Annotated in this window: 53 protein-coding genes and 5 tRNA genes (1 of these 58 cut by a window edge); 35 read left to right on the forward strand and 23 right to left on the reverse strand. The window is 62.4% G+C overall.

Annotation, left to right across the window (positions count from 1 at the left end):
* From SM765_RS09975 to SM765_RS10005, 7 genes are all read left to right on the forward strand, one after another.
* A tRNA-Gly gene (locus SM765_RS09975) sits at positions 1-75 on the forward strand.
* A 187-nt stretch (positions 76-262) separates the two neighbouring features.
* Entirely contained in the window at positions 263-1,222 is a 960-nt protein-coding gene (locus SM765_RS09980; protein WP_065273031.1) for a DNA cytosine methyltransferase, read from the forward strand.
* 57 nt (positions 1,223-1,279) lie between these two features.
* A complete protein-coding gene (locus SM765_RS09985; protein ID WP_065273030.1) occupies positions 1,280-2,176 on the forward strand; it encodes a NaeI family type II restriction endonuclease in 897 nt (298 codons plus the stop codon).
* 111 nt (positions 2,177-2,287) lie between these two features.
* Positions 2,288-2,362, forward strand: a tRNA-Gly gene (locus SM765_RS09990).
* Positions 2,363-2,508: 146 nt separating this feature from the next.
* Positions 2,509-2,583 (forward strand) — tRNA-Gly (locus SM765_RS09995).
* A 214-nt stretch (positions 2,584-2,797) separates the two neighbouring features.
* Positions 2,798-4,150, forward strand: coding sequence for an aminotransferase (locus SM765_RS10000; protein ID WP_274837707.1), 1,353 nt, complete (start codon positions 2,798-2,800; stop codon positions 4,148-4,150).
* A gap of 157 nt (positions 4,151-4,307) precedes the next feature.
* Complete coding sequence (locus SM765_RS10005; protein WP_274837708.1) at positions 4,308-5,126, forward strand: calcium-binding protein; 819 nt, start codon at positions 4,308-4,310, stop codon at positions 5,124-5,126.
* Between the two features lie 92 nt (positions 5,127-5,218).
* On the opposite strand, the gene SM765_RS10010 is transcribed toward SM765_RS10005, so the two are convergent.
* Positions 5,219-5,458: an Lrp/AsnC family transcriptional regulator gene (locus SM765_RS10010; protein WP_065273027.1), complete on the reverse strand. Its 240-nt coding sequence runs from the start codon at positions 5,456-5,458 to the stop codon at positions 5,219-5,221.
* Positions 5,459-5,672: 214 nt separating this feature from the next.
* Here SM765_RS10010 and hisB point away from each other — a divergent pair, with 214 nt between their 5' ends.
* Positions 5,673-6,260 (forward strand): imidazoleglycerol-phosphate dehydratase HisB, encoded by a 588-nt coding sequence (gene hisB, locus SM765_RS10015; protein ID WP_274830035.1) that lies wholly within the window; start codon positions 5,673-5,675, stop codon positions 6,258-6,260.
* 18 nt (positions 6,261-6,278) lie between these two features.
* On the opposite strand, the gene SM765_RS10020 is transcribed toward hisB, so the two are convergent.
* Entirely contained in the window at positions 6,279-6,914 is a 636-nt protein-coding gene (locus SM765_RS10020; RefSeq protein WP_368981497.1) for a DUF2306 domain-containing protein, read from the reverse strand.
* A 103-nt stretch (positions 6,915-7,017) separates the two neighbouring features.
* Between SM765_RS10020 and SM765_RS10025 the strand changes: the two genes are divergently transcribed.
* Positions 7,018-7,626, forward strand: coding sequence for a TetR/AcrR family transcriptional regulator (locus SM765_RS10025; protein WP_274837710.1), 609 nt, complete (start codon positions 7,018-7,020; stop codon positions 7,624-7,626).
* A 55-nt stretch (positions 7,627-7,681) separates the two neighbouring features.
* Positions 7,682-8,320, forward strand: a complete 639-nt coding sequence (gene hisH / locus SM765_RS10030; RefSeq protein WP_065273025.1) for an imidazole glycerol phosphate synthase subunit HisH — start codon at positions 7,682-7,684, stop codon at positions 8,318-8,320.
* 24 nt (positions 8,321-8,344) lie between these two features.
* On the opposite strand, the gene SM765_RS10035 is transcribed toward hisH, so the two are convergent.
* Positions 8,345-9,073 carry a helix-turn-helix transcriptional regulator gene (locus SM765_RS10035; RefSeq protein ID WP_065273784.1) on the reverse strand — a complete coding sequence of 243 codons (729 nt, stop codon included), beginning with the start codon at positions 9,071-9,073 and terminating at the stop codon, positions 8,345-8,347.
* Positions 9,074-9,209: 136 nt separating this feature from the next.
* On the opposite strand from SM765_RS10035, the gene SM765_RS10040 reads away from it, so the two are divergent.
* The 3 genes from SM765_RS10040 (at position 9,210) to SM765_RS10050 (ending at position 11,546) form a co-directional block, all read left to right on the forward strand.
* On the forward strand, positions 9,210-9,746 hold the full coding sequence (locus tag SM765_RS10040) for a peroxiredoxin-like family protein (protein ID WP_065273024.1): 537 nt from the start codon (positions 9,210-9,212) through the stop codon (positions 9,744-9,746).
* Positions 9,747-10,139: 393 nt separating this feature from the next.
* Positions 10,140-11,135 (forward strand): calcium-binding protein, encoded by a 996-nt coding sequence (locus SM765_RS10045; RefSeq protein ID WP_274837711.1) that lies wholly within the window; start codon positions 10,140-10,142, stop codon positions 11,133-11,135.
* Between the two features lie 159 nt (positions 11,136-11,294).
* Positions 11,295-11,546 (forward strand): WGR domain-containing protein, encoded by a 252-nt coding sequence (locus SM765_RS10050; RefSeq protein WP_274830041.1) that lies wholly within the window; start codon positions 11,295-11,297, stop codon positions 11,544-11,546.
* 48 nt (positions 11,547-11,594) lie between these two features.
* Here SM765_RS10050 and SM765_RS10055 read toward each other — a convergent pair whose 3' ends face one another.
* The gene (locus SM765_RS10055; RefSeq protein WP_274830042.1) at positions 11,595-11,993 is read right to left on the reverse strand and encodes a DUF2147 domain-containing protein; all 399 of its coding nucleotides are present in this window, start codon (positions 11,991-11,993) and stop codon (positions 11,595-11,597) included.
* Positions 11,994-12,151: 158 nt separating this feature from the next.
* Here SM765_RS10055 and hisA point away from each other — a divergent pair, with 158 nt between their 5' ends.
* The 4 genes from hisA to SM765_RS10075 are packed head-to-tail and all read left to right on the forward strand — an operon-like array spanning position 12,152 to position 14,296.
* Positions 12,152-12,874, forward strand: coding sequence for a 1-(5-phosphoribosyl)-5-[(5-phosphoribosylamino)methylideneamino]imidazole-4-carboxamide isomerase (hisA, locus tag SM765_RS10060; RefSeq protein ID WP_274833024.1), 723 nt, complete (start codon positions 12,152-12,154; stop codon positions 12,872-12,874).
* 4 nt (positions 12,875-12,878) lie between these two features.
* Complete coding sequence (locus SM765_RS10065) at positions 12,879-13,199, forward strand: hypothetical protein (RefSeq protein WP_274837712.1); 321 nt, start codon at positions 12,879-12,881, stop codon at positions 13,197-13,199.
* A gap of 2 nt (positions 13,200-13,201) precedes the next feature.
* Entirely contained in the window at positions 13,202-13,963 is a 762-nt protein-coding gene (gene hisF, locus SM765_RS10070) for an imidazole glycerol phosphate synthase subunit HisF (RefSeq protein ID WP_274830045.1), read from the forward strand.
* A 15-nt stretch (positions 13,964-13,978) separates the two neighbouring features.
* Positions 13,979-14,296 carry a phosphoribosyl-ATP diphosphatase gene (locus SM765_RS10075; RefSeq protein ID WP_065273020.1) on the forward strand — a complete coding sequence of 106 codons (318 nt, stop codon included), beginning with the start codon at positions 13,979-13,981 and terminating at the stop codon, positions 14,294-14,296.
* A gap of 245 nt (positions 14,297-14,541) precedes the next feature.
* On the opposite strand, the gene SM765_RS10080 is transcribed toward SM765_RS10075, so the two are convergent.
* From SM765_RS10080 to rlmB, 4 genes are all read right to left on the reverse strand, one after another.
* Positions 14,542-15,012 (reverse strand): CoA-binding protein, encoded by a 471-nt coding sequence (locus SM765_RS10080; RefSeq protein ID WP_065273019.1) that lies wholly within the window; start codon positions 15,010-15,012, stop codon positions 14,542-14,544.
* Between the two features lie 289 nt (positions 15,013-15,301).
* Positions 15,302-15,754, reverse strand: coding sequence for a YHS domain-containing (seleno)protein (locus SM765_RS10085; RefSeq protein ID WP_368981498.1), 453 nt, complete (start codon positions 15,752-15,754; stop codon positions 15,302-15,304).
* A 159-nt stretch (positions 15,755-15,913) separates the two neighbouring features.
* On the reverse strand, positions 15,914-16,165 hold the full coding sequence (locus tag SM765_RS10090) for a hypothetical protein (RefSeq protein WP_274833000.1): 252 nt from the start codon (positions 16,163-16,165) through the stop codon (positions 15,914-15,916).
* Positions 16,166-16,269: 104 nt separating this feature from the next.
* Entirely contained in the window at positions 16,270-17,061 is a 792-nt protein-coding gene (gene rlmB, locus SM765_RS10095; RefSeq protein WP_065273016.1) for a 23S rRNA (guanosine(2251)-2'-O)-methyltransferase RlmB, read from the reverse strand.
* Positions 17,062-17,181: 120 nt separating this feature from the next.
* Here rlmB and SM765_RS10100 point away from each other — a divergent pair.
* Positions 17,182-17,265 (forward strand) — tRNA-Tyr (locus SM765_RS10100).
* A gap of 291 nt (positions 17,266-17,556) precedes the next feature.
* On the opposite strand, the gene SM765_RS10105 is transcribed toward SM765_RS10100, so the two are convergent.
* From SM765_RS10105 to bioB, 8 genes are all read right to left on the reverse strand, one after another.
* Positions 17,557-18,078, reverse strand: coding sequence for a DUF2478 domain-containing protein (locus tag SM765_RS10105; protein WP_065273015.1), 522 nt, complete (start codon positions 18,076-18,078; stop codon positions 17,557-17,559).
* Between the two features lie 120 nt (positions 18,079-18,198).
* The gene (locus SM765_RS10110; RefSeq protein WP_274837713.1) at positions 18,199-20,235 is read right to left on the reverse strand and encodes an ABC transporter permease; all 2,037 of its coding nucleotides are present in this window, start codon (positions 20,233-20,235) and stop codon (positions 18,199-18,201) included.
* Positions 20,232-21,287, reverse strand: coding sequence for a quaternary amine ABC transporter ATP-binding protein (locus SM765_RS10115; RefSeq protein ID WP_274830052.1), 1,056 nt, complete (start codon positions 21,285-21,287; stop codon positions 20,232-20,234). The genes SM765_RS10110 and SM765_RS10115 overlap by 4 nt, the downstream gene beginning before the upstream one ends.
* A gap of 11 nt (positions 21,288-21,298) precedes the next feature.
* The gene (locus SM765_RS10120) at positions 21,299-22,258 is read right to left on the reverse strand and encodes an ABC transporter substrate-binding protein (protein WP_274837714.1); all 960 of its coding nucleotides are present in this window, start codon (positions 22,256-22,258) and stop codon (positions 21,299-21,301) included.
* Positions 22,259-22,636: 378 nt separating this feature from the next.
* Entirely contained in the window at positions 22,637-23,932 is a 1,296-nt protein-coding gene (bioA, locus tag SM765_RS10125) for an adenosylmethionine--8-amino-7-oxononanoate transaminase (protein ID WP_368981499.1), read from the reverse strand.
* Positions 23,933-23,947: 15 nt separating this feature from the next.
* Positions 23,948-24,577: a dethiobiotin synthase gene (gene bioD / locus SM765_RS10130; RefSeq protein WP_274837716.1), complete on the reverse strand. Its 630-nt coding sequence runs from the start codon at positions 24,575-24,577 to the stop codon at positions 23,948-23,950.
* Positions 24,574-25,749 carry an 8-amino-7-oxononanoate synthase gene (locus tag SM765_RS10135; protein ID WP_274837717.1) on the reverse strand — a complete coding sequence of 392 codons (1,176 nt, stop codon included), beginning with the start codon at positions 25,747-25,749 and terminating at the stop codon, positions 24,574-24,576. The genes bioD and SM765_RS10135 overlap by 4 nt, the downstream gene beginning before the upstream one ends.
* Positions 25,746-26,738, reverse strand: a complete 993-nt coding sequence (gene bioB / locus SM765_RS10140; RefSeq protein WP_274834986.1) for a biotin synthase BioB — start codon at positions 26,736-26,738, stop codon at positions 25,746-25,748. Before bioB ends, SM765_RS10135 begins: the two co-directional genes overlap by 4 nt.
* A 469-nt stretch (positions 26,739-27,207) precedes the next feature.
* On the opposite strand from bioB, the gene thiC reads away from it, so the two are divergent.
* Genes thiC through thiD form a run of 7 tightly spaced genes read left to right on the forward strand, consistent with a single transcriptional unit; the run spans position 27,208 to position 33,282 of the window.
* A complete protein-coding gene (thiC, locus tag SM765_RS10145) occupies positions 27,208-29,028 on the forward strand; it encodes a phosphomethylpyrimidine synthase ThiC (protein WP_274837718.1) in 1,821 nt (606 codons plus the stop codon).
* On the forward strand, positions 29,025-29,993 hold the full coding sequence (locus SM765_RS10150) for an FAD-dependent oxidoreductase (protein WP_274834988.1): 969 nt from the start codon (positions 29,025-29,027) through the stop codon (positions 29,991-29,993). Before thiC ends, SM765_RS10150 begins: the two co-directional genes overlap by 4 nt.
* Complete coding sequence (gene thiS / locus SM765_RS10155) at positions 29,962-30,159, forward strand: sulfur carrier protein ThiS (RefSeq protein ID WP_274834989.1); 198 nt, start codon at positions 29,962-29,964, stop codon at positions 30,157-30,159. The genes SM765_RS10150 and thiS overlap by 32 nt, the downstream gene beginning before the upstream one ends.
* A gap of 3 nt (positions 30,160-30,162) precedes the next feature.
* The gene (locus SM765_RS10160) at positions 30,163-30,930 is read left to right on the forward strand and encodes a thiazole synthase (protein WP_274837719.1); all 768 of its coding nucleotides are present in this window, start codon (positions 30,163-30,165) and stop codon (positions 30,928-30,930) included.
* Positions 30,930-31,523, forward strand: coding sequence for a thiamine phosphate synthase (locus tag SM765_RS10165; RefSeq protein ID WP_274834991.1), 594 nt, complete (start codon positions 30,930-30,932; stop codon positions 31,521-31,523). The genes SM765_RS10160 and SM765_RS10165 overlap by 1 nt, the downstream gene beginning before the upstream one ends.
* The gene (locus SM765_RS10170) at positions 31,520-32,494 is read left to right on the forward strand and encodes a HesA/MoeB/ThiF family protein (protein ID WP_274834992.1); all 975 of its coding nucleotides are present in this window, start codon (positions 31,520-31,522) and stop codon (positions 32,492-32,494) included. The genes SM765_RS10165 and SM765_RS10170 overlap by 4 nt, the downstream gene beginning before the upstream one ends.
* On the forward strand, positions 32,491-33,282 hold the full coding sequence (gene thiD, locus SM765_RS10175; RefSeq protein ID WP_274837720.1) for a bifunctional hydroxymethylpyrimidine kinase/phosphomethylpyrimidine kinase: 792 nt from the start codon (positions 32,491-32,493) through the stop codon (positions 33,280-33,282). The genes SM765_RS10170 and thiD overlap by 4 nt, the downstream gene beginning before the upstream one ends.
* 30 nt (positions 33,283-33,312) lie before the next feature.
* On the opposite strand, the gene SM765_RS10180 is transcribed toward thiD, so the two are convergent.
* Positions 33,313-35,808 (reverse strand): ATP-binding protein, encoded by a 2,496-nt coding sequence (locus SM765_RS10180; RefSeq protein ID WP_368981500.1) that lies wholly within the window; start codon positions 35,806-35,808, stop codon positions 33,313-33,315.
* Between the two features lie 526 nt (positions 35,809-36,334).
* Here SM765_RS10180 and dctP point away from each other — a divergent pair.
* From dctP to SM765_RS10200, 4 genes are all read left to right on the forward strand, one after another.
* A complete protein-coding gene (gene dctP / locus SM765_RS10185; protein ID WP_065273001.1) occupies positions 36,335-37,432 on the forward strand; it encodes a TRAP transporter substrate-binding protein DctP in 1,098 nt (365 codons plus the stop codon).
* A gap of 94 nt (positions 37,433-37,526) precedes the next feature.
* Entirely contained in the window at positions 37,527-38,849 is a 1,323-nt protein-coding gene (locus SM765_RS10190) for a TRAP transporter small permease subunit (protein WP_274830066.1), read from the forward strand.
* A gap of 3 nt (positions 38,850-38,852) precedes the next feature.
* Positions 38,853-40,208, forward strand: coding sequence for a TRAP transporter large permease (locus SM765_RS10195; protein ID WP_065272999.1), 1,356 nt, complete (start codon positions 38,853-38,855; stop codon positions 40,206-40,208).
* A gap of 312 nt (positions 40,209-40,520) precedes the next feature.
* A complete protein-coding gene (locus SM765_RS10200; RefSeq protein ID WP_274837722.1) occupies positions 40,521-41,561 on the forward strand; it encodes a fatty acid desaturase in 1,041 nt (346 codons plus the stop codon).
* A gap of 409 nt (positions 41,562-41,970) precedes the next feature.
* Here the strand turns inward: SM765_RS10200 and SM765_RS10205 are convergent, their stop codons facing one another.
* The 3 genes from SM765_RS10205 to SM765_RS10215 all read right to left on the reverse strand — a co-directional run bounded on the left by SM765_RS10205 (position 41,971) and on the right by SM765_RS10215 (position 45,306).
* A complete protein-coding gene (locus SM765_RS10205) occupies positions 41,971-42,855 on the reverse strand; it encodes a DMT family transporter (protein WP_274837723.1) in 885 nt (294 codons plus the stop codon).
* Positions 42,856-43,008: 153 nt separating this feature from the next.
* Positions 43,009-44,040, reverse strand: coding sequence for a TRAP transporter substrate-binding protein (locus SM765_RS10210; protein WP_065273778.1), 1,032 nt, complete (start codon positions 44,038-44,040; stop codon positions 43,009-43,011).
* A gap of 75 nt (positions 44,041-44,115) precedes the next feature.
* Positions 44,116-45,306 (reverse strand): cytochrome P450, encoded by a 1,191-nt coding sequence (locus SM765_RS10215; RefSeq protein ID WP_065272995.1) that lies wholly within the window; start codon positions 45,304-45,306, stop codon positions 44,116-44,118.
* A gap of 133 nt (positions 45,307-45,439) precedes the next feature.
* On the opposite strand from SM765_RS10215, the gene SM765_RS10220 reads away from it, so the two are divergent.
* Positions 45,440-46,333, forward strand: coding sequence for a LysR family transcriptional regulator (locus SM765_RS10220; RefSeq protein ID WP_065272994.1), 894 nt, complete (start codon positions 45,440-45,442; stop codon positions 46,331-46,333).
* A 19-nt stretch (positions 46,334-46,352) separates the two neighbouring features.
* On the opposite strand, the gene SM765_RS10225 is transcribed toward SM765_RS10220, so the two are convergent.
* A complete protein-coding gene (locus SM765_RS10225; RefSeq protein ID WP_065272993.1) occupies positions 46,353-47,345 on the reverse strand; it encodes a GT-B fold glycosyltransferase domain-containing protein in 993 nt (330 codons plus the stop codon).
* Between the two features lie 201 nt (positions 47,346-47,546).
* On the opposite strand from SM765_RS10225, the gene SM765_RS10230 reads away from it, so the two are divergent.
* Positions 47,547-47,984 carry a hypothetical protein gene (locus SM765_RS10230; RefSeq protein ID WP_274837724.1) on the forward strand — a complete coding sequence of 146 codons (438 nt, stop codon included), beginning with the start codon at positions 47,547-47,549 and terminating at the stop codon, positions 47,982-47,984.
* Positions 47,985-48,014: 30 nt separating this feature from the next.
* Here SM765_RS10230 and SM765_RS10235 read toward each other — a convergent pair whose 3' ends face one another.
* The gene (locus tag SM765_RS10235; protein ID WP_274837725.1) at positions 48,015-48,890 is read right to left on the reverse strand and encodes a hypothetical protein; all 876 of its coding nucleotides are present in this window, start codon (positions 48,888-48,890) and stop codon (positions 48,015-48,017) included.
* Positions 48,891-49,087: 197 nt separating this feature from the next.
* On the opposite strand from SM765_RS10235, the gene SM765_RS10240 reads away from it, so the two are divergent.
* The 3 genes from SM765_RS10240 to SM765_RS10250 all read left to right on the forward strand — a co-directional run bounded on the left by SM765_RS10240 (position 49,088) and on the right by SM765_RS10250 (position 52,661).
* Positions 49,088-49,163: transfer RNA gene (locus tag SM765_RS10240), tRNA-Thr, on the forward strand.
* A gap of 709 nt (positions 49,164-49,872) precedes the next feature.
* Positions 49,873-51,105, forward strand: coding sequence for a class I SAM-dependent methyltransferase (locus tag SM765_RS10245; protein ID WP_425537307.1), 1,233 nt, complete (start codon positions 49,873-49,875; stop codon positions 51,103-51,105).
* Positions 51,106-51,368: 263 nt separating this feature from the next.
* On the forward strand, positions 51,369-52,661 hold the full coding sequence (locus tag SM765_RS10250; protein WP_065272991.1) for an O-acetylhomoserine aminocarboxypropyltransferase/cysteine synthase family protein: 1,293 nt from the start codon (positions 51,369-51,371) through the stop codon (positions 52,659-52,661).
* An 88-nt stretch (positions 52,662-52,749) separates the two neighbouring features.
* On the opposite strand, the gene SM765_RS10255 is transcribed toward SM765_RS10250, so the two are convergent.
* Positions 52,750-53,469 (reverse strand): SIMPL domain-containing protein, encoded by a 720-nt coding sequence (locus SM765_RS10255; protein WP_274837752.1) that lies wholly within the window; start codon positions 53,467-53,469, stop codon positions 52,750-52,752.
* A gap of 144 nt (positions 53,470-53,613) precedes the next feature.
* Between SM765_RS10255 and SM765_RS10260 the strand changes: the two genes are divergently transcribed.
* Positions 53,614-55,834, forward strand: the 5' portion of a protein-coding gene (locus SM765_RS10260; protein ID WP_368981501.1) for a hypothetical protein. It continues 551 nt past the right edge of the window; only the first 2,221 of its 2,772 coding nucleotides appear in the window; it begins with the start codon at positions 53,614-53,616; its stop codon lies off the right edge, out of view.

Consider the following 55,834-nt stretch of genomic DNA (forward strand, 5'->3'; position numbering starts at 1 on the left):
GCGGGCGTAGCTCAGGGGTAGAGCATAACCTTGCCAAGGTTAGGGTCGGGCGTTCGAATCGCCTCGCCCGCTCCATTTGGACCACTAAAAGGCCGCCGCCCTGGCGGCCTTTCGTGTTTTCGGATCCTGGTGTTTTTGTTCCTTGCCAGCTCCTGTCGCCGCAGGGGAAGACGCCGCGAGAGACTTGCGCGGAATCGCCTTTGCGGCTACCACTTCTGCGCAAGGAACAGAGCAAGAACGACAAACGGGGCTGACAGGCAGGATGCTGACATCGGTTGAACTATGCGCAGGTGCAGGCGGCCAGGCCCTTGGGCTGGAGCGTGCGGGCTTTGATCACACCGCGCTCGTCGAGATCGACAAACACTGCTGCGCCACCCTGCGCCACAACCGCCCCACATGGAACGTGCTGGAAGAGGACGTGCGCCGGTTCAAGGAAGAAGCCAGTGATTACAAGGGCATCGACCTGCTGGCCGGCGGCCTGCCCTGCCCGCCGTTTTCCGTCGCTGGCAAACAGCTGGGCGAGCAGGACGAGCGCAACCTCTTTGACGATGCCATCGATATCGTCGATGCCACCCGCCCCCGTGCGGTGATGATCGAAAACGTCCGCGGGTTTCTGGACGCGGTGTTTCATGACTACCGCGAAAAGCTCAAAGGCCAGCTGTCGAAACTGGGCTATGAAACTGATTGGCGGTTACTGAACGCCTCGGACTTTGGCGTGCCGCAGCTGCGCCCGCGCGTTGCCATCGTGGCCCTGCGCAAGGAATTCGCCGGGCAGTTCAACTGGCCCGATCCGCTGCCGCACAACCCGCCCACGGTTGGCGCCACCCTGCTGGACCTGATGCAGGAACGTGGCTGGCGCGGCGCCGAAGACTGGGCCGCCAAGGCCGATGAAATCGCCCCTACCATCGTTGGCGGCTCCAAGAAGCACGGCGGACCGGATCTGGGCCCCACCCGCGCACGCCGCGCCTGGGCCGCGCTTGGTGTCGAGGGGCGCACCATCGCCAATGAGGCGCCCGATCCCTTTCACAACGATATGCCCCGCCTGACCGTTCGGATGGTGGCGCGCATCCAGGGCTTTCCCGACGCCTGGCATTTCACCGGCGCCAAGACCAACGCCTACCGTCAGGTCGGCAATGCCTTCCCGCCGCCGGTGGCCGAAGCGGTGGCCCGCCAGTTGCGCGCCGCGATTGCCAAGCCGAATCTTCATGCCGTGCGGGCCTAAAGCCGCCTTGCCCAATCTGGGCCAAGAGCTGGGTCCGGCGGCCGGGCGGAGCCCAGGATGAAACAGACCCTTCCCGACAGCCTGATTTTGCCCGGACACCCGGATTATGACCTCCTGACCGAGATCGCAGGCGAGATCACCGCCCGCGCAGGTGGTGCGATGGAACTGGCGAGCCGGTTTCCAGCCATGCTGCGCACCTGCATCGACGATGTGATCATGACGCCGAAAACCGGGCGCCGCGCCTATGAGGAACTGGAAAAGACCGAAAAGACCTATATCGGCACCCGCGTCGAGATCGAGCTTCGCGCTCTCTTGCGGCTGCCCCGGGGCCGCCTGGATACCGAGGTTCTGGGCCGCGACATGGATATCAAGAACACCATGGGCAGCAATTGGATGATCCCGACCGAAGCGCTGGATCAGGTCTGCCTGCTGGTGGCCGCGGACGAGGCGCGCGCGCGCTGTTACCTTGGCCTGATCCTGGCGCGGCCCGACTACCTTACTGCCGGGCAGAACAAGGACGCCAAACGCTCTGTCTCGGCCATGGGGTTCGGCCATATCCTGTGGCTGCTGAGGGATCATCCCTACCCAGCGAATTTCTGGCGCAGCCTGCCCGAGGAGACCGTCACCCGGATCTTCTCCGGCGCCACCGGCAACGAACGCATGGCGCGGCTGTTCCGGCTTGTTCAGGGCCGCCCGGTCGACCGCGACGTGGTCGAGGCAGTGGCCCAGCAAAAGGACTTCATGCGCCGGATACGCTCGGACAAAGGACGCGGCACCCGCGACATTCTGGAGCGCGAGGGGATCCTGCTGTTGTCGGGACAATACGATGGCCAGCTGATCCGCGCGCTGGACCTGCCTGCCTGCCCCGCCAGCGCCTTTGTCTCTTGCCAGCCTGAAACAGAGCAGCATCGGCGCATGGCGCTGCAGGCCGGGTTCGATCTGCCCAGGGCGTAATTGCCTCTTTCCCATCCATCGGGCGGCTCTGCTTTTCTGTACCAGCGGGCATAATTTTCCTCTTGCACAGTCTCCGTGAAGCTCCTAAATACCCGCTCATCGAATGGTAGCGCGGGCGTAGCTCAGGGGTAGAGCATAACCTTGCCAAGGTTAGGGTCGGGCGTTCGAATCGCCTCGCCCGCTCCATTCGGATCAAAACAGCCGCCCTCCGGGGCGGCTTTTTGTTTTCCGCTTTCCCGCATTCGACCAGTCATAGAAATCCCCGCAGAGGCGGCATTTTTCCCTTGCAGCCCCCCGCATGATTTCCTAAACACCGCTCACCGAATGGCAGCGCGGGCGTAGCTCAGGGGTAGAGCATAACCTTGCCAAGGTTAGGGTCGGGCGTTCGAATCGCCTCGCCCGCTCCATTTGGACACAAGAGGCCGCCCTTCAGGGCGGTTTTTGTGTTTTTGGCCCCTTCCTCCCTCCTCCTATCTCATAGGCCAATCCCCCCGCTGCCACCTTTTGATCAAATTCCTTTTGACGCCACCTGTAAAACGCGCCAATGCTTGCCGCATCCCTGCCCCGTGCAGTCCGCCGTTCCAGCCCGCCCCGCGCGTTTTTCTTCAAAGGAGTTCAGTCATGGCACCTGTCATCTATCCCACCACCAACCTGACCGCGACCGAGCAGATGTGCATTGACCACGCCCAGGGGATTTATGTCTACGACACCGACGGCAAGGAATATATCGAAGGTCTGGCAGGTCTGTGGTGCACCTCGCTGGGCTATGGCAACACCGAGCTGATCGAGGCGATCACCGAGCAGCTGACCAAACTGTCCTTTTCCCACACCTTCGGCGGCAAGACCCACGCGCCGATCCAGGAACTGGCGGAAAAACTGAAGACCATGGTGCCAATCGAGGATGCCTATTTCTTCTTCGGCAACTCCGGATCGGATGCCAACGACACCCATTACAAGATGCTGCGTTACTACTTCAATGCCATTGGCAAACCGGAAAAACGCAAGATTATCACCCGCGAGCGTGGCTATCATGGTGTGACCGTCGCCGCCGGATCGCTGACCTCCCTGCCCGCAAACCTGGCGCATTTCGACGCGCCCGTTGAGGCTCTGCACATCCTGCGCTCGGACGCACCGCATTACTACACGGGCCGCAAGGGGAACGAGACCGAAGCACAATTTGTCGACCGTATCATCGACAATCTGGAGCAGCAGATCCTTGCCGAGGATCCCGACACCATCGCCGCCATGATCATGGAGCCGATCACCGGCGCCTCTGGCGTGATCGTGCCGCCCGAAGGCTATTACGAAAAACTGCAGGCGGTTCTGCGCAAATATGGCATCCTGGTCTGGGCGGATGAAGTCATCACCGGCTTTGGCCGCACCGGCGCCGATTTCGGCTGCACCACCATGGGCATCAAACCCGACCTGATGACCTTCGCCAAACAGCTCTCCTCGGCCTATTTCCCGATCTCCGCCTCCGTGATCCCCGGCTGGATGTACAAGGAAATGGTTGCGCCCTCGAACGAGGTCGGCGTCTTTGGCCACGGCTACACCTATTCCGGCCACCCTGCCGCCTGCGCCGCCGCCCTCAAAACGCTGGAAATCTATGAGCGTGACAACCTGTTTGATCATGCGGCCGAGGTCGGCGATTACATGCAGGCGCAGCTTCGCGAAATCTTCACTGATCACCCTCTGGTGGGCGAGGTCCGCGGCAAGGGGCTGATCGCGGCGCTGGAACTGGTGTCGAACAAGACCACGGGCGCAACCGTGCCCGGCGGCAAGGGCGGCGCCCTCGCGGTCAAGGCCTGCCAGGACGAAGGGCTGATCCTGCGCGCCGTTGCGGGCAACGCGCTCGCCTTCTGTCCGCCGCTGATCATCACCAAGGCGGAAGTGGACGAAATGCTGAAACGCGCCAAATCCGCGGTGGACAGCACCTATGAGGCGCTGAAGGCCGAAGGGCTGATCGACGGCTAAACCCACCCTCGCGCGCCCCGGACTGCCCAAAGACCGGGGCGCGATCTCGGCCCTGCCGACCTGCGTCTCTTCTGCTGTAATTTTCCCCTTACTCCCGGCGCCGCTTTGACCTGTAACTGAAACCGGTTTGGTATCAGTAAGTGCAGGAGAGATGCATATGGTTGAAGTGATGTATGAAGGGACAGAACGCTATGTGATGACCAAAGGCGGCATCGGCTGGTTCAGTTATCATTTCGACATGAAAGCCGAAGTCACGGACGCGTCCTCCACCGGATTTACCCTGGTGCGCGATACCGACCTTGGCATTCCCGGCTTTGACCCGATCCCGGACCCATCACCGGATGTCTACAACGGCACCGGCCTTCAATTCACCACTGTCACCCGCGACGGCCACAGTATCCTGACGCCGTTTTCCGGGCTGATCGCGGGCGTCACCGAAACCGGCACCAATTTCACCACAACGGTCACCAATCTCAACATTGATGCAGCAGATTTCTTCCGCGTGTCTGAAACAGACCGCAACCGGGACAATGTGAAACTGTTAAAGCAGGTCTTTTCCGGCGATGACTTCTTCGATCTGGGGTCCCGCGGAGACAAGGTCAAAGGCTACAATGGTAACGACGAAATGCTGGGCCGGGGCGGCGGTGACAAGCTTTGGGGCGGGCGCGGCAATGATACCCTCAAGGGCGGCGGCGGCCGTGACCTTTTACAGGGCGATCAGGGCGATGACATGCTGGTGGGGGGCCGCGGCGCCGACACCTTCAAATTCAAGGGGCGCAACATCGGCGATGATGCGATCGAGGACTGGCGCGATGGGACTGACCTCATCGCCATCAAACACCGCAGCGTTGATGATTTTTCTGATCTGACGCTGACCCAGAATGGCAACGATGCCGTGATTTCCTATCGCGCGGGCAGCATTACCCTGGCGGATACCAGTATTTCCGATCTGGACGGGTCGGATTTCCTGTTCTGATTTAAGTCTGCTTCAGGCGCATCGGCGCAGGAACGAAAAACGCCTGATCTCCGGCAGGGGATCAGGCGTTTTGCATCAGCAATGCGAACGGCTCAGAAAACCTTGTAGGTCATCGTCGTCAGCGAACGTTCGATATTCGGGATCACCAGCAGGTGGTCGTTGATGTATTTCCCGACATCCGCGTCCTTGGGGATGTAAAGCTTCATCAGCAGGTCGTATTCGCCGCTGGTGGAGTAGAGCTCGGAATGAATTTCGCGCAGGGCGATATCTTCGGCCACCTTGTAGGTGGTGCCGGGTTTGCAGCGGATCTGGATGAAAACGCAGGTCGACATGGGCGCCCCTTCATTGGGTTTTCTTGAGTAACGATTTGGCCGCTAAGCTGGCACGGCGCGCAGGCAGGCGCAATCCCACAGATGCAGCTGCAACAGGGTCTGAGTTTCGACTTACGCGCTCTTGAGTGAGACAGCCCCAGCACCCTATAAGCGCAGCACCAGCCCATGGGCGCCATATGGCCCAAGGGGCAGTTTGACGAAGGATGGCCCGCAGATGCGCAGCGCTCAGATCACCCGCTCCACCGCCGAGACCGAGATTTCGGTGGAGATCAACCTCGATGGTACCGGGGCATATGACAACCAGACCGGTGTCGGCTTTTTCGATCACATGCTGGACCAACTGGCGCGGCACTCGCTGATCGACATGACCATTCGTGCCAAGGGTGATTACCACATCGACGATCACCACACGGTCGAGGATACGGGTATTGCGCTGGGTCAGGCGTTGGTCGCCGCGCTTGGCGACAAGAAAGGCATCCGCCGCTATGGCGAATGCCACCTGCCTATGGACGATGCCCAGGTGCGCTGCGCGCTGGACCTGTCGGCGCGCCCCTTCCTGATCTGGAACGTAACTCTGCCGACGCCCAAGATCGGCACATTCGATACGGAACTGGTGCGTGAGTTTTTCCAGGCGCTCAGCACCCATGGCGGCATCACCCTGCATATCGACCAGATCCACGGGTTCAACAGCCACCACATCGCCGAAGCGGCGTTCAAGGCCGTGGCCCGCGCCCTGCGCGATGCGGTCGAAACCGACCCGCGCAAGGCAGACGCCATCCCGTCGACCAAGGGCGCGCTCTGACGTCTTTTCAGACCGCAATCAGACCGTGGCGCCCAGCGGCGCGCCACGGCCCCGGCGCAGGATCCATTCCGCGAGCAACAGATTGGGCACCCAGGCCAGCCAGCAGATGATCGGATAGCTGGCCTCAAACCCCACGGTCGCGACCCCGACGGGCAGGTAAACCCGTAGCGTCACAGCCGCCAACGTCAGTGCGGCAGAGCGGATCATCCAGACCCGGTGCTGCGCAATTCGGCGGTTCATCGCATGCCAGATCGCCGTGCCCGTCACCCACAGCCAGAGCAGCGACAACACCCCCAGGCCCGCCGCGGCGACCGGTCCCTCCTCGGTTGTATAGGCCAGCCAGATGCCGCTGATCCCGGCCAGCAGGATCGCGACGCCGTATAGACGCCCCAGCCAGCGGTGCAGCCCACGGCGCCGCTGCCAGACCCTCGTGGAAAACTGCACCGGCAGCAGTGCCAGCGAGATCGGCGCAAGGCCGATGTGCAGGTAGAGCATCAACGGCCGCTCCAACGCGTGATGCAGCATCGCGGGCATCACCAGCGCGATATCGGCAATCAGGAACCGGTAAGATCCCACCGCGATCAGCACCGCAGACACCCACATCGTCATGATAACCCATCTGGGATAGCCCATCGTCCGGGTTTCACTCGACATCTCATCCCTCCTTGCGCCCTTGGGCGACTCAAACTTTACACTGTCAAGTTAACATCTGGCAGGCAAACTTGACGCCGTCAAGATGAAGGGCGATACCTGCCGCATGACAAAAGAAGACGTGAAAAGCCGCCACCACCACGGCGACCTGAAGGCCGCTCTGATCAAGGCAGGCATCGATCTCCTGGAGGAAGGTGGCCTCAGCGCGCTGTCTTTGCGCAAATGCGCTGCACGCGCCGGGGTGTCGCACTCGGCGCCCGCGCATCATTTCGACGGGCTGGCGGGGTTGAAACAAGCCATCGCCGAGGAAGGCTTCCGTCTGTTCTCATCCTACCTGCAAAGCGCCTGCGACAGCGGCGCACAGGATCCCCACGGGCGGGTCCACTCGCTGTGCCGGGGCTATCTGCAATTTGGGCTGGATCATCCCGGCATCCTCGCGGTGATCTTTGGCGATCAGGGACTTGCGGGTCTGGTCCATGGCGGCGGCAAGGAAGAGGCCGACGCCTATCTGACCTTACGCGCGGTGGCCGCGCCCTTTGTGGCGCCCGGTCAAGACCGACTGGTGGTGGAAACCCAGATCTGGTCGCTGATCCACGGGTTTACCCTGCTCTACCTCGCCGGGGAGTTCGGCAACCCGCCCCCCCCCATCGACGACGGCCCTTTGACGCAGGTGATCGCCCTTCTGGACCGGCTGGAGCCTGTAGCGCCCTCTTGACCCCGGGACGGTTTCCGGCCACTTCAAAGACGCAAGACAGGAAGGACCAGGCCCCATGCTGACGGCGATCATCGATTACGAAAGCGGCAATCTCCACTCTGCCGAAAAAGCCTTTCAGCGCATGGCGCGCGAAATGGACGCGGGTGAGGTTGTGGTCACATCCGACGCCGATGTGGTGGCCCGCGCAGACCGTCTGGTGCTGCCCGGCGATGGTGCCTTTCCCGCCTGCGCCGCCGAGCTGCGCGGTCACAAGGGCATCTATGATGCCATGGTCCACGCGGTCGAGGACAAGGGACGTCCTTTCCTTGGAATCTGCGTCGGCATGCAGCTGATGGCCACCACCGGCCACGAATACGAAGACACCCCCGGTCTGGACTGGGTGGGCGGCGATGTGGTGAAGATCACCCCCGAGGATCCCGCCCTGAAGGTGCCACATATGGGCTGGAACGATCTGGTGATCGACCACGACCACCCGGTGTTTGCAGGTATTTCATCGGGCGATCACTGCTACTTCGTGCATTCCTACCATTTCCGCGTCGCGGACCCGGCCGAGCGGCTGGCGCATGTGGACTATGGCGGCGATGTTACCGCCGTCATCGGCAAGGGCACCATGCTGGGCATGCAGTTCCACCCGGAGAAAAGCCAACACGTCGGCCTGCGCATGATCGGCAATTTCCTGACCTGGGCGCCCTGACGCCGCCCCTGCTCCCGCTGCGGCTTAGGCTGCGCTTTTGCGTAAAGACACCGGAGCGCAGCCATAAGCCTTACGAAAGGCGCGGGTGAAGCCTTCGGGGGAATCATAGGCATAGCGGCGGGCCACCGCCTCGACCCGATCACCGCGCAGCATGTCCTGCCGCGCCAGTGTCAGCCGCCAGCGCCGCAGATAATGCATCGGGCTTTCCCCGACCTGCTGGGAAAACAACTCGGAAAACCGTGACAGGGACAGGCCCGCCTCGGTCGCTAGATCTTGCGTGGTCCAGACCCGGCCCGGATGGTCATGCATCGCCACGATGGCGCGGGCCAGCCGCGCATCAGAAAGCCCCGCCAACAGGCCCGGCTCCGCCGTGCCCACCTCGATTAGGTGCCGCAACAGCCGCACCATGGCCGCCTGCCCCAGGCTGGCCAGAATACTCTCGGCGCCGCAGCGGTGCACGGCCAGCTCCTGCTGCATCAGATCGAGCACCGCGCACAGCCCTGTCGCGTCAGCCAAAGCCACTTCGACCCGCACCGGCAATGCAGCCACCAGCGGATTATGCTCCCCGGCCCAGTCCACCCGCAGCGCAAGGCTGGGTCCGTCTTCTGCCTGCGGCACCGCCCCACCGGCAAAGAACACCAGCCGCGCCAAAGCCCCGTCCGGATCAGTATAGACACGCAGGTTTGCCGCCTCCGGCGTTGCCACCTCGACCGTCATGCGAAACCGGGCCATCAGGCTCGACAATCTGTCCATTATCTCTCTCCCGTGCAGAGTTCCGGTGTTTTTGTCAGATTTTTCGGATTTTTCAAGCACTGATCCGTTGCACAAGGCCACCACCATCACTCACGGCCGCTTATGCGGCAGCAACATTCATACTCGGAGACCTGCTATGCTGATCCCCCGCCAGAAAACCCCGAACCTGTCCCTGCCGCTGCTGGGCGGCGGCACCTTTGATCTGTCCAAGGCAGACAGCGAACGCGGCACCGTCATCTGTTTTTACCGGGGCCTGCACTGCCCGATCTGCGCCAACTACCTGAAAGAGCTGGAAAAGAAGACCGCCGATTTCGCTGAGCGCGGCGTTGCCACCATCGCCATCAGCGCCGACGGCGAAGAGCGCACCCAGGCGATGGCCGACAAGATCGAAGCCAAATCCCTGCGCTTTGCCTATGATCTGCCGCTGGACGTGGCAAAGGAATGGGGCCTCTACATCTCGACCTCGCGTGGCACCACCTCGATCGGTCTGGAAGAGCCCGCACTGTTCTCTGAACCCGGCCTGTTCATGGTGACCCCCGAGCAGACCCTCTACTACGGCTCGGTTCAGACCATGCCCTTCGTGCGTCCGCATTTCTCGGAACTGGTATCAGCCCTCGATTTCGCCATCGCCAACGACTATCCGGCGCGCGGCGAATACACCGGCGCCGTCTGATCGGCCTGCCTGATAGGCCTACCTGATAGACCGGTCTGACGGAGCAGTCGGACCGGTCCCAGAGATCAACGCGCCGCGGGTGAAGCTTCCAATCTGGCGCGTTGTTCCCGCCGGGCTGCCCTCCCGCAGTCCGGCACCGGCGTTTGCGCCAGGCGCCTCCCCTCACGCCCCGCCGCGTTTTCCACCCGCCCTTTCTTGACAATTTTTATCAGGCTGAGTAGCACAGCCCTGCCAGGTACCGGACTCTGTGGCCCAATGCCCAGTCACCATGCAGCAGCTCTGCCGCATCCCCGACCCAGCAAATCATTTGAATTTTGCAACGCGAACACGGTCACGCCCGGCCCCATCTGACGCTTGTCATGCGATCAGCGGAAGGTCGGCACAGGAGATGCCATGACGATCACCATCACAACCGGCAACCGCCAGGTTACCGACTTCACCGCCTATATCGAAGACTTCAGCGCCAATTTCGAATCCGCCGGGCGCGGTGTCTTCTCCAACGGCCTGGGCGGCGATTACGCCGGCGCCGAGGCACAGATCACCGACACCGCAACCCCGGATGCACAGGCCTATATCCTGCGCGACGACATTGTTTACAGCATGAGCACCCACACGCTCAGCGGGACGGTCAGCGGAATTGAACTGGGCTATGGCGCCACCGCAACCGACGCAGCGAACGGCACCCAGGACATCGCGCTGGAGCAGCTGGATTATTCCATCGAATTCGCCCCCGCTGTCGATGGCGCCGATGCTTCGGCGGCGCTGATCTACGGCATGCTGGACGCGGATTTCGATCCGCTGATCGATCAGCTGAAAGCGCAAGACATCCGCTTCTTCGGCTCCGCTGGTGATGACAGCTTTAGCGGTTACGGCAATGATGACCGTCTGAAAGGCGGCCTTGGCAATGACCGTCTGCAGGGCAATCGCGGCGAGGACGTTCTGATCGGCGCCAAGGGCCATGACACGCTGCTCGGCGGTGCGCAGGCCGACAAGCTGAAAGGCGGTCTTGGCCGTGACGTTCTGAAAGGCGGCAAAGGCGAGGATACTCTGCTGGGCGGCGCCCACGCGGACAAGCTGAAAGGCGGTGCGCATAACGACGTGCTGAACGGCGGCGGCGGCCGCGACAAGCTGATCGGTGGCAGCGGCGAGGATACCTTTATCTTCAAAGGCAACTTTGGCCGCGACGTGGTCCGGGACTTCACCATTGGTGAGGACGTGCTGGACCTCTCCGCCCTCACGGATGAGGCGACCAGCCTCGACGCCTTTGTCGATGCCGCGACCGACACGGGCAGCCGCGTGATCTACGACATGGGCGATGATGGGCAAAACGTCATCATCCTGAACGGCGTCAGCCTGGATGACCTCACGGCGGATGATTTCCTCTTCTGATCACTCCCACCTCTCCGCCAGCTCCCCATTACGGGGGCTGGCCCCAGCCGATGCCGCACAGCAATCAAACATACGGCAATTGTGACGGCACGGCGATGGACAGGGCGCCCGCTTCGCGGCATATGGAACCGGTGTGAAACCCGTTCAGGCCCCGCCCCTTTGCAGATCAGACTGGAAAAATTCGACCATATCGAAGGCCGCCACCGCTATTGCGTGCTGCGGCTAAGCCAGACCCTGTTTGGCGACTGGTGCGTCGAACAGGCCCTGGGTCCGATCGCCGCCCCCGGAGGTCAGGAACGGCGCGCCTATTTCAACCAGCACGCCGAGGCGATGCATCTGTTCGAAACGGTGCGGGACCGGCAGGTCCGCCGTGGTTTTGTGCCGATCCCGGTTCAGCTTGGGCTGCTATGATCCACGTCCCGGCGCGTCCATGCGGCGGGAGATCACTTCACCCGTTTCTCAGTTGACCCGGTTCCAGGTCTGTCCTCGGCAGATCAGCCCGCCTGCGACGCACCCCTTGACGGTCAGGCGGTTGCCGTCCAGCGACATCTTGGACTTGTAGGTCTTGTCCGCATCGGGCGCCCAGATCTTACCCCCCGAATAGCTGCCGCCACCATCGGCCTTCATATCCCAGATCAGCTTCTTGCCCAGATGCTCATAATCCGCCGACACGCCGCCATTTGCGTCATAGGCGGTGGCGATGGTGCCGCAAATGCTGGCTCCGCAGGGCGCAATATCCACGTGCAAATAACCGCCTTCATCGCCCTCCTCGGTCTTCCATTTGCCAGCAACCTGATCGGCCAGCGCGCCGGTGGCCAGCGACATCGCCAGCGCCAGACCCAATGTGACTGTCTTCATCTCAAAACCTCCCTGTTTGCCCCACCTTGGCGCGGCATGTGGTTTTCAGGCAAGCTTGACTTTGGGTCGCGTTGCAATCCCGGCGCCGACCGTGCCATAGAACCGGCAAAACCCTGCCGCCAGCCCGGCGGCGCCCATTGATGACAAAGGCCAGCGACATGATCCTTTATCCCGCCATTGACCTCAAGGACGGCCAGGCCGTGCGCCTTCTGCATGGCGACATGGACAAGACCACAGTGTTCAACGACAACCCCGCCGCCCAGGCGCTGGAGTTCGTCGAAAAGGGCTGCGAATGGCTGCACCTCGTCGATCTGAACGGTGCCTTTGCAGGTGAGCCGGTGAACGCCGCCCCGGTCGAGGAAATCCTCAAGCAATGCAAGGTGCCCGCACAGCTGGGCGGCGGCATCCGCGACATGAAGACCATCGAAAACTGGATCGACAAGGGGCTGGCCCGGGTGATCCTTGGCACTGTAGCGGTGGAAAACCCCGATCTGGTGCGCGACGCAGCGCGCGAATTCCCCGGCAAGGTCGCCGTCGGCATCGATGCCCGCAACGGCAAGGTCGCAACCAAAGGCTGGGCCGAGGAAACCGACGTGATGGTCACCGATCTTGCACGATCCTTCGAGGACGCAGGCGTTGCCGCCATCATCTACACCGACATCATGCGCGATGGCGCGATGAAGGGCCCCAACGTGCAGGCCACTGCCGATCTCGCCAATGCGGTCTCGATCCCGGTGATCGCCTCGGGTGGCGTCTCCTCGCTTGAGGACCTTCGAGCGCTGAAATCCTGCGGTGCACCGCTCAATGGCGCCATCTCGGGCCGCGCGCTTTATGACGGCGCCATCGACCTCGCTGAGGCGCTGGCCATCCTGAAAGGCTGATCCCATGGCGCAGGAGCCGGGACAGGGACCAGCCATCGGACGTAATGCGCATCGCATCCTTGCGCTGCTGACCCTCGGCCCCATCCTGCTCTGGGCGCTGGCCTTTGGCGCGGTCTTGTTCCTCAGCACGGTCCTTGGCTGCACCATCAACGAAGGCTTTGCCGCGCCCTGCCTCCTCCTTGGCCGCGATATCAGCGACACGGCCTATGCGCTGGGACTGTTCGCGGCCTGGGGGCCACTTGTCTTTGCCCCCTTTGTCATGGGCGCTGGTCTTTCCTGGGCCATTCTGGCATTGATCGGCGCACTCCGGAAAAGAAAGAACTGAAGATGCTGAAAACCCGCATCATCCCCTGTCTCGATGTCGCTGATGGCCGCGTGGTCAAGGGCGTGAACTTCGTCGGCCTGCGCGATGCGGGCGATCCCGTGGAGGCGGCCAAGGCCTATGATGCGGCGGGCGCTGACGAGATCTGTTTCCTCGACATCCACGCCACCCATGAAAACCGCGGCACCATGTTCGACATGGTGCGCCGCACCGCCGAGCAGTGCTTCGTACCGCTCACCGTGGGCGGCGGGGTGCGCACCAAGGAAGACGTGCGCGCGCTTTTGCTGGCGGGAGCCGACAAGGTCTCCTTCAACTCCGCCGCCGTTGCCAACCCCGATGTGGTGGCCGAGGCCGCCGCGCAATTCGGCAGCCAGTGCATCGTGGTGGCGATCGACGCAAAGACCGTCGCCCCCGGCAAATGGGAAATCTTCACCCATGGCGGGCGCCGCGAAACCGGTATCGACGCGGTGGAGTTTGCCAAGACAGTTGTGGCCAAGGGCGCAGGCGAGATCCTGCTGACCTCGATGGACCGCGACGGCACCAAATCCGGCTTCAACCTGCCCCTGACCCGCGCGATCTCGGACGCGGTGGATGTGCCGGTGATCGCCTCGGGCGGGGTCGGCACACTTGACCACCTTGTCGAAGGTGTCACCAAGGGCGGCGCCTCGGCGGTGCTGGCCGCTTCGATCTTCCACTTCGGCGAATATACCATCCAGGAGGCCAAGGAGCACATGGCCGCCGCCGGTATCCCGATGCGCCTCGGCTGAGAAAGGCTCACCGCCATGACCCTGCTGCACGACCTCGAAACCACCATCCAATCCCGCAAGGGCGCGGACCCTAGCAGCTCCTGGACCGCGAAACTCCTGTCCAAGGGGCCCGAGAAATGCGCCGAGAAATTCGGTGAGGAAGCCATCGAGGCGATTATCGAAGCGGTGAAGGACGACAAGGCGAAACTCGCCAGTGAAGGCGCCGATGTGCTTTATCATTTTCTGGTAATGCTTGCCGCCCGCGATGTGGCGCTGGACGAGGTCCTTGCCGTTCTGGCCGAACGTCAGGGCCTCAGCGGCATCGCAGAAAAAGCCGCCCGCCCAAAAGGCTAACCCCTGCTCCTCCAGACCCCCCGCTCTGATCCGGGTCAAGGGCCGCGCCAGCGGCCGCGCAAGGCGCGGTTCACCCTTGAGGCGGAACAGATCGGATAACACTCGCCATGGCGCTTCAGGGCAGAACTGCCCCTGAAGCGCCTCTCAGCGGATCCTTTGCCGCCGCGCGTCAGCGCGGCGCCCGGCCCAACGGGAGCCTTCACATCTTTGATGTGACGCGCGACGGGCGGGAGCCCCCCAGCGCGCTACAGTTTCGACGAAATGATACCAGTGGCAAACCCGCCCATGCGGAGTTCGCCGAACAGGCGCTGGTATTCGATCTTGGGGCAGCGGTTCTGAATCACGTCAACGCCGCGCGCCTCGGCCTTGGCGGCGGCCTCGGCGTTCTCGACGCCGATCTGCATCCAGATGGTCTGAAGATCCGGGAACAGCTCGAGCGCCTCATCCACAATGGGTGGCACCGCTTCGGAGCGGCGGAAGATATCGACCATATGTACCGGTTCATCGATCTCTGACAGGCTGGCGCGCACGGTGGCGCCGAACAGCCGCTTGCCCGCGTGGCCGGGATTGACCGGAATCACCCGGTAGCCCTTGAGGCCAAGGTAGCGTGCCACATAGTAGCTGGGGCGCACAGAATTCATCGACACCCCCACCACCGCGATGGTCCGGGTCCGTTTCAAAATCTTGCGCAAAAGGTCGTCGCTATAGCTGGTCATGGCCAGACCCTACTGTGCTGCCGCCGCGTGGAAAAGCCAAATTCGCGGCATTGCGCGACGGAAAACCGACGGCAATAACGAACCGGCCAGTGAGCACATCAGCATCCCCAAAAAGAAAAAAGCGCCCGGAAGGGATCCCGGGCGCGAGGTATGGAACGAGGGACAGTGAAAAAGGTCTACGGATGTTCCGTTCCGCAGCCCTGAATTATATGTGGGTCTTCGGAACAGGCTTTTAAAGGGGCTCGATGTTCGGAAGGGCTGGCGGCACCAATTGTCGCCGCAGATCCCTTTACTCGGGGTGCAAGGCAGCGGGCCAATGGGCGTCGGCTTCGGCGATCAGCTGCGCCGCCTGTGCCCGCCACCGCGTCAGCGCCCCCTCATTGTTCAAAAGGAACAGCCGCCCGTCAACAATCACCCACAGCTGCGGGTCCCCGGCCTTCAACACGCCCCGCGCCATGGCAGAGGCGCAATAGCCACCGAACATCGGTGCATAGGCACGCGGGTTCATTTCAAACCGGATCTGATTGCTTTGAGACGCGAAACGCCAGATGACACCTTTCCATACAACGGAATAGCGTGCTCGCCCCGCCACGGCCTCTCCGACGTCGAAAAAGGCCACCGTGTCATAACCGCCAAGCGCCACCCCTTCGCGCGCCGCAAACAGGGGCGAATCCGCCAGCGCGCCCCGGGGCGGGACGGACAACAGGACGGCAGCAACCAGAACGAACAGGCGCAGAAACAAGAGACGACTCCACAGGATCAATTTTAGATGACCCAATTCTGCCCCATGCGTATCAGGCTGAACAGGCGTGTTACGAATAAGTGAACGCCGTGTGTCTGCGGCCACAGGGCCGGTCTGATCTCATTCGGAAAGGCGTCGGGTAAACCCCACTAGCCTGCCTCAGTCGAAAATATCCTCGATCACGTCAAAGGCCTCAGACAACACTTTTTGAAACATGCTTTTGCGTTTCTTGCGCGGCTTGCTCTTCTTCGGCTTGTAGGCGGGTTTCACCGGCGCAGGCTGGTGCGAAATCTTGGACCGCGACGCAGGCACAGCCGTCGCCGGGGTTTTGGCCCCCTTGCCCGGCGCCAGTGGCCGGGCCTTTTGCGCCGAAAGCGGCGCCCCGCAGGTTCCGCATATCAGCGTGGACATGCCACGCCCACCCGGCACAAAGGCCGATTGAACGCCGCAGTAACAACAACTGAGGATCTTACCTCCGGAAATGCTGGAATGTGCGATGCCTGCCTCCTGTCTGCTTAGGATCTTTCTCTGGAAGCATATAGGGCGATTGCCGCAGCATTTGAGACGTTGAGCGATCCGAATCCCCCGGCAAAGTCGATTTTCACCAGTTGATCCACGGTTTCCTTGGTCTTTTGCCGCAGCCCCGGCCCCTCGGCGCCGAGCACCAGCGCCACCGGGCGATCCTTGCGCCCTTCCAGCGCCTGTTCGATGGTCTGCTCTGCCTCGCCATCGAGGCCCAGCACCAGAAAGCCCATATTCTGCAGCTCGGTGATGGTATCCGAGAGGTTGCGCATCCGCAGATAGGGCTGACGTTCCAGCGCGCCGCTGGCGGTTTTCGCCAGAGCGCCGGTTTCGGGCGCCGAGTGATGGCGGGTGCCGATCACGGCGCTGGCGCCCAGCACCTCGGCCGAACGTAGAATCGCGCCAACGTTATGCGGGTCAGTCACCCGGTCCAGCAGCAGAACCCGCGGCACTTCGGCGCCAATGCAGTTTTCCGCAAGACTGCCCCAGTTGAGCGGTTTCACCTCCAGCGCCGCGCCCTGGTGCACCGAATTGGGATCCAGCGGCGCGTTGAACTTACGCGGATCGACCACCTCGGGTTCGATCCCGGCGGCAGCGATGGCCTCTTCCAGCTTGTTCTGGGCATTCAGCGTCACGATCAGCCGCAGTTTCTCCCGGCGCGGGTTCATCAGCGCATCGCGCACCGCGTGCAGGCCAAACAGCCAGACGGTTTCGCTCGCGCCTGCCTTCTTGGCCTGTTCCTTTTCGATGACCCACTGGGGTTTCTTGGTGGGTTTCTTCGACATTGCTCTCTCCGACAAAAGGAATTTCAGGCCAGCGCAGAAAACTTGGTATTTTCCTGTTGACGCCCGTTGGTGCCGCTAGTAATCACGCCTCCACGTTAGGTGCAACACTCACCTGACAGTGGGCGACAGGCCGCAAGGTGTGGCAGGGGACTGTAACTCCCTCGCGGAGACGCACGCCTGGTTCGATTCCAGGGTCGCCCACCATCTTCCTCCTTGAAATGATTGATATTTTCATCGGGAACGATGGTGGCATCCGCCCGTATCGGGTCTAGGTCTCCCAATACAGCACTGCCCATCGCTTCAGCTCTGGCAGCCGGTTTTGCCCCGTTTCCAGCCTCATATTCCCCTTACCCTGCCCCCCATAACGGGCATCGGTTTCGGGTCAGATTCCCCTAAAGGCCCCGCCCCCGGCAGGATGCAAAAAGACCCGGCACAGGACCGGGTCAATCTTCAAAAACCACTGATATTCGGCAGTGGGGACCGCGCCCTGAGGCGTCACTCTGCCGGGGTTTTGACCGCCTGCATCACCCAGGCCTCCAGCGCATCAAGATCGGCGTCAGCCGCCTCTGCCAGACCGCCGGAGAAATCCTTGAAAGCCTCCACGTTCATCCGGTTGACGCCAGAAACGACCGGGATACCCATGGCAAGCGCCTCGCCAATGACGGGGCGCATGCCGCGGCCATCGGCCTCGTGCTTGCCGAACTTGTTGACCAGCAGCACCTGCGGTGCGGGTGTCTGAGCAAGGCTCTCGGTGACCTGCCCTACCGCCTGCTCCAGCGCACCGGGGTTCAAGCGGCAGCCGCGGGCCTCTGGCCCCAGAGACTGGGAAATGCGGATCACCTCATCCCCCGGCAGCACCCGCACATCCATGTCGCAGAGCTTGTCATCATAGCATTCGGTATTGGTCTGGACGATTCCCGCCAGACGCAGCCCGCGCGTCTGCAAACGCTCGGCCAGCGCGGTCAGCAGCCGGTCGGTGGCGCCGCGTTCAGTGGTCATGACATAGGCCAGGCTCATCGGGAGACCTCACTTGGTTGTGGTTCTGTTCAGCGAAACAGATCCTAGCGCGGTTTCAGGGAGCGGACCAGAGGGGCATTTGCCGCGCCACCAGAAGGGCAGCGCGGCAGAAGAGGTGGCTTAGAGACCCAGCGCGTGGCGGCGCTCCTCGGCAAAGCCTTGCACGATGCGATCCGCGATCAGCGCCAGAATCGCCATCGCCGCCCCGGCAGAAATGCCCAGCCCCACATCCGCCTGCCCCAGCGCGAGGTAGATCGACTGACCCAGACCGGTGGTGCCGATCAGCGCTGCGATCACCAGCATGGCAAAGGCATAAAGGATGGTCTGATTGAGCCCCAGAAGGATGGTCGGCGCCGCGTAGGGCGCCCGCACATCGCGCATCATCTGCCAGCGGGTCGCGCCCGAAGCGGTCGCGGCCTCGATCATCTCGGCGGGTGTCTCGGTCAGACCATGACGAGTATAGCGGATCATCGGCACGATGGCATAGGCCATGATGGCGAGGAAGGCCGAGAACTCGCCAATCTGGAACACCATCAGCACCGGGATCAGGAAGACAAACAGCGGGATCGTCTGCAGCATATCGCAGATCGGGCGCACCACGCGCCAGACCATGGGCGAGGCTGCCGAAGCAAGGCCGATGGCACCGCCAAGAACCGCGCAGGCAAAGACCGAGGCACCTGAGAGGTAAAGCGACAGAAGCGCCCGTTCCCACAGGCCAGACAACAGGATCGTTATCAACAGAACCACAGACAGCGCCGCCAGACGCACGCCGCCTGCAACAAAGGACAAAGCCCCTACCCCGACCAGCACAAAGGGCCAGGGAAGCTGCGAAATTCCCGTTTCCAGCATGCCCGTGGCGATCAGGATCACCACACCCAGCGTCAGCTTGCCGCGATAGGCACAGTACAATCCTGCAACGGCGCCTGCAGCAAAGAGCGCAAGGCTCATCCCCGTGGTCCAGACAAAGCCCCAGGTGAAAGGCAGCACCGCCTGGTCAAGCCCGATCCGCAGCGGCAGCAGCACGTAGAACATCACGCCGTTCTTGACGCTGGTCAGCAGCTCGGCATTGGCACTTGTAAAGGCCGACAGGCCCGCGTCGACACGATCCGCCGTACTGTCGAACAGCGCATAGTCGCCCGGATGCTGCAGCTGGCCGTAAAAGGCCAGACTGACGATTGCGCCGAGCACAAGGATTGCCAGCGACACGCGCCCGTCATAGCTGCGGCGCCTTTCATCGGCGAGCGTGCCGCTCATCCGGTCGATCAGGATGGCAAAGATCACGATCACAAAACCGGCCAGCAGGCTGGCACCGAACTGCGCCTTGCGCATGGTCAGCAGCACTTCCCAGCCGATGTCGTCAAAACCCCCGATAACGGCAGCGATGATCACCATCGATAGGGCCGCCATCAGGCATTGGTTGACACCCACCATGATCTGGGTGGCAGCGGCGGGGATTTCCACCTGAAACAGCTGCTGCATGCGGGTGCCACCAGCCATCACGGCGGCTTCCTTGATTTCCGGTTCGATCCGCTCCAGCCCCAGCATCACGTTGCGGGCCATCGGCGGCGCCGCATAGATGGCCGAGGCGATCAGCCCCACCACCGGACCAAAGCCGAAAAGCACCAAGAGGGGCGTCAGATAGGCAAAGGTCGGCACCGTCTGCATCACGTCCAGGAGCGCCTGAACCGGCGCCCGCACCCGAGGGTATTCATTGGCCAGCACGCCAATGGCACCGCCAACCAGCAGCGCCAGCGGCACCGAGACCGAGACCAGCGCCAGCGTGTTCATGCTTTCGGGCCAGTAACCCGAGGCGAGCACAGCACCCAGCCCCACCGCAGCCATCAGCGCCATCGCCAGCCCCCCAAGGCGCCAGCCCAGCGCCACCGTGGCCGCGATCAGCAATGGCCAGGGCGTTTCGCTCAAGATCCAGCCTGCGGCCTCCATCGGATAGGCCATCAGGGCAGAAAACATTCGGGCTGCCGGTTTGATCAGGGCCAGAAAACTCTCCATCCCGCTGCCGACCCAATCGGTCGCGGGAAGCACCCAGCCTTTGGGGAATGAAACAAGCCAGGGCGCGACGCCTTCCAGCGCCAGACACAGAATGCCCACCACCAGCGCGATCAGCGCGGCGCGGCTGCCTTTGCTGAGCGTCATCATGCCGCCGGATCCACCTGCAGGGCCGCCGCCAGATCTGCCGGGTTCACCACGCCCAGCAGCGCGCCATTTTCGTCACGCACCGGCACGGGTTCATACAGCTCCATGCAGCGCGCCAGCGCCGCATCCAGCGTCATGTCGCGGCGCAAACCCGGATCGTCGGGGCCATGGGACAGATCCCCGCCAGTTTGCATGACCGAGGCCACATGAGCGTGCTGCCCCTTCGCGACATCCTTGGAGAATTCACGCACGTAATCATCCACCGGGTTCAGCACGATGTCCGAAGGTGTACCGATCTGCACGATCTTGCCATCGCGCATGATGGCGATGCGGTCGGCCAGCTTCAGCGCCTCATTGATGTCATGGGTGATAAAGACGATTGTGGTTTTCAGCTTGGCCTGAATGTCGAGGAATTCATCCTGCAACTGGCGGCGGATCAGCGGATCCAGAGCCGAAAACGGTTCATCCAGGAACCAGACGGAACAATCCGCCACGAGGGATCGCGCGATGCCGACCCGCTGGCGCTGCCCGCCGGACAGTTCGCGTGGGAAATTCTTTTCGCGCCCGCCAAGGCCGACCAGTTCGATCACCTGCTGCGCCTTCGCCAGCCGGTCCTTCTTGCGCATCCCCTGCACCCTCAGCGGATAGGCGACATTTTCGGCCACGCTCATATGCGGGAACAGGCCGAAGTGCTGGAACACCATGCCCAGCTTGTTTCGGCGCAGCTCGATCAGCCGTTTCGGGCTGGCGGTGCGGATGTTTTCGCCGTCGATCAGAATATCGCCGCCGGTGCCCGGCAAGAGCTGCGAGATACAGCGGATCAGCGTCGACTTTCCCGACCCGCTGAGCCCCATGATGACGAACAACTCGCCCTCTTTCACTTCGAATGTGGCGTCCTGCACCGCGGGCGTCAGCCCCTTGGCGCGCAGCGCCGCGGCAGCCTCTTCGGCAGATTGAGTTTCAGACAGCGCCTGTTTCAGAGCACTGTCCGCATGGGCGCCGAACACCTGCCAGACATTCTGGCAGGTGATGGCTGGTGTCGACGTGTCACTCACGGCGCTTTGGCTCACTTCAGCGCGGCGTCCACGACCGGACGCCACTTGTCCTCATTGGCCGCCATCCAGTCGGCAACCACTTCCTCGACGCTGCCACCATCAACGTCGATGGCGCCCATCATCGGCTGCTGGTCTTCAACGGCCAACGTGTAGGACGACAGGATCTCATGCGCTGCGGGCCAGGTTTCGGCCAGACCGGACCAACCCGCCTTGAAGATGCGCGAGGGGGCAAAATCGCAATCGTTGACCGCGTTGGGGTTCGGGCCCCATGCCGGATCGGTAAAGCAGGCCTCTTCGCCCTCGGGCAGGTCGACGAACTGCACGTCATAGGCGGACATCGCCCAATGGGGTTGCCAGAAGGTGATCAGCAGCGGCGTCTTGCGCTCGGTCGCGGCGCGCAGCTCGACGATCAGCGCGGCCTCGGAACCCGCGGGAACCGCCTTGAAAGGCAGATCAAGACCGGCCATGCGGTCGGCCCCGGGGGTGCCCCAGTCGGCCGGGTAATCCACCAGACGGCCCTGCGGCAGGGTTTCGGCAGTGGCGAACTGCGGCGCGCAGGCCTTCAGCGCCTCCCATGCGGGCAGACCCGGGCACAGCTCAGCCACATGGGCGGGGTAAGCAATGCCTTCCTTGGCGTCGAGTTCCAGATCACCCAGTTCCTCGACGGTGCCTTCGGCGACCTTCTTGGCATATTCGTCCGATACGTTGGAGGACCAGATTTCCAGCGTCGCGTGGATGTCACCATCCGCGATCGCCTGGAACTGGTTCATCATGCCGGCCGAGACATATTCGACCTTGTAGCCCGCAGCCTTCAGCATCTCACCAGCGATGTGAGTGGTGACGTGCTGGCCAGTCCATTCGTTGACTGCCAGTTTGATCGGCGTGTCCACCGCACCCAGATCAGCCGCTGCCGCGGCACCGGAAAGCATGGCAGAAGCGCCCAGCGCCAGTGCAAAAGAAGTTGATTTCATGGATGTCATCCCCGTTCTGTGGGCGCATCAGGCGGACCCGAAGTCCCGCGCCCTTATGTGATTGTGGTCGTCTGGTGTCGCGGACTGCGCAGCCCATCGGCCGTCATCTGCCGTTTCGCCACCGCCGGTCCAAGCCGCTCATCTCCGCGTATTGATGATCCAGTGTGACCGCCTACAGGACAAGGTTTTGCCTTTAATACGACCATTTGTCGAGCATTCACGGCGCTGCCGACGCATTTTCTTGATTTTCCATTTAAATTTTTGGATGGAAATTCAATTTTGAGACCGGATACCCCGTACCTCCGCCTGGCGATGCACGCCTCAGAAAGAATCAGGGGCGGCACAGATGATCGGTCGCCCCTTTCTAGTTTCAGGTTGTTACAGCACCCGCGCAAGCCGCAGCATCGCTGCAGTCACCGTGCTCAGCTGTTCTGGCGTGCTGATAAATGGCGGCATCGTATAGATGTTATGACCAAAGGGACGCAGGAACACGCCGGTGTCCGGCGCCAGCGCATGGGCTTCATCAGCGGACACCGGATGATCCATCTCGATCACGCCAATCGCCCCCAGAACCCGCACATCCCGCACCCCTGGCAGGTCGCGCGCCGGGGCCAGCTCTGCCAGCATCTGCGCCGCGATATCTGCAATGCGCCCCCGCCAATCCTGCCCGGTCAGCACATCGATCGCAGCGCAGGCAGCAGCGCAGGCCAGTGGATTGGCCATATAGGTCGGTCCATGCATGAAGATACCGGGATTGCCGCCACCGATGCCTTCCGCCACCCGGTCATTGGTCAACGTCACCGCAAAGGAAATATGCCCACCTGTCAGCCCCTTGCCGAGGCACAGGATATCCGGCTCAACCGAACAGAAATCGGTGGCGAACATCTGTCCGGTGCGGGCAAAGCCAGTGGCGATCTCATCAAAGATCAACAGGACGCCGAATTCATCGCAGAGCGCCCGCGCCTGGCTGAGGTACTCGGGGTGGTAGAAATACATGCCCCCCGTACCCTGCACCACCGGCTCCAGAATAAACCCAGCGATGCGGTCCTGCCCGGCCTCCAGCACCCGGCGCAATTCGCCGAGGCCGTTTTGCTCGGGGTCCGGGTTCCAGTCCTGCCCCATCGCCACCGGCGGGCGAGAGACGAAATGCTGAACGCTGAGCGCGCCCTGAAACAGGTGATGCATGCCGGTGTCGGGATCGCAGACGCTCATCGCCTTCCAGGTGTCCCCGTGATAGCCCGAGCGCACGGTGGCAAATTCGCTGCGCCCCGGTTGCCCCATGGCGTGCTGGTATTGCACCGCCATCTTCATCGCCACCTCGACCGAGACCGAGCCGCTGTCGCAGTAAAAGATCCGCTGCAGGCTGTCCGGCGTGATTTCCAGCAGCCGCCGTCCCAGCTCCACCGCCGGCTCATGGGTTAACCCGCCGAACATCACATGTGGCAGGGTGTCGATCTGTGCCTTCATGGCCGCCGTGATCACCGGATGCCGGTGCCCGTGCATCATGCACCACCACGAGGACATGGCGTCGATCAGACGGGTGCCGTCCTCCAGCGTGATATGGACGCCTTCCGCTTCCTTTACCAGAAAGGTCCGGCCGGGTTTGGTGACATTGGTATAGGGGTGCCAGAGGTGTTTCTTGTCAAACTCCAGCGGGGTCAGCGGCGGGGTCATCGGGATGTCCTTCCTTCAGGTCAGCGCCATGCGGATGGTGGCAAGGTCGACATGCGCGGCGCAGGCCTCGGCCAGCGTCACCGGGGTCAGCGGATCCAGATGCGGCAGCCGTCCCAGATGCGGCACCTGCCCGAACTGGCAGATGGTGTCCTCCACCTCGGGTTCGGGATCGCCACTGAACAGCACGCCGACGACAGGGCATCCCAGATCCTTGAGCGCCATCAGCGAGAGCAGCGAATGGTTGATCGTGCCGAGCCGTGTCGCCGCGCAAAGCACCACAGGCGCACGCCAATGGGCAAAGAGATCGAGAAACAGCTCACGCCGGTTCAGCGGCACCATGACGCCGCCGGCACCCTCGACGACCAGGGTGCCCGCGCCTTCGGGCAAGGCCAGCTCCGCCAGCGAGATTTCCACCCCCTCAGCCTCGGCCGACAGATGCGGCGAAGCAGGCAGCTGCAGCCTGTATGCTTCGGGCAGAACCTGGCGCCCGGTCATGCGCGCCACGAACGCGCTGTCGGTTTCCTCCTCAAGGCCGGACTGAACTGGCTTCCAGTAACTGGCGCCAAGCGCCTGCACCAGCGCCGCCGATATCACCGATTTGCCGATCCCGGTGTCGGTCCCCGTGACAACCAATGTGCGGCTCATGGGCGCCGCTCCAGCACCTGTGCCAGATCGGTGAACATCTCCGTCACCACCGATTTTGAGGTGTTGAGCGTGATGGAGACCCGCAGCCGCGAGGTGCCCGCAGGCACCGTGGGCGGGCGAATGCCGCGAATGTCATAACCAAGCGCCTGCAGATCCGAGGCCAGCTGCATCGTGCGCCCGTCCCCGCCTGTGATCACTGGTAGGATCTGACAGGCAAAGCCGGTCAGACCGCACAGGCGCGCAGCCTCGGCATGGGCATGATCAATCACCTCCCAGGCACGGTCGATGCGCGACGCATCCTGCTGCAGCAGAGCCAGCGATGCCCGCACCAGCGCGGCATTGAGCGGTGATGGCGCGGTGGCAAAGATGAAAATCCGCCCCTTGTTGATCAGCATGTCGATCAGCACCTTCGGCGCGCAGATCAGCGCGCCCGAGGCGCCCAGCGCCTTCCCGCAGGTGTGCAAGCTGATGACGTTGGGCCGATGCGCGATGTCATGCGCCAGCCCGCAGCCCTGCGGTCCGAACAGGCCGGTGGCATGAGCCTCGTCCACCACCAGAACTCCGCCGGACGCGTCGGCCAGCGCCATCAGCTCGGTCAGTGGCGCCAGATCGCCATCCATTGAATAGACCGCCTCGACCGCGATCCAGACCTGCCCGATGCCGCCCGCCGCGCGCCAGTCAGAGATCACCCGCGCCGCATCAGCCACATCGTTATGGGCAAAGTTTTGCGTTTCGGCCCGGCCCAGCCGCATCCCTTCTCGGACGCTGGCGTGAATCAGATCGTCATATAGCACCAGATCGCCGCGCTGTGGCAGGGTCGCGAAGATCGCCACATTGGCGTTGAAACCGCCACCCATGAACAACGCCGCCTCACTGCCGAAAAAGGCCGCCGCCTCTTCCTCAAGCTGCTGATGTTCGCTGTCATTGCCGCGCAGCAGGCGGGAACCGCCGGCACCGACGGGCACACCCCGCTGCAACGCCGCCATCGCGGCGGCGCGCATTTCATCGCTGGCCGCAAGCCCAAGATAATCGTTCGATGAAAAATCATGCCCGGCCCGCGGGATCAGGCGGCGATAGCGGTCCTGATCCGCAAGAGATGTGAGCAGCGCCTGTTGACGCGGAAACAGAGCCGTGGCGGGATCAGCGGTGGGGTCGGCTGCGGCGATATTCATTCGCCCGCCTCGCCAATCCGCCCTTCGCAATGGGCAGCCATGGCCACCAGACCCAGCCGGTCGAACAGCTGCTGGTCCTGGTCTTCCTCGGGGTTGTCCGCTGTCAGCAACGTTTCCCCGACAAAGATCGAATTGGCCCCAGCAAAGAAACACATCGCCTGCAGCTCATCGCTCATGTCGGTGCGGCCTGCCGACAGGCGCACATGGCTGTTCGGCATCAGGATCCGGGCCAGCGCGATGGTGCGGACGAATTCGATCGGGTCGAGTTTCTGGACGTCTGCCAGTGGCGTGTCGGCAATCGGGATCAGCATGTTCACCGGCACCGAATCCGGGTGTTCATCCAGCGTTGCCAGAGCAAGCAGCATGTCGATCCGGTCCATCTGCTCTTCGCCCATGCCGACGATGCCGCCCGCGCAGACCTTGATCCCCGCCTCGCGCACCCGATTCAGGGTCTCGATCCGGTCGGCGAATGTGCGGGTGGTGATGATCTCGGAATAGTAACGTTCAGAGGTGTCGATATTGTGGTTGTAGTAATCCAGCCCCGCATCTCGCAAGCGGAACACCTGATCCTCCTCCAGCATGCCAAGGGTCATGCAGGTCTCCATCCCCAGTTCCCGGACCCCATAGATCATCGCCTCCAGCGCCGCCATGTCGCGCTCTTTCGGGCTGCGCCAGGCCGCCCCCATGCAGTAGCGTGTAGCGCCTGCGTCCCGGGCCTTTTTCGCCTCGGCGATCACCCGCTCCACCTCGATCAGCTTGCTGGCAGAGAGTTTTGCACCATTGCGCGCGGATTGGCTGCAATAGGCGCAATCCTCGGGGCAGCCGCCGGTCTTGATGCTCAGAAGCTTGGATTTCTGTACCTGATTGGGGTCGAACGCCTGGCGATGCACGGACTGCGCCTGAAACAACAAATCCATGAAGGGCTGATTATAGATTTTCTCAGCTTCGGTACGTGTCCAGTCGGTTCTGATCGGCGCAGAATCCAGCATCTGGGACCTCCCATTTCTATTTATAGATTATTTATCCAAGGCCACCGCCCCGCTTGATTTTTTATAGATAATTTAGACTGACAAATACAAGCCCCGGACTGTTGATTTTCGAAACGGGATTATTTCGTTATATTTCAGAAACTTAATACAATCCATTCAACGAAAGACGCGACTGAAGAAACCCTCTTGACGGCGCGGGGGCAGCTCCCCTAGGTGTGAAAGCACGCAGGGGAGTCCCGCCACGGGGACTGAGAGGCTGACAGGACGGGAACACTTCCGGCCGGTGACGCGACCCTTAGAACCTGACCCAGTTGACACTGGCGTAGGAAGCTAGGATGCGCGTCGTTGCGGCCCCGTACAGGTCCAATTCCGCGCTGCCCGAACCGAACGGTAGGTACGACCGTTCCGCGTTTCCCCGTCCAAACCTCATCTGGTGTCTTTTCCGAGTTTTGGCTTCGAGGAGCACCGCATGACCCATCAGAATTCCACGATCGCGCCCAGCGTGACCACCGGCCCGCTGCCCGCATCGCGCAAGATCTACGTCTCCGGCGACATCCACCCTGAGATCCGCGTGCCAATGCGCGAAATCGCAACCCACCCCACCGCGGGCGAGGCGCCGCTGCCGGTCTACGACAGCTCCGGCCCCTATACCGATCCCGATCACACCACCGACATCCGCCAAGGCCTGCCCGCCCTGCGCCGGGACTGGATCCTGACGCGCGCCGATGTGGAGGAATACCAGGGCCGCGATGTAAAGCCCGAGGACAACGGATTTGTCGAAGGCGACCGGCTGACACCGGAATTCCCTCAGCGCCCGGCCCCGCTGCGCGCCACGGGCGACAGGGCGGTGACGCAGCTGGCCTATGCCCGCGCCGGGATCATCACGCCCGAGATGGAATATATCGCCATCCGCGAGAACCAGTTGCGCGAGACCTCGCCCTGTCATCGCGATGGCAATGATTTCGGCGCCAATATTCCCGACTACGTGACGCCCGAATTCGTCCGCCAGGAGGTCGCCGAAGGCCGCGCCATCATTCCAGCGAACATCAACCACCCCGAGCTGGAGCCGATGATCATCGGCCGTAATTTCAAGGTGAAAATCAACGCCAATATGGGCACCTCAGCGGTGACCTCCTCGATGGAGGAGGAAGTGGACAAGCTGGTCTGGGCGATCCGCTGGGGCGCCGATACGGTGATGGATCTCTCCACGGGGCGCAACATCCACAACACCCGCGAATGGATCATCCGCAACTCTCCCGTGCCCATCGGCACGGTGCCGATCTATCAAGCGCTGGAAAAGGTGAACGGCATTGCCGAGGACCTGACCTGGGAGGTGTTCCGCGACACGCTGATCGAACAGGCCGAACAGGGCGTCGATTATTTCACCATCCACGCCGGTGTGCGGCTTCACATGGTGCCGATGACCGTCAACCGCGTCACCGGGATCGTGTCGCGCGGCGGCTCGATCATGGCGAAATGGTGCCTGCATCACCACAAGGAAAGCTTCCTTTACGAGCATTTCGAGGAGATCTGCGACATCTGCCGCCGGTATGATGTCTCCTTCTCCCTTGGCGACGGGCTGCGCCCCGGATCGATCGCCGATGCCAATGACGAGGCGCAATTTGCCGAGCTGGAAACCCTGGGTGAGCTGACCAAGATCGCCTGGGCCAAGGATTGCCAGGTGATGATCGAGGGGCCGGGCCACGTCGCCATGCACAAGATCAAGGAGAACATGGACAAGCAGCTGGAGTGCTGCCACGAGGCGCCATTTTACACGCTTGGCCCGCTCACCACAGATATCGCACCGGGCTATGACCACATCACCTCTGGCATTGGCGCCGCGATGATCGGCTGGTTCGGCTGCGCCATGCTCTGCTACGTGACGCCCAAGGAACACCTGGGCCTGCCGGACCGCGATGATGTGAAAACCGGCGTGATCACTTACAAGATCGCCGCCCATGCCGCCGATCTGGCAAAGGGCCTTCCCGGCGCCCAGCGGCGCGATGATGCGCTGTCCCGCGCCCGGTTCGAATTCCGCTGGGAAGATCAGTTCAACCTCTCGCTCGACCCGGAAACAGCGCGGGATTTCCATGACGCCACCCTGCCGAAACAGGCGCATAAGGTGGCGCATTTCTGCTCCATGTGCGGGCCGAAGTTCTGCTCCATGCGGATCAGCCACGACATCCGTGCCGAGGCGCAGAAGGAAGGCATGGAGGCGATGGCCGCCAAATTCCGCGAAGGCGGCGACCTATACGTGCCCGTAAAAGACACTGAGGACGCGGGGGCATGATCACCATCGCAGGCGCGGGCCTTGCCGGGCTCGCCGCCGCGCATGAGCTGGCCCGGCGCGGAGCCGAGGTGACGCTTTATGAACGCAGCGCCCACATCGGTGCCGATAGCGTTTCGCGTTATGCCGGCGGCATGCTCGCGCCCTGGTGCGAGGGCGAAAGCGCCGAGAAGGAGGTGATCACCCTCGGCAGCCGCGCCCTCGACTGGTGGGCCCGGATCACCCCGGTGACCCGGCGCGGCACGCTGGTGTTGGCACCCGCCCGAGACCGCGCCGAGCTGACCCGTTTTGCCCGGCGCACCCGCGCACATGTACCGGTCGATGAGACGCAGATCGCCGCGTTGGAGCCGGAACTGGCAGGCCGGTTCCGCGCCGGGCTGCATTTCACGGAAGAGGGCCATCTGGACCCGCGCCGCGCGATCCGGGATCTGGCAGCCCGGGTACAGGAGATGGCCGTGACCCTGCACCGCGGCACACCGGCGCCGTCGCGGGTCACGCTTGATTGCACCGGGATGGCTGCGCCCCTACCGGGCCTGCGCCCGGTGCGCGGCGAGATGGCGATCCTGCACGCGCCCGGGGTGGAGATCAGCCGCACCCTGCGGCTTTTGCACCCGCGCAGCCCCATCTACCTGGTGCCGCGCGCCGATCACCATTTCATGCTGGGCGCCACCATGATCGAAAGCAGCGCCAGTGGCCCACCCACCCTGCGCGCCCTCAGCGAGCTGATGAATGCGGCCTATGCGCTGCACCCCGGCTTGGCCGAAGCGGCGGTGGTGGAGATCGGCGCAGGACTGCGCCCAGCCTTTGCCGACAACCTGCCGGATCTGATGTGGCAGGACGGCACCCTGTACCTCAACGGCCTGTACCGACACGGCTTTCTTCTGGCGCCCGCCATGGCCGCGCGCGCTGCAGACATTCTGATTCCGGAGACTAGTGATGCAGATCATCGTGAACGCAGATCCGCGTGACATCCGCGCCACCACCCTCGCTGCCGCGCTGAAGGAGATGGGCTTTACCAGTCCGGCGATTGCCACCGCACTCAACGGGCAATTTATCTCGCGCGCCAAACGCGATGACACCAGGCTAACGGCGGGCGACCGACTGGAAGTCCTCGCCCCGATGCAGGGGGGCTAAGCGATGCGCCTTTATGATGTCGACCTTTCCTCGCGGCTCTTGCTGGGCACCGCGCAATACCCCTCGCCTCAGGTCCTGACCGAGGCGGTGCAGGCCAGCGGCAGCGAGGTGCTGACCGTCTCCCTACGCCGTGAAACCGCAGCGGGATCGGGCGCAGGGTTCTGGGACATGCTGCGCCAGACCGACGCGCGTATCCTGCCCAACACCGCCGGATGCCACACCGCCCGCGACGCCGTGACCACCGCCCAGATGGCGCGGGAAATCTTCGACACCCCCTGGATCAAGCTGGAGGTGATCGGCCATGGCGATACGCTGCAACCGGATATCTTTGCCCTGGTCGAGGCCGCGCGGATCCTGTCCGAGGATGGCTTTCAGGTCTTCCCCTACACAACCGAGGATCTGGTTGTCGCCGAACGGCTTGTCGATGCGGGCTGCGAGGTGCTGATGCCCTGGGGGGCGCCGATCGGTTCTGGTCAGGGGTTGCGCAATCCAGACGGGCTGCGTGCCATGAGGGCGCATTTCCCGGAGGTGCCGCTGATCGTCGATGCCGGGATCGGGCGGCCATCGGATGCGGCGGAAGCTATGGAGCTGGGCATGGATGCGGTCCTCTTGAACACCGCAGTTGCCAAGGCGGGCGACCCTGTGGCTATGGCCCGCGCAATGGATCTGGCCATACGGGCCGGGCGGGCTGGGTTCGAAGCGCAGCCAATGGAGCCGCGTGACATGGCGGTGCCTTCGACGCCGGTCCTTGGTCTTGCAGAGTTGATGTGATGGAACGTTTTTACCTGATTGTCGGCCACGTCGGCCGACTAGAGCTACTAGTGCCCCACGGGGTGAAACTGGTGCAGCTACGCATAAAGAACCAGACGGATGCAGAAGTGCGCCGCCAGATCGCCCGCGCCCGCGACATCTGCGCCGTGCATGGCGCGCAGCTGGTGGTCAACGATTACTGGCAGGCGGCGCTGGATCTCAACTGCTCCTTTGTGCACCTCGGACAAGAGGACATGGAGGCGGCCGATTTTGCCGCCCTGCGCCGCGCGGGCGTGCACTATGGGCTTTCAACCCATGACGAGGCAGAGCTGGATCGCGCCCTATCCCATGATCCGGCCTATGTGGCGCTGGGGCCGGTCTACCCGACCCTGCTGAAACAGATGAAATGGGATCCGCAGGGATTGGAGCGGGTGACCCGCTGGAAGTGCCTTGCCGGTAATACTCCGCTGGTGGCCATCGGAGGGCTGACGCCCGAGCGTCTGCCGGGTGTCTTTGCTGCGGGGGCCGACAGCGCCGCCGTGGTCACAGATATCCAACAGGCCCCCGACCCCGAAGCCCGCACCCGGGAATGGATCAGGGCCTGCGCATCATGAGCCAGACCGCAAGATATGCCCGCCAGATCGCCCTGCCCGAGGTCGGCGCCGAGGGACAGGCGCGGCTTTCGGCGGCGCATGTGCTGGTGGTGGGCGCCGGGGGGCTTGGCTGCCCGGCGCTGAGCTATCTGGCCGGGGCTGGTGTGGGCGAAATCACCCTGATGGACCCCGATGTGGTGGAGGAAAGCAACCTGCACCGCCAACCGCTGTTCGATATGCGGGATCTCGGTACGCCAAAGGTAGAGGCAGCCCGCCACCACCTACTACGGGCGCATCCGGATCTGCGGCTGCATGCAGATCCGCACGCACTCGACCCGCTCAACGCGCCCGCCACGGTGGCACAGGCCGATCTGGTGGTAGATGCCGCCGACAGTGTCGCCGCCTCCTATATCCTGTCCGATTGCTGCAAGGCGCAGAGTACGCCGCTGATTTCCGCCTCGGCGCTGGGACAATCCGGCTATGTCGGTGGTTTTTGCGGCGACGCGCCATCCCTGCGGGCGGTCTTTCCCGATCCCCCGGCCAGCGGCGCCACCTGCGCCAGCGCCGGGATCATGGGGCCGGTGGTGGGCAGCATTGGCGCACTTCAGGCGCAGATGACGTTGAAGGCGCTCTTGGGACATGCGCCCTCACCACTGGGGCAGTTGATCACGCTAGACATGGCGACGCTGACCCCCGGCGGCTTCCGCTTTGACGAAGCGGAAGAGCCGGAAATCGCCCTGCCCTTCATCGCCGCAGCCAACATCCAGCCAGAAGATCAAGTGGTCGAGCTGCGCGATCCGTCCGAGGCATCAGCGCCGGTGACACCGCAGGCCCTGCGCCTGCTGCCACAGAATATTCTGAGTGCCGACCTGCCAGACGACTGCCGGATCGTCCTGTGCTGTCACAGCGGGTTGCGGGCCTGGAGCGCCGCCCGCTGCCTGCAACAGCGCGGCTACAAAAATCTGGCGCTGCTGGCAGCGGGTGCCACGTGATCGAGCCGGGAACTCCGCGCATTCTGGTGATTGCAGGCACGGATTCCAGTGGCGGCGCGGGCCTCACCCGGGACACGGCAATGGCGCAGCGGCTGGGCTGCAGCGTGGCGCCGGTGGTCACAGCCGTCACCGCCCAGACCAGCACCGCACTCACGTCGCTCTGGCCCGTACCGCCCGAAGATATCGCAGCGCAAATCACCGCTGCGCTGCGTGAGGCTCCTGTTCAGGCGATCAAGATCGGCATGCTGGGCACCTCCGAAGCTGCCCGCGCGGTCGCCGAGTTGCTACCGCCAGAGATGCCGGTGGTTCTGGACCCGGTACTGAAGACGTCTTCCGGAGGGACGCTCGGCGACCTGATCTGCCTAGCGCCGTTGCTCCGACGTGTGACGCTGCTGACGCCAAACCTGCAGGAAAGCGCATCCCTGTCCGGGCAGCCCGTGAGCGCGGCGCTGCCTGATCTGCAACTACAAGCGAAGATCCTTATGGGCTGGAATGGAAAAACGGATCCAGCTGGATCCTCAGTGCAGGTCGCCCATACTTCGGGGCCAAACGCAGTTCTAATTAAGGGTGGCCACGCGAAGGGAGCAATCAGCACCGACCATCTGTTTCAACCGGGGCGGCACAATGCATATCACGCCCCGCGCCTGCCCCACGGCCACCGGGGCACCGGCTGCGCGCTGGCTACGGCCATCGCCTGCCAGCTGGCCCAGGGGCACGCCCTTGAGGAAGCCTGCGCACGGGCCAAGACGGCGTTGACCGAATGGCTGGTCCAGCAGCAAATCGATTAAGAGCATGGGAAGCGGCGGCCCGATCCGGCGCTATCCGACCCGCACTTCTTCGGCCTCCGGCATGCGGGCCATCTGCAAAGTGGCCAGCGTCTGGAGAAGGACAGCCTTGCGGATCGGTTTCTGCAGGAAATGATCCATTCCCGCCTCCAGACATTCTGTGCGGTGGCTGTCAAAGGCATTGGCAGTCAGCGCTACGATCACCGGTTGCGGGCCGACCAGAGCGCGGATTTCCCTTGTCGCCTCGACCCCGTCCAGTTCAGGCATGGACATGTCCATCAGCACGAAATCCGGCATTTGCTCCCGGCAGAGATCAACTGCTTTGCGGCCATTTTCGGCCTCGACGCACTCAACAGGAAGCCCGGCGAAATATTTCTGGATCAGCAGCCGGTTGGTCCGGTTGTCCTCAGCCAGCACGATCCGGGCGCCGGTCAGAACCTCGGTTGCCACCGCAGGAGCGGTTTCCGTTTTCTGCTGAGCCGCTGGGGTTTGTTCCGGCTCCAGTTGGACTTCGAGCCGGAAACAGGAGCCCTGCCCGGCGGCTTGTTTCGGCTGAAGCGAAATGGTGCCGCCCATCCGCTCGGCTAGGATGCTGGAGATGGTCAGGCCAAGGCCGGTTCCCCCAAAGGCACGGGTGGTGGCCGCGTCCGCCTGCGCAAAACGGTCAAAGATATGCTCGGCCTGGCTTTCGGAAATGCCGATCCCGGTATCCTCGACCTCAACCACGAGCCGGTAGGGCGACTCCGGATCACTGGTGACACGCACGACAACCCCGCCCTGTGCCGTGAACTTGACCGCGTTGCCCACAAGATTGACCAGGATCTGGCGCAAGCGACCATCGTCACCGCGCATGCGCTGCGGCAGGGTTTCGTCGATCTCCACCTCAACCGTCAGCCCCTTGCCGTTGGCTTTGGGCCGCAAAAGGTTCACTGCCTGCACGATACAGCTGCGCAGATCGAAATCCGTCGGGGTTATGTCCAGCTTGCCGGCTTCAAGGCGCGAGAGATCAAGAATGTCGTTGATGATTTTCAGCAGAGCATTGGAGGAATCGCGGATGGTTTCCACATAAAGCTGCTCTTCATCTGGCAGTTCAGCCTCGGCCAGAAGATCCGCCATGCCAAGGATGCCATTCATCGGTGTGCGGATTTCATGGCTCATATTGGCGAGGAATTCCGATTTCGCCCGGTCCGCCTGTTCGGCGTTGAGCTTGGCCTCGTGTAGCTCGCTGTTGCGCTGGGTCAAAGCCCGGTTGGCACGGATCAGCTCTTCGCGCAGGTGCACATCGCCAGAGACATCCCAGTCGACCCCGATCATGCGCAGTCGCCCGGAGGCATCGGAGAAGGCGCAGCCCAGCGCCCGGATATGCTTTTGCTCGCCGTTCTCCAGCAAGATGCGGTATTCCGACAGGTAATTCTTGCCATCGTGCGTAGCGCGCCAGAAGGTTTCCACGGCTTGCTGGCAATCGTCCGGATGCAGGCACTTCTTCCACTCGGAGAAATTGATTTTCCCGTTCGGCGCCTCGATCCCATAAAGGTCGGACATGCGCCGATCCCAGATCAGTTCACCGGTCTCCGCGTCCAGCTCCCAGATGCCGATCTTGGAGGTCTCAACGGCAATCTCCAGACGCCGGGAAAGGGTTTCCAGATCCCGTTCACGGCGTTTGAGTTTCTCGATCGCGTGGCTGCGGGCATCGGCCATGCGGGTGGCAAGCGCGGTCGGGACCAGAACCAGAAGTCCGCCTACAAGCAGCAGCAGCCGCAGGGTCCAGAGATTGTCCGGCGTAACGTCCCAGCCGCCTTTGGGCGTGGCGGCCAGCACCCAGTTGCCTTCGGCTAGAGCGACATCGGTACGCACAGGGTCTTCATCCATCACCTGTTCGGAGCCAAAGAATTGCTCACCCGCCGCGCCCTTGCCGTCTTTTCCAAGGATCGCAATATCGAGGCCCAGATCCGGGTCGGTCAGACCAACGGTCTCGTATAACCCATCGGCACTGATGACTGCTGACAAAATACCCCAGAAGCGCAAGGGACCGTCCTGCGAGGTGAAAATAGGGAAGCGCGCCACGAAGGCCTCGCCGCCCTGTACCAATTTGACCGGTCCGGCCAGAACGATTTTGCCAGTATCGCGCGCCTGCTCAGCGGCCGCGCGCTGCGCTTTGTGCTGGTTGTAATCAAGGCCCAGCGCCGCCTCGTTGCCCTTCAGCGGGTGAATGAGAGAGATCACCAGATCCGGAGCCGCGGCAAGATGGGTAATCTGCCCGTCCCGCCCGATCATCTGCGCACTCAGATCGGAAAACCGCTGCTGTGTCATGTCCGGCTCGGTCGACATCACTGCAACCAGGCCCTGTACCAACTGAATATCGGCATTGAGCGCGCCCTCAAGCCGGGATCGGATCAACCCGACCTCGCTTTGCACATCCGCGCGCAGACGCTGGCTGTAGATGGTGGAGTTCTGCTGCTCGGCAAATATCGAGGCGCCGACTAGTACCACAATGGTCACAAGCACCGACAGGTAAGAGCGATTGGACACTCCCCTGGCCACACGGCGCAAATCTGCACGTGTATTGGAACTCACGACCATCAAAAGCCTCTTAAAATTGCAATGGGTGCCGCAAAACAACCGGCAATTCCCCTTATGGCCTTAAGTGGTTCAATAGCTCTTAACGGTAGAAATATAAACATCCCCGTTGCACCTTCACCCTACCCAACGGACGTCCGCTCTCCTTTTGGCGGTACGCCATCTGGCCGCCGCAACAGCACAGCCGCCCCCTGGGAGCAAGGACAATATGGCTGAACACGCGCTCCCATGCCGATAAAACCTGTGCAAAGTGACCCAAGGGAAACACCGACAAAAAATACAGTCCGCGGTCGCGTGCCGGAAGGAACGGTATTCCCGCAGTTGAATCAAATCCTTACCCGAGCGTTATCCATCCCCTTGCGAAAAACAACATATATGATTTTGAAAATTTGTACTTCCCCGCCTAACATATTCAAGAACCTGCAGGAGGAAGCGGGTTCGGAACTGTCGCAAGACAGGTTTAGGGAGGAAAAAAATCATGTCAAAAATCGTAACGCGCCGCGGCGCGCTGACAGGTCTTGCCGGTCTGGGTGCAGCGGGACTGGCCGCACCCCATATCGCAACGGCGGCGAGTCACACAAAAACCTGGAAGGTGCAGACATCCTGGCCGGGCGGTGCAGGTCTGCAGATCTTCAAGGACTGGTGCGGTAGCATCGTCGAAAAGACCGGCGGTGAGCTGGCCTTTCAACCCTTTGGCGCCAATGACGTCGTCGGGGACTTTCAGCTCTATGACGCGGTGAAGAATGGGGTTCTGGACGCGGTGAACCCCTTTACCATCTATGCCCAGGGCATCATCCCGGCGGCGGTGTTCCTGTCGTCCTTCCCGCTGGGACTGCGCAACCCGCATGAATATGACGTGTTCTACTATGGGCTTGGCGGCCTTGATATGGCGCGCGAGCTCTACAAGGCGCAGGGCATGCATTTCGTCGGCCCGATCCACCACGGCCCGAATATCATCCACTCCAAGGTGCCGATCCGCTCGATCGACGACTTCCGTGGCCGCAAGATGCGCCTGCCCGGTGGCATGGTCGCCGAGATCTTTACCGAGATCGGTGCCGAAACCACGGTTCTGCCCGGCTCGGAAATCTTCCCGGCGCTGGAGAAGGGTACCATCGACGTGGCCGACTACGTGGGTCCGGCGGTGAACTACTCGCTCGGCTTCAGCCAGGTCACCGACTATATCGTCATGGGTCCTCCGGGCTTCATGTCGCTCTACCAGCCGGTGGACATCATGGATCTGACCGTGGGCATGGAGAGCTGGAACGCGCTGTCGCCGCAGATGCAACAGTTCGTCGAAATGGAGACCCACGTCTATTCCGACATGCACCACGCTGCGATCCAGGCCGCCGACCAGGAAGCCTGGAAAAAGTTCGAGGCCGACGGAACCGAGGTTACCCGCCTCAGCCAGGACGATGTGGAGCTGATGACCGAGGTCGCCGTCCCGGTCTGGTACAAATACGCCAACCGCGACAAATCCAGCGCCCGCATCTTCAAGACCATCCTCGACTACATGCAGTCCGGCTCGCTTGGATATGTGGACCCGGCCCTGACCGAAGGCATGTCGCTGGATCTGTAATCAGACCCCAGGCGACGCTGACCAATGCGGACCCGCACATCGCGTGCGGGTCCGTTGCTCTGACCTCAAACAATCAAAAATAACGGGGGACCCCATGCCCAGCCTCGATGTCACCTTGCCCCATTGGGCCTATTGGGTGGGACTGATCGTCTTTCCGCTGGTGGCCATGGTCCTGGCCAGGCGGCCACGGACCGGCCCCAGCAAATATACCAACGCGCTTGGCTATTTCATTCTCGTGACCGGCGGCATGCTGGGTCTGCACCGGTTCTATCTGCGCAGCCTGATGGGCCTGGCCTTCATTCCGGTCTTCATTCTGATCCTGATCTCAAACTCCAACGGCCAGGAAGCCCGCAGCGTGCTGTCGGATGCCTCCAACGTGGTGCGTCAGGCGGAACGGACGCTGGAGCGCGAAACCGGCCGGATCGAAGCCGCCGAGGCGGACCTGCCCAAGATGCGCGCGGATCTGGCCGAGGCCGAAGAAGGCACCTTTGCCAAACGTCGCGCCGAAAAGAACATCGCCCGCGCCGAACAGCGGCTGAGTGACGGGCGCGAAAGGATCGCGCAGGCAACTGAGGATCTGAAAACCGCCACCCCCGCGCTGGAAGTGGCAGGCGACAATCTGGCCTTCTGGAACAAGGTGGGCGCCTATGCGCTTTATGTGCTGCTGGCGGCGATGCTGGTCGATGCAGTGCTGATGCCGGGTCTGGTGCGCCGCGCCAATCAGAACCTGCCCGAGGAGGAACCCGAAAGCGAAGCGGAAAGGGCCCTGCGGGAGCTGGAAGAATCTGAGCGGGTCGAGGATTCCAGCCATGTGTCGACGGGCTGGACCGGCTGGATCGACCGGACATCCCTGATGGCGGGTGAATTCGTCAGCTATTGGGCGGTAATCGCGGTCTTCGTCTATTACTTCGAAGTGATCAGCCGCTATGTCTTCGGCTCGCCCACCAACTGGGCACACGAGGCGATGTATCTGATGTTCGGCATGCAGTACCTGATTGCCGGCTCTTATGCGATGCTGACCGAGGCGCATGTACGCGTCGACATCTTCTATGCGCCACTCAGCCGTCCGAAACGGGCCTGGGCGGATCTGTTTACCTCGATCTTCTTCTTCATCTTCGCCTTCACCCTGCTCTTCACCGGCTACAAGTTCGCGCTGGACGCAAACGCGGTGGCGACCGGCAACGGGGTCATCTCGGAATGGGCGCGCGGCAATATCGGATTTGGTGAAATGCTGGGCAGCATGAGCCTGGCGCAATGGACCGATCCGAATATCCGCTGGGGCGAAATCAGCTTCAATGAATGGGAAATCCCGCTGTGGCCGATGAAATGGGTCATGGTGATCGGGGGCCTGCTGCTGGTTCTGCAGGGTATTTCCAAGCTTGCGCAGGACGTGCGCGCAATCGTGAAGGGGGCCTAAGACATGGGTCTGGAAATCGGAATTGAGTGGCTGACACTCATCATGTTCGGCTCGCTGCTGGCGCTTTTGCTGGCGGGGCTACCGCTGGCCTTTGTCACCGGCGGTCTGGCCTGCGTGTTTCTCTATGTGCTTGGCGATGAGAGGGCACTGAATATCGTGCCCAGCCGGATCTTCCCGCTGATGACCAATTATCAGCTCTCGGCGATCCCACTCTTTATCTTCATGGCCTCTATGCTGGAACGGGCCGGGATCATCAACGACATGTTCGATGTGATCTACAAGGTGCTGGGCGGCGTCAAAGGCGGCCTTGCCGCCGCGACCATCATCGCCTCAACCGTTCTGGCGGCCATGGTGGGCGTCATCGGCGCTGCGGTGGTGACCATGGGCATCATCGCCCTGCCCGCGATGCTGAAACGCGGCTATGATCCGAAGATCGCGATGGGGTCGATCATGGCGGGCGGCACGCTCGGCATCCTGATCCCACCGTCGATCCTGGCGATCATCTATGCCGTGGTGGCCGAGCAATCGGTGGGTGAGCTGTTCATCGGCGCGGTGTTTCCGGGGCTGATGCTGTCGGGCACCTATGTGCTCTATGTGATCCTGCGCTCCACGATCAATCCCAAGCTTGGCCCGCCGATCCCGGTGGAAGAACGCGTCAGCTTTGCAGAGAAGATGCGCCTGATGGGCAATATGTCGGCGCCTATCGCTCTGATCGTCATCGTTCTGGGGGTGATCTTTACCGGTGTTGCTACCCCGGTTGAGGCGGCTGGCATCGGCACCTTCGGTGCCTTCATCGTTGCCGCGATCCACCGAAAGCTGGACTGGCAGACCGTGCGCGAGGCTTCGATCGGCACACTCAAGGCCAGCGCCATGGTGATCTGGATCATGTTCGGCGCCACCATCTTTGTAGGTCTCTACGTCCTCGAAGGCGGCCAGCAGTTCGTGCAATCGGCGCTGGAAGCAACCGGCTTTGGTCCCTGGGGTATCCTGATCATCATGATGATCGTCCTGGTGGTCCTTGGCATGTTCCTTGACTGGGTGGGTATCCTGCTGCTCTGCGTGCCGATCTTTGTGCCGATCATCAAGGCGATGGGGCCTGAACCCTTTGGCCTCACCTCTGAGGCGGATCTGGTGCTGTGGTTCGGGGTGCTCTACCTCGTCAACATGCAGATGAGCTTCCTGTCGCCGCCCTTTGGCTATGCGCTGTTCTACCTGCGCGGCGTGGCTCCGGCAGAAATCCCGATGACGGATATTTTCAAATCGGCGCTGCCTTTCCTTGGCCTGCAGATCCTCGGCCTGATCCTCTGCATGGTCTTCCCCGAGATCATCACATGGCTACCGCGCCTGGTTTACGGCTAAGCAAGACTGCCGCCCAACCGGCCAGACACCCAACCATGAGCCGCTCCGCCCCGGGGCGGCTCATATTTTTGTGACTTTGTGCCCTTGCGGCGCATTGTCTCTGCCAATCCCCGGCCCAGCAGAGAAGCACGACCTGCTTTATCCCTCAAAATCAGCCGGTTGAATGTGTTCTTTGCCGAATTTCACGCCGCAAAAGCGCCCGCACAGACCATGACCGCAGTTCCTGTTCCGGCAAAGGAGTTTCAAATTTCGCTTGCCATACCCATCTGCTAGGGTATCGGGACAATCAAGAAGCAATAATACAGCAGGCGCATGACCGACACGACCGACCTACACAGCACCCCCCGGGGTGCAACTCCTGCACGCGACTGGGTGAAAACCCTTGCCGGCTACCGGGATCCCAACCAGCTGCGCAGCGCCTTTGAACTGGGTGCAACCGTCATTCCCTTCGTGATTCTCTGGGCTCTGGCCTGGTGGAGCCTGTCGGTCAGCTACTGGCTGGCCTTCGGCATTTCCCTTTTCAACGCCGCCTTCCTGCTGCGGCTCTTCGCCATTCAGCACGACTGCGGCCATGGCGCCTTCTTCCCCAACCGGACCTTCAGCGACTGGATCGGGCGCGTCATGGGGGTTGTCACACTGACGCCCTATGATGTCTGGCGCCGCACCCATTCGGTGCATCACAGCGCCACCGGCAACCTCGACAAACGCGGCATGGGCGACGTCCACACGCTGACCGTCGCTGAATACCGCGCGCTTGGTCCGTTTCAGCGCCTTGTCTACCGGCTGTATCGCAATCCACTGGTGCTGTTCGGCCTTGGCCCCAGCTATCTGTTCCTGCTGCAAAACCGGGTGCCACTGGGACTGATGGACAGTGCGAAATACTGGGTCAGCGCCATGCTCACCAATCTGGCCATTGCGGCGGCGCTGCTGACGATCTGGTATTTCGGCGGCTGGCAACCGTTGCTGCTGATCTTCCTGCCGACCACCCTGCTGGCGGCCACCATCGGCGTCTGGCTGTTCTACGTGCAGCACCAGTTCGAACATACCAACTGGGACAGCAACGAAGACTGGCAGCTGCATGACTCCGCCCTGCATGGCAGTTCCTACTACCAGCTGCCCGCCGTGCTACAGTGGTTCAGCGCCAATATCGGCATCCACCACGTGCATCACCTTTACAGCCGCATCCCGTTCTACCGGCTGACCGAAGTGCTGCGCGACCATCAAGAACTGGCCGAAAGCAACCGCATGACCATCCGCGAAAGCCTGGCCAATGCGCGGCTGCACCTCTGGGACGAAGACAGCCGCCGCCTGTTGTCCTTTGCCCAGGCCCGCCCGCTGCTGGCGACGGCCTGATCCGGGCCAAAGCCACCCTGTAACCGCGTCTTTCATGAGCAAAGACGCGGTTCACTCAGCTTAATACTCCGAAAACTCTCGCTATTTTTCCGGATCGCCGGAAACTCTCTGTTTGCAACGCGCATGCCAGGGTTTTCCGATCTGTGGACGTGGGGTCTGATCAACATGCATCAATTGCTCGAAAAAGAAGAGGCTGCGCTGCGGCGCAGGGCATTGTTCCGGCTGCTGCGCCGGTTCGATTTCGACGCGCCGGAATTCAAGGGAGAGGCGATCTCTGATCCGGTGCCTGCCAGCGTCAGCGCGGCAGAATATCAGCCAGCCTCCCCGCCCTGTTCATATCCGCACAAAGGCACAGTCCCCGGCGAAGGGGCCGCAGCAACAGCTGTTGCAGGTCCTGCCTCATGGCGCCCTACCGCCCCGGCGCCCGGTCGCGAAACAGGGTCACCACCAGCAGGCCCGTAAGGATCATCACCACGCCGGTCAGACCGCCCGGCGTTACCGCCTCTCCCACCACTATGGTGGCGAGGAACCATGCGGTGACCGGCTCGGCCAGCGCCAGAGTAACGGCGGTGGATGCGGTGACCCGGGTCAACCCCCAGGTATAAAGCGCATAGGACAGCGCCGTGGCCCCAACGCCAAGGAATACCAACCCGGTCCAGGCGGAGGGCCCCGCCAGCCAATCGAGCGGCACCATGAACAGAACCGGCGCAGTTACCAGCGCCGCAACGGTAAAGGTCGAAGCCGCGATTACGGTCGAAGGCAGCGTGCCGCCCATGCGACTAGTGGCCAGCGAATAGGCCGCATAGCAGCCACCCGAGAGCAGCGCCAGGATAACCCCCGACAGTGCGCCGCCCTCGCCTGCGCCCGCATAGCCCAGAAGACCAACGCCCAGAACCGACATCCCCTGCCCCATGAGCCGCAGAGGACCGGGCCTGCGCCCCTGCGCAAACCGCTCCCACAGCGTGGCCCAGATCGGCGCACTGCCGATGGCGACCGCGGTACCGATCCCGACCCCGGCCAGCGCGACCGCGTAGAAGAACAACAGGTTGTAGCTGCCGATCGCAACACCGGCGAACAGGACCCCCGGCAGCGGCAGATGCCGCAGGGCCAGTCGGTTCTTGGGTTGCATCATTGCCAGCACGCACAGGGCAGCGGCGCCGAACAGCAGGCGCAGCGCCCCCACAGCAAGCGGATCACGGCCCGCAGGCAAAAGGGCCTGCACTGTCCCGGTGGTGCCCCAGAGCATCGCTGCCAGGATCACCGCCCCCAGCCCCATCCATCTGAAAGACCCCATGTCCGCCCCTGCGTGCTGCCTCTGCACGATCTATCGCCGCAAAGCCCGCAACTTGCAACGCAGAGCCGCCCGCGCAGGATCCCCGGCACAAAGAAAGGGCGCAGGTCAGCGACCCACGCCCTTTCGTACCCCATCGGTTCTGGGATCGGGGTGTTATCCGCCGTGTTTGGCGATCAACGCCTTGGCCTGTTCAATCAGGGCTTCTCCATCGATGCCCTTGCTGCCAACCTCATCAATCCAGCGGGCGATCACAGGCTGTGCCTTTTCCTTCCAGCGGGCCACTTCGGCCTCGTCGAGAACGACGATCTCGTTGCCCTTGTCCTCGGCGATTTCGCGGCCCGGCGCATCGCGCTCCAGCATGACCTTGGCAGCAAAGGCCGAAAGTTTCTGGCCCGATTCCGCGTCGAGAATAGCCTTCAGATCATCCGGCAGGGCGTTGTACTTGTCGCGGTTCATCACCAGCACGATGGTCGCGGTATAAAGCGCCTCCTTGCCACTGAACTCGGTGTGGTGTTCCACTAGATCGGTCAGCTTGACCGCCGGAGTGACCTCCCAGGGGATCACGGTGCCGCTGATCACGCCCTTGGAGAGCGCCTCGGGGATGGCGGGGAGCGGCAGGCCAACTGGGGTGGCGCCCAGTTCCTTCAGCATATCGGTGATGATCCGGGTCGGACCGCGCAGGGTCTGCCCTTCCATGTCTTCCAGCTTGCTCACACCGCTTTCGGTGTGGATCACCCCGGGGCCATGCACCCAGGCGCCCAGCACCTTGACGTCCTTGTACTCGCCTTCCTGTAGATCGGTTTCAACCAGTTCCATGAAGGCCTTCGAGGTGGCCACCGGATCGGTCATCATGAAGGGCAGTTCGAACACTTCAGTCTTGGGGAAGCGGCCGGGCGTATAACCCACCACGGTCATCACCATATCAGCGACCCCATCAGCCGCCTGATCCATCAGACCCGGCGGGGTTCCGCCCAGCGACATGGCATCGAAATGCTCAATCTTGATCCGCCCGCCAGAGGCTTCCTCCACCTGCGCTCCCCAGGGTTTCAGGATCATCTTTGGCACGGTGGCGGGGGGCGGCAGGAACTGGTGCAGCCGCAGCGTCACCTCCTGCGCCTGTGCCATCAGTGGTGACAATGCGGTGGCCGCGGCAAAAAACGCGGCGCCCAGCAGGGTATGTTTCATCATGTTTCCTCCCAGATGATGATGAAGACCGGGGCGGCATTAGATCACCGCCCCTTTGTTATACGTGTGTGGCTGTCAGTTCAGCGTGACCGGCAGGTTCCGGGGGCCGCGGAAGCCGAAGCCGTAGAAATTGACTGGCTCGCTGTCCGACAGGGTCATGTTGGGGAAGCGGTCGAACAGCATCGGCAGCATGATATTGGCCAACATGCGCCGGGCAATATGTGTGCCCTGACAGAAATGCGGTCCGTTGCCAAAGGCCTGATGCGGTTTTCGCTCGCGGAAGATGTTGAAGCTTTCGCCATCCTCGAAAATCTCTTCGTCGCGGCAGGCCGAGGCCTGAATGGTCATCACCGTATCGCCCTTGGGGATCAGGTGTCCGCGGATCTCGGTGTCCTCCAGCACAAGACGCGAGCTGGCCTGAATCGGCGCAACCCAGCGCACCCCCTCCTCAAAGGCCTGGCCCCATAGCGCCTTGTCCTTTGCCTCGGCCAGTTGTTCAGGGTTGGTGAAAAGGCCGTAGAGGATGGTCAGCAACGCATCGCGCGGCTCATTGATGCCGCCGCCGATCGCGATCTTGATGTTGGAAAAGATCTGGCTTTCGGGGATCGGATCCTCGGCATTCACCATCACAGACAGGGCGCTGGGGTTGGGATCGGCCTTGTGGCGCGGGATCGCAGCACGGAACAGCGCATCCATTTCATCGTTCGCCGCATCGCACTGGGCAAACAGCTCATCGGTGAAGCCGAAGTTGCCGGCCCCGTCGATCAGGATCTGGCTCCAGCGCTGCATGTCATCGTCGCTGGCTTCGGGGATACCCAACAGGTGTTTCAGGCAGCGCGCCGCAAAGGGGCCCGCCAGCGCCGGGAACAGGTCCACGGTTTCGCCGCGTGGCAGCCCCGCGACGAAATCCTCGGCAATCTTGGTATAGATACCCTCCCAGCAACCCTTGATATTGCGCCCGGTAAAGGTCGGCGCCATCGCCTCGCGCTCCCGCGCGTGTTCGGCGCCATCCTTGCGCATCAGCGTATGCGCTCTGAAGGCCCGCTGCATCGGCGTCTTGGGATCGTTGGAGCTGAAGATGCCTGGGTTGTCCTTGACGTATTTGGTGTCCTCGGCGCGGGTCAGCATGGTGCGGCCCAGCGATTTCACCCGCACTACGGGCGCCTCCCGGCGCAGGCGCTGGTAAATCGGATAAGGATCCAGGGTCAGGTCCCGGATCGTAATCGTCTCCTCCTGCGGTGCCTGTTGCAGCATCGAAACCGTCATCTTCTCCTCCCCGAGTGCGACGTGATCCGAACGAGCCTAAAAGCTCCGGCCAAAATGAGGCAATCCGATTTTGTTGATTTTGAACATGCAATTTTTCAATACAAGAGGTGTACAAACGGGTTAGACTGCGAAAATGAAATCCAATCCCGATCCACTCAGCATTGATTTCGCTGCTTTGCGCACCCTGCGACTGGTGCATGGCTACCGGTCGTTTTCCCGGGCGGCCGAGACGCTAAACATCAACCAGTCGACCGTTAGCTATACCATCGACCGACTGCGCCGCGCCTTTGGCGATCCGCTGTTCGTGCGCCAGGGCGGGCGCATGGTCTCGACCGAGCGCTGCGAGGAAATCGTCGCCACCTCCAGCCGGATGCTGGACGAGGTGCTGCAACTGGCCGAACCGCGCGCCTTTGACCCTGGAGAGGCAGAGGCCGAGATCACCATCTCCTGTAACTACTACGAACGCGCCACCATCCTGCCGCAACTGATGCGCAACCTGCGCCGCAGCGCGCCGGGACTGCGCATTTCGATCCTGACCTCAACCGTGGAAGGCAAGCAACATCTGGACCGCGGCGAAAGCGATCTTCTGATCGGGCCGGTACGGATCGAGGGCAGCAATTATTTCCGCCGCACGTTGCTGAGCGAACATGCGGTCATGGTGATGGCCCGCGATGCCCCGCCGGACCGCATGCCGCGCTCCGAAGCTGAATTTCTGGCCGTGCCGCAAGTGGTTGTGAACTATGGTGATTCCTGGCGGTCCCGATTTCTGATGGAAATCGCAGCGGCAGGGAAATCGCTCAACCAGGTGATGTCGATTCCCAGCCCCGCCACCCTGCCGGAGTTGCTGGAAGGCACCGATATGATCGCTACGCTGCCCTCGCGGCTGGCCGAACATTTCAAGGATAGGGTTCAGGCCGCGCCCTGCCCCTTTCCCGGGCAGTTCGAAATCGACCTGACCTGGACATCGCGCACCCATCATTCAGCGATGCACGTCTGGCTGCGCGACCAGATCGCCCGCGTCTGTTGACCCGCGCGTCCTTGGGTCATCAGCGCATCCACAGACCTTCGGATTTGATGCGGTTGCGGATCGCCTGTTCACGCCGTGGCAGGTTCGCCTGATCAAACAGCGCACGCACCTTTTCGCCCCGCCCCTGATAGATCATCCGCTTCATCGGCTCGTAGGTTTTCAGCACCTTCTTGATCCAGTTCGGGGCCGATGCCTCGTGCAGGACCTTAATGACGTGATCGGTTTCGCGCGCATAGAGCAGCGGAAACAGCCGATAATGGCAGCTGGTCTGCCCATCAAGATAGCCCGAAGGCAACGCATCGCGCCCACCACCAAAGGAATGGATCACCAAAGGCAGCACGATCTGATCCAGCCAGGGATCCAGCGACTGGCCGACCAGTTCGACCGGCAGATCATCCCGGATCGAGGTGGCATATTCGGCAAAGCGCGCGCCAAACCGGCGCGGGCAAGCGCCGTAGAAGAACCCGGCGTTGAAATAAAGATAGCGCCGCCAGTATCCCTCGGGCTGCGACAGGTCGAGGCTGCTTTCGAAATCGAGCCCGAAGCGGTCATAAAGTGCCCGCCAGATCCCGGTATAGCCCGGCCCATAAAGCGTTGGCTTGGGCCAGGTCCCTTCGCAGCGCAAAGAGGCCGAGGGGCGGCTGAAATCGAACGGCACCTCGGAGAGCTCACCGGTGATCAGCGTGTCGCTGTCGAAAAACACGAATGGCTCGCCCTCGGGCAATGCCTGCAAGGCCTCGATCTTGTTGCCATAGGCATAGTTTTCCCCGAACAGCTGACTGTCAAAGGGCAGGATCTCTGCGCCAAGCCTTTCCAGCACCGACAGAACCTGCTGGCTGCGCAAAGACGGATCCTTTTTCCACAGCGGACCGGGCCGGGGCGTAGCCACGAACAGGCGGCCTGTGAACCCCGGCGAGGCATGGCGGAGCGAGGCCGCAAACAGGATCGCCTCGTATTGCAACCTGCCGTTCTGAGCGACGATTACGATGTTGAAGGGCGGCTGCTCTGCCATCTGAAACCTCTTTGCCCGCCTGCTCAAGATGGCTGTGCGGGGTGCATTTCTTCAGTATAATCCCGTGCAGACAGGGTCAAAACTATTCTGCCCCGCCGGGCGTGCTGGCTCTGGACGCTGTTGCAAAGGGGGCGTCTTCGCAATGCTCTGCTATGCTAAATGGCCCGTTTTGTTGAAGGCCCTCATGTTGAAGGAAAGAGTATGATGTTTACCCCCCTGTCCCGAAATCTTCTGGTTCCGCTGGCCTGTGCCCTGACACTGGGGACGCCCGCCCTGGCCGATCCGCCCTTTACCACCGCGGCAGAGGTCAAGCCGATCCTGGCAGCCACCCGCGCCAACTGGATCTCGGTCCGGGATTTCAACGGACAGGATCTGGTCTATGTCACCCACCTGTGGTCCTGGCGCTGCGGGCTGGCACGGATCCGGCTATCGATCAACGATGGCGGCCCGGAAATCTGGCCTCTGCCGACCTGCCATCTGGATCAGGCCGCCCCGAACGCCATTCATGAGGAAGACGGCCTGCCCTACCGCGCCTTTGCCCCAGGCAGCGTCGAGACGATCACGATCGAGCTTACCTATGATGATATGACGGTCGAGACCCAGACCGTGAACCGGCAAGGGCAACCGGCCACCCCCTGAGCAGACGGCCCCTGGGCCAATGGCCCCGGATCAGGCCGATAGCAGGGTCACGCCGGGGATCTGTGCGATCTGTTCCAGATCTTCCTCATAGAGGTCTGACAGGGTGTCCATCAGATCCTCGGTCCAGCCCGGCAGATCGATTTCCTCTTCGATCGCCTCGTCGATGGCATATTTGCCTAGGAAGGCGGCGATCACCCGCTGTTTATGCGCCTCGGTCATATCCCGGTGTTCATGCAGATAGGCGCGCAGCCGTTTCATGCCTTCGGTGGACATGATCGAGGACAGCAGATCCATACCTCCCGAAATCCGCTCTTCCGAATTAAAGCCCATCATCTGCCGCAGGATCTGCGCCCAGATCAGCGGCATATCCTCGTAACACCAGACGGTTATCGGCACATCCGGCACCGCGGTACGCAGGCGAAGCAGCAGGTTCGACCAGCGCAGGGCCACCGGGTCGCTGCTTTGCAGAACCTGATCGACACGCTGCGGACTGGCATCCGCCAGAAGGGTCGGCAACAGGCTGCCGGGATCGCGCAGCCCCATATGGATTTCCAGCTGATCTTCCGGGAACAGCCGCGCAAGCGCCCCCATACGCATTTCCGCTTCAGGGTAGAAGTTATGCCCCTCAAGCGCCTGCCGCTGCGAGCCGAAGAAATGCGGGTTGGACAGGATCACCCGGTCTGCATGTTCCTGCTCCAGGATCGAATCCCAAAGGACCTCGCCAGAGTCCGGCGCCGGAGTTCCAGTCAGAAGCGCCCCCATGCAATCCTTCAGCAGGTAACGGTACTTGCCGGGACCGGGAATAGCGACACCGCGTTTCGCCGCCGCCTCCTTGTTGTTCAAAAGTGTCTTCAGCAACCGGTCTTCTTCGGTGCCATGTGCACCCACGTGGAGGATGACCTGCATGAAATCGGGGCCTTGCTTGTGCGATGATTTAACGGGTTAAAGGCTTACTCCGCCTGCGTTCAAAGGTCAAACGAGGCGCCCCTATGCCCTGCAGGCCCGCGCGGCCAGTGGCCTGCACAAACCAGACGCAGGAATTGCACATTGCTTGCGTTTTCCATCTTGCAGGCTGCGCCCAATATCGCTAATTCCCCGACAGCGCCCCTATAGCTCAGCTGGTAGAGCAACTGATTTGTAATCAGTAGGTCCGCGGTTCGAGTCCGTGTGGGGGCACCACTCCTTCATCTAAGATATTGTTTTACGTTAGCTTTTAGCCTGACCAAGGCGAGGCGTAGAACAAATTGGAGACCATTTCGCACAGCTATGTCTTCGTGAAGGAAGGTATCTACTACTTACCCCCCATATGCCGGTGGGCCTCCGACAGCACTACTCTTCGGGAAAATTCTCCTAGTCCCTGCGGACCAGGTCCCGCGTCATCGCTCTCTCGCGGGCAAACAGGGCTGCCTGCAAACTCCACGAATTCTGGTATCGCCTCCGCACTCAGGATGCGGAACTCCCAGGCAACCACTTTCTTCGGCATAGTCTGACCCCGCAAGCTCCTCTCTCGTCGGCAGACGCCTCTGTCACGTATGATGTTCTGACGCTGTCGGAGGCGATGTTGACGTATCTGCGTCTCAAAGGTCAGCCGTGAACGGATCGTTCTCCCTGTCGGTTCGGTAGCATGGGCATCGCAGAGGGGCTATGGGCGGACCTATCACGCGCTGTGCTCTCCCCTGTCCCGCACAGCATTCAGAGCAAAAACATCTCAGCGCCGGACCGCGATCAAATGGACACCCCATGCCGATCGGGCCGGTCTGAGCGCCGAGACACGCGGCAGCAGTCAATGAAGCATTCACAGCTTCGTTAGTTCAGCTTTACCCTTTGTTAGACGCGTCTGCGCAATATGGGATCAATCGCATTTGCCTCAAATAAGGAAATCTAAAAGTTGGCCGAAAATCAGATGCCGCATTCGCCTCAGGACAACACCTCTCAGGCTGCGCACGGCGCAGAGAAACTTGTAGAGCTCGCAAAATCCATGCCTCTGACCGATGGGGGCCGCAGGACGTCGCAGATGCTGTCCCAGGCCCTTGCGCTTGATCCCCGGAACCACGAGGCGCAGATTTTCCAGGAACGGCTGCACCAGATGTTCGTGCCGCGCTGGCATTTCCCGATGCTGGCGGATACGGCCCGCAACAGCGCCTATGCCAAGGCGATCGCAGCGAAGGTAAAACCGGGCGATGTGGTGCTGGACATCGGCTGCGGCGCCGGTCTGACGGCGATGCTGGCCGCGCGCGCCGGGGCGAAACACGTCTACACCTGCGAACAACAGCCGCTGATCGCCGAGGCTGCAACTCGCGTCATCGCTGACAATGGTCTCTCTGACCGCATCACCGTGATCCCGAAATGGTCGCATGAGATCGTCATTGGTGAGGACATGCCAGAAGCGGCAGATGTGGTGATTTCGGAAATCGTCGACACGGTCCTTCTGGGCGAAGGAGCGCTGGCAACACTGACCCATGCCATGGGCGCTCTGGCCAAGCCCGAGGCGCGCGCCATCCCCGAACGCGGTACCCTGGTGGCGCAAGCCGTGGAAAGCGATCAGCTCTTGGACCTGTGGCGCCCGCAACGGGCGGAAGGCTTTGATCTCAATGCCTTTCACCACTTTGCCCGCGTTGCGCAGATCACCCCGAACGATTTCGCGGCCTGCAACCTGCGCCCGCTGGGGCCGACGACGGAGCTGTTCCAATTCGATTTCACCCGGCCCAGCCTCAAACCGGCCCGCACCACGGCGGATCTGACCTGCACGGAGGCAGGCACCCTGCAGGCCGTGCTTGTCAGCTTCGAGATGGAGCTGGCTCCGGGAATTCAGGTGGACAACGGACTGGCCTCTGATGGCCATTGGGGCCGAACGGCCTATCTGCTGGATCAGCCCGCCAAGGCCTGGCCGGGGCTGCAGTTTGCCGTGACCGCCCAGCACGATTCCGCACAGCTGAGCCTGTCGGTCCATGAGGACGAGCTGCGCACAAAAGTAGCCGATCAGGCTGCCGTCTGGATGCACCCGGCCTGGAACCTGCGCCCCGCACCGCAGGCGGATGCCGCTCTTGCCGCCGATGCCGCCCCGATCTGGGGGCAGACCCCTCCCACAGGTATCGAGCATCAGGGCCCGTCTTTCCACTAGGCCCGCTTCTCACGAAGAATGCCCCCATGCAGCGCCGCGGCCCCCGCCCCGGCGCTGCATTCACTTGGACCGCATGTGTTACGGAGCCAATGCCAGAGGCGCCATCCCCTCCACACGACTGCCTCCCCGGCACAGGCCAGGAATAATTTCCCACGACCTGCGCGGGTTGCAGGTAGCCTGTCCCGATTTCACCGGTTTGCGTTGTGTGGGCGCCCGTGCTGCCCTACACCTGTGGCAAGTCACGATTTCAGGGAGAGAGACATATGACCGATGCCCCCAGCTACGGCTTTGATACATTGCAAATTCATGCCGGTGCACGACCCGATCCGGCCACTGGCGCCCGCCAGACCCCGATTTACCAGACCACCTCTTACGTCTTTCGCGACGCGGACCATGCGGCCGCTTTGTTCAACCTGCAGGAAGTCGGCTATATCTATTCGCGCCTGACCAACCCCACGGTTGCGGTGCTGCAAGAACGTCTGGCCACGCTTGAAGGCGGCGTCGGCGCGGTCTGCTGCTCTTCCGGCCACGCGGCGCAAATCCTGGCCCTGTTCCCGCTGATGGCGCCGGGCTGCAACGTGGTTGCCTCAACCCGGCTTTATGGCGGAACCGTCACCCAGTTCAGCCAGACCATCAAACGCTTTGGCTGGTCGGCGACCTTCGTCGACACTGACGATCTGGACGCCGTGCGTGATGCCATTGATGAGAACACCCGCGCGGTGTTCTGCGAATCCATCGCCAACCCAGGCGGCTATGTCACCGACATCCGCGCCCTGGCCGATGTGGCCGATGCTGCGGGGGTGCCGCTGATCGTCGACAACACCACCGCCACGCCATACCTGTGCAACCCGATTGCCCAGGGTGCCGCGCTGGTGGTGCATTCCACCACCAAGTACCTCACCGGCAATGGCACCGTCACCGGCGGCGCAGTGATCGATTCCGGCAATTTCGACTGGTCCGCCTCGGACAAATTCCCGTCCCTGTCGGCGCCGGAACCGGCCTATCACGGGTTGAAGTTCCACGAGACCTTCGGCTCGCTGGCCTTCACCTTCCACGGCATCGCCATCGGGCTGCGCGATCTGGGCATGACGATGAACCCGCAGGCGGCGCATTACACGCTGATGGGCATCGAAACCCTGTCCCTGCGCATGCAGCGCCATTGTGACAATGCCATCAAGGTTGCCAGCTGGCTGGAGCAGGATGATCGCGTTGATTACGTGACCTATGCCGGCCTGCCCTCTTCGCCCTATTACGAACGGGCGCTGGCCTGCTACCCCAAGGGCACCAGCGGCTTGTTCACCTTCGCAGTGAAAGGCGGCTATGAAGCCTGCATCAAACTGGTCGATGCGCTGGATATCTTCAGCCATGTGGCCAATCTCGGCGACACCCGTTCGCTGATCATCCACTCGGCGTCGACCACCCACCGCCAGCTGACACCCGAGCAGCAGGAAGCGGCCGGTGCAGGCCCCAACGTGGTGCGCATTTCCATCGGCATCGAAGATCCCGATGATCTGATCGCTGATCTGGATCAGGCCCTGACCAAAGCCTGCGGTTGATCCCGCGCCGCAGTTTGCAAACACAACAAAGGCCGGGCAAATCGCCCGGCCTTTTCATGTCTGGCACGTACTTTGTCCGCTACCAGAGTCATTCCAAACCCGGCACCCGCAGGTCAAAGACCACCGATACGCTATGTTCAAAACCAAGGCTTCCGGCCTCGACCGGCATCGACGATGAGCGGGCCATTTCCATCATCTTCATCGGGCGCGGACCGCCACTGCCGCCATGTTCTGTGATCGAGCGTACCGGCCCCAGCTCCATCTCAGCCGCCTCGGCCAGTTGCCGCGCCTTGCGGATGGCATCGCGCACCGCACCGCCCCGGATCTGGTCAATGACCGCCGCGGAATCTGCAACGCCAAAGCTCAAGCCTCTGAAATTATTGGCTCCGGCGGCCAGTACCCGGTCCAGAATCGGTCCAAGATTGTCCAGCTCCCGCACCCGGACCGCCAGCGTATTGCTGGCAACAAACCCGGTGATCTCACGCTGTTCCCGGCCATCGGATGTGCGCCGGGCACTCCAGACCGGATCAATCGAAATCGATTGGGTCTGCATGTCCTCTGCGGAAATGCCCGCCTCGCGCAGCCCCGCGATCACCGCCGTCATGTCCTCCGACACCTGACGCATGGCTATAGCCGCCTCTTCCGCCTCGGCGGTGACGCCCAAAGTGATGGTGGCCCGGTCCGGCGCAACCTCGGTGCGTGCCTCTCCGGTGACCACGATCTGGCGCGGGCCCGCTGCCTCCGCCAGCACCGCCCCGGTGGAGCAGGTCCAGATCATCAATGATGCAAGTATCGCCTTCGTCTTCATCTCAGCGTCTCCTGTGTTGTGCCCCAAGATGGGAGCGTTTCCTTGCCACAGACAAGGGCTCTTCCCGTCTTTTCCTTTTCCTCGGCGAACTCCTGCTTTAAGGTCTGCCCGCAAGGCCAGACGGGCACTTAGCGGTCCGGGCACATGGAATTTGGATGGTTTGACCGCACTATGAAACCGGGGTTTGCTCTCTCTCTGTCTTCGGAAGGCATTGCCTTTCTGCGCCGCGCCGCCGGGGGCTGGCGCAATATTGGCAAGGTGCCGCTGAGCCACCCGGATCTGCCTCGGGCGTTGGCCGATTTGCGCACAGCCGGGGAGGCGCTGGCGGAGGGCGGCTCCACCTGTTGCAAGGTGGTGATTCCGAACGATCAGATCCGTTATCTGACCGTTGAAACCGGTACTGCCGACGCTCCCACCCGGCGTGAGATGGCGAAAAAGGCGCTGGAAGGCGCCACGCCCTACGCTGTGGCGGATCTGTCCTTTGATATCTCCGAAGACGGGCCGCTGACCCATGTGGCAGCCGTCGCCCGCGAAACCCTGGAAGAGGCCGAAGGCTTCGCGCTGGAACACGGGTTCATCCCGGCCAGTTTCGTGGCCGTCCCCGGCGATATGGATTTTCTCGGGGAGCCGTTCTTTGGCGCCTCCACCGCGATCGGAGACGCCCCGATTGAGCCGGATGGCATCGCGGTTGTCGACATCGGGCCGGTCATTCCACGTGCGCCCAAAGCCGCCGAAAAGAGCGCGCCGCAGGCCAAGAAGATTGGCGAGCCTGCCGGAAAAGAAACCGAGGCCCCCGCCGAGGCGACCCCAGTTCTCGCCGACGAAGCAGCGCCTGCAGCAGGCGCGCCGGATGAATCTCAGGAACCGGCCCCGGAGACCGCTGAGGAAAATCCAGCCGCAAAACCGGATGTCCCTGAACAAAGCGCCGACAAAGACGCTGTTTCCGTTGCTGATACGCAGGCGGAAACGCCCGATGATGGCAAGACCGAGGCCCAGCCTCTACGCCCCGAGGACAAGACTGCCGGGGATAAGTCCCCGCGGATCGAAATCTCTGCGAAGGATGGCGCCGAGGGCGCAGCAGAGGAAGAACCCGGCGAAGATCAGGGACCGGCCATGGGTTTCAGCACCCGGCGCCGGAAGGCCGGAAGCGGTGCTGCGGCCCCTGCCCTCGCTGGCGCCACCCGCGCAGCACCGACGCCGGTGGCCGATCACAAGATCACCGCTCAGAAAGGGGGTCAGGGACCGCAGAAAACCGGTACCCCCGAGGGGCCTGCCGCTCCGGTCTCTAAGAAACAGCCCGACTCTGCCAGCGCGGCGCCTGCAACCCCGATCACGCCACCGCCAGGCCAGCCGCAAAGCGGCAAAGGCGAGAGCGCAGTTCCGGGTTTGCTGGCCCGCCTGTTGGGACAGAAAGCCGGATCCGGAAAACCGGCACCAAGCCGCACCCCGGCAAAACCGCGCAACATGGGACTGGTCCTGACGGTCCTCTTGGTGGTTTTCATGGTGACCGTCGCCGCGCTCGCCTATGTTTCCCCGGGCGGATTGTTTGGCCGGTTCTCGGATCAGCCCGCTGCCGAGGATACCCCCCTGCGGGGCAGCACGCCGGAACCGGCAGCGGAACCAGAGGCACCGCAGCCAAGCGATGCAACTCCGGCAGAAACCACAGTGCCAGAGATGCCGGACGAAGCACCTTCTGTGCCGCTGGCCTCCGCGGAGCCTGCTGAAACCACACCGGCAGATCTATTGACGGCAGACACCGAAGACCGGCCCATTGCGCCGCAGGTCAGCGCCCTGCCGGACCAGCCGGACCCGGGTGTGACCTTCCTTCCCGACACCGAGGACACCCCCGGTACCGCAGATGCGCAGGATCAAGCCGATATCGAGACCGCACGGCTTGACCCCGAAGCCATCGCCGATGGTGTGCTGGATGACACCGCGACCGATACAGAGCCTGAAGCTATCAGCGCCGAAGACCACGCCTTGGAGCAGGCCGCGCAATATGCCGCCACCGGCATCTGGCAGGCGGTGCCCGAAATCGCGCAGGTCCCGGCGGTGGTAGATCTGGACGGTATCTATGTGGCCTCGATCGACGATACCGAACTGTCGCAGGACGCCGTTGCCCTGCCCCCGCAACCGGATGCGAGCACCGATGACGCCCCGGATGTCGTCAGCTCTCCCGCTGCCGCAGGCAGCGCCATCGCGCTGGACCGGCGCGGGCTCGTCGAAGCCACGCCCGAAGGCACCGTGAACCCCGACGGCGTGATGGTTTTCCTGGGCCGCCCGCCAGTCGTACCACCGCCTACACCTGAACGTATCGACCCCGCCGTGGCCGAGGCGGCAGCCGCCGCAGAGGCCGAAGCGGCCC

This window comes from Pseudophaeobacter sp. 1A09344 (assembly GCF_041008745.1).
Taxonomy (GTDB): Bacteria; Pseudomonadota; Alphaproteobacteria; order Rhodobacterales; family Rhodobacteraceae; genus Phycobacter; species Phycobacter gallaeciensis_A.

What these genes read in the sequence shown, in the direction of transcription:
- SM765_RS09980 (WP_065273031.1), top strand. Translation starts at nt 263, where the DNA reads ATGCTGACATCGGTTGAACTATGCGCAGGTGCAGGCGGCCAGGCCCTT.
- SM765_RS09985 (WP_065273030.1), top strand. Translation starts at nt 1,280, where the DNA reads ATGAAACAGACCCTTCCCGACAGCCTGATTTTGCCCGGACACCCGGAT.
- SM765_RS10000 (WP_274837707.1), top strand. Translation starts at nt 2,798, where the DNA reads ATGGCACCTGTCATCTATCCCACCACCAACCTGACCGCGACCGAGCAG.
- SM765_RS10005 (WP_274837708.1), top strand. Translation starts at nt 4,308, where the DNA reads ATGGTTGAAGTGATGTATGAAGGGACAGAACGCTATGTGATGACCAAA.
- SM765_RS10010 (WP_065273027.1), bottom strand. Translation starts at nt 5,458, where the DNA reads ATGTCGACCTGCGTTTTCATCCAGATCCGCTGCAAACCCGGCACCACC.
- hisB (WP_274830035.1), top strand. Translation starts at nt 5,673, where the DNA reads ATGCGCAGCGCTCAGATCACCCGCTCCACCGCCGAGACCGAGATTTCG.
- SM765_RS10020 (WP_368981497.1), bottom strand. Translation starts at nt 6,914, where the DNA reads ATGTCGAGTGAAACCCGGACGATGGGCTATCCCAGATGGGTTATCATG.
- SM765_RS10025 (WP_274837710.1), top strand. Translation starts at nt 7,018, where the DNA reads ATGACAAAAGAAGACGTGAAAAGCCGCCACCACCACGGCGACCTGAAG.
- hisH (WP_065273025.1), top strand. Translation starts at nt 7,682, where the DNA reads ATGCTGACGGCGATCATCGATTACGAAAGCGGCAATCTCCACTCTGCC.
- SM765_RS10035 (WP_065273784.1), bottom strand. Translation starts at nt 9,073, where the DNA reads ATGGACAGATTGTCGAGCCTGATGGCCCGGTTTCGCATGACGGTCGAG.
- SM765_RS10040 (WP_065273024.1), top strand. Translation starts at nt 9,210, where the DNA reads ATGCTGATCCCCCGCCAGAAAACCCCGAACCTGTCCCTGCCGCTGCTG.
- SM765_RS10045 (WP_274837711.1), top strand. Translation starts at nt 10,140, where the DNA reads ATGACGATCACCATCACAACCGGCAACCGCCAGGTTACCGACTTCACC.
- SM765_RS10055 (WP_274830042.1), bottom strand. Translation starts at nt 11,993, where the DNA reads ATGAAGACAGTCACATTGGGTCTGGCGCTGGCGATGTCGCTGGCCACC.
- hisA (WP_274833024.1), top strand. Translation starts at nt 12,152, where the DNA reads ATGATCCTTTATCCCGCCATTGACCTCAAGGACGGCCAGGCCGTGCGC.
- SM765_RS10065 (WP_274837712.1), top strand. Translation starts at nt 12,879, where the DNA reads ATGGCGCAGGAGCCGGGACAGGGACCAGCCATCGGACGTAATGCGCAT.
- hisF (WP_274830045.1), top strand. Translation starts at nt 13,202, where the DNA reads ATGCTGAAAACCCGCATCATCCCCTGTCTCGATGTCGCTGATGGCCGC.
- SM765_RS10075 (WP_065273020.1), top strand. Translation starts at nt 13,979, where the DNA reads ATGACCCTGCTGCACGACCTCGAAACCACCATCCAATCCCGCAAGGGC.
- SM765_RS10080 (WP_065273019.1), bottom strand. Translation starts at nt 15,012, where the DNA reads ATGACCAGCTATAGCGACGACCTTTTGCGCAAGATTTTGAAACGGACC.
- SM765_RS10090 (WP_274833000.1), bottom strand. Translation starts at nt 16,165, where the DNA reads ATGTCCACGCTGATATGCGGAACCTGCGGGGCGCCGCTTTCGGCGCAA.
- rlmB (WP_065273016.1), bottom strand. Translation starts at nt 17,061, where the DNA reads ATGTCGAAGAAACCCACCAAGAAACCCCAGTGGGTCATCGAAAAGGAA.
- SM765_RS10105 (WP_065273015.1), bottom strand. Translation starts at nt 18,078, where the DNA reads ATGAGCCTGGCCTATGTCATGACCACTGAACGCGGCGCCACCGACCGG.
- SM765_RS10110 (WP_274837713.1), bottom strand. Translation starts at nt 20,235, where the DNA reads ATGATGACGCTCAGCAAAGGCAGCCGCGCCGCGCTGATCGCGCTGGTG.
- SM765_RS10120 (WP_274837714.1), bottom strand. Translation starts at nt 22,258, where the DNA reads ATGAAATCAACTTCTTTTGCACTGGCGCTGGGCGCTTCTGCCATGCTT.
- bioA (WP_368981499.1), bottom strand. Translation starts at nt 23,932, where the DNA reads ATGACCCCGCCGCTGACCCCGCTGGAGTTTGACAAGAAACACCTCTGG.
- bioD (WP_274837716.1), bottom strand. Translation starts at nt 24,577, where the DNA reads ATGAGCCGCACATTGGTTGTCACGGGGACCGACACCGGGATCGGCAAA.
- SM765_RS10135 (WP_274837717.1), bottom strand. Translation starts at nt 25,749, where the DNA reads ATGAATATCGCCGCAGCCGACCCCACCGCTGATCCCGCCACGGCTCTG.
- bioB (WP_274834986.1), bottom strand. Translation starts at nt 26,738, where the DNA reads ATGCTGGATTCTGCGCCGATCAGAACCGACTGGACACGTACCGAAGCT.
- thiC (WP_274837718.1), top strand. Translation starts at nt 27,208, where the DNA reads ATGACCCATCAGAATTCCACGATCGCGCCCAGCGTGACCACCGGCCCG.
- SM765_RS10150 (WP_274834988.1), top strand. Translation starts at nt 29,025, where the DNA reads ATGATCACCATCGCAGGCGCGGGCCTTGCCGGGCTCGCCGCCGCGCAT.
- thiS (WP_274834989.1), top strand. Translation starts at nt 29,962, where the DNA reads ATGCAGATCATCGTGAACGCAGATCCGCGTGACATCCGCGCCACCACC.
- SM765_RS10160 (WP_274837719.1), top strand. Translation starts at nt 30,163, where the DNA reads ATGCGCCTTTATGATGTCGACCTTTCCTCGCGGCTCTTGCTGGGCACC.
- SM765_RS10165 (WP_274834991.1), top strand. Translation starts at nt 30,930, where the DNA reads ATGGAACGTTTTTACCTGATTGTCGGCCACGTCGGCCGACTAGAGCTA.
- SM765_RS10170 (WP_274834992.1), top strand. Translation starts at nt 31,520, where the DNA reads ATGAGCCAGACCGCAAGATATGCCCGCCAGATCGCCCTGCCCGAGGTC.
- dctP (WP_065273001.1), top strand. Translation starts at nt 36,335, where the DNA reads ATGTCAAAAATCGTAACGCGCCGCGGCGCGCTGACAGGTCTTGCCGGT.
- SM765_RS10190 (WP_274830066.1), top strand. Translation starts at nt 37,527, where the DNA reads ATGCCCAGCCTCGATGTCACCTTGCCCCATTGGGCCTATTGGGTGGGA.
- SM765_RS10195 (WP_065272999.1), top strand. Translation starts at nt 38,853, where the DNA reads ATGGGTCTGGAAATCGGAATTGAGTGGCTGACACTCATCATGTTCGGC.
- SM765_RS10200 (WP_274837722.1), top strand. Translation starts at nt 40,521, where the DNA reads ATGACCGACACGACCGACCTACACAGCACCCCCCGGGGTGCAACTCCT.
- SM765_RS10205 (WP_274837723.1), bottom strand. Translation starts at nt 42,855, where the DNA reads ATGGGGTCTTTCAGATGGATGGGGCTGGGGGCGGTGATCCTGGCAGCG.
- SM765_RS10210 (WP_065273778.1), bottom strand. Translation starts at nt 44,040, where the DNA reads ATGAAACATACCCTGCTGGGCGCCGCGTTTTTTGCCGCGGCCACCGCA.
- SM765_RS10215 (WP_065272995.1), bottom strand. Translation starts at nt 45,306, where the DNA reads ATGACGGTTTCGATGCTGCAACAGGCACCGCAGGAGGAGACGATTACG.
- SM765_RS10220 (WP_065272994.1), top strand. Translation starts at nt 45,440, where the DNA reads ATGAAATCCAATCCCGATCCACTCAGCATTGATTTCGCTGCTTTGCGC.
- SM765_RS10225 (WP_065272993.1), bottom strand. Translation starts at nt 47,345, where the DNA reads ATGGCAGAGCAGCCGCCCTTCAACATCGTAATCGTCGCTCAGAACGGC.
- SM765_RS10230 (WP_274837724.1), top strand. Translation starts at nt 47,547, where the DNA reads ATGATGTTTACCCCCCTGTCCCGAAATCTTCTGGTTCCGCTGGCCTGT.
- SM765_RS10235 (WP_274837725.1), bottom strand. Translation starts at nt 48,890, where the DNA reads ATGCAGGTCATCCTCCACGTGGGTGCACATGGCACCGAAGAAGACCGG.
- SM765_RS10250 (WP_065272991.1), top strand. Translation starts at nt 51,369, where the DNA reads ATGACCGATGCCCCCAGCTACGGCTTTGATACATTGCAAATTCATGCC.
- SM765_RS10255 (WP_274837752.1), bottom strand. Translation starts at nt 53,469, where the DNA reads ATGAAGACGAAGGCGATACTTGCATCATTGATGATCTGGACCTGCTCC.